The 41,701-nt window shown below is 65.2% G+C and carries 20 protein-coding genes and 2 pseudogenes (1 of these 22 cut by a window edge); 4 read left to right on the plus strand and 18 right to left on the minus strand.

Annotated elements, in window-relative coordinates:
• The 12 genes in view from JJD66_RS17385 to JJD66_RS17440 are tightly spaced (at most 38 nt apart) and all read right to left on the minus strand, a layout consistent with a single transcriptional unit that may run on beyond the window.
• Positions 1 to 718, minus strand: the 5' portion of a protein-coding gene (locus tag JJD66_RS17385; RefSeq protein WP_234452260.1) for a thioesterase II family protein. 26 nt of this gene lie to the left of the window's left edge; the window shows 718 of its 744 coding nt (coding positions 1-718); it begins with the start codon at positions 716 to 718; its stop codon lies off the left edge, out of view.
• Positions 715 to 2,313 (minus strand): (2,3-dihydroxybenzoyl)adenylate synthase, encoded by a 1,599-nt coding sequence (locus JJD66_RS17390; protein ID WP_200648640.1) that lies wholly within the window; start codon positions 2,311 to 2,313, stop codon positions 715 to 717. The genes JJD66_RS17385 and JJD66_RS17390 overlap by 4 nt, the downstream gene beginning before the upstream one ends.
• Positions 2,306 to 3,025, minus strand: coding sequence for a VOC family protein (locus tag JJD66_RS17395; RefSeq protein WP_200648641.1), 720 nt, complete (start codon positions 3,023 to 3,025; stop codon positions 2,306 to 2,308). The genes JJD66_RS17390 and JJD66_RS17395 overlap by 8 nt, the downstream gene beginning before the upstream one ends.
• Positions 3,022 to 4,161 (minus strand): Gfo/Idh/MocA family oxidoreductase, encoded by a 1,140-nt coding sequence (locus JJD66_RS17400; protein WP_200648642.1) that lies wholly within the window; start codon positions 4,159 to 4,161, stop codon positions 3,022 to 3,024. Before JJD66_RS17400 ends, JJD66_RS17395 begins: the two co-directional genes overlap by 4 nt.
• Complete coding sequence (locus JJD66_RS17405) at positions 4,158 to 5,336, minus strand: cytochrome P450 (protein WP_198715110.1); 1,179 nt, start codon at positions 5,334 to 5,336, stop codon at positions 4,158 to 4,160. Before JJD66_RS17405 ends, JJD66_RS17400 begins: the two co-directional genes overlap by 4 nt.
• Positions 5,333 to 7,009 (minus strand): class I SAM-dependent methyltransferase, encoded by a 1,677-nt coding sequence (locus JJD66_RS17410; protein ID WP_200648643.1) that lies wholly within the window; start codon positions 7,007 to 7,009, stop codon positions 5,333 to 5,335. The genes JJD66_RS17405 and JJD66_RS17410 overlap by 4 nt, the downstream gene beginning before the upstream one ends.
• Positions 7,010 to 7,011: 2 nt before the next feature.
• Positions 7,012 to 8,040, minus strand: coding sequence for a class I SAM-dependent methyltransferase (locus JJD66_RS17415; RefSeq protein ID WP_200648644.1), 1,029 nt, complete (start codon positions 8,038 to 8,040; stop codon positions 7,012 to 7,014).
• Positions 8,037 to 9,140: a saccharopine dehydrogenase NADP-binding domain-containing protein gene (locus tag JJD66_RS17420; RefSeq protein ID WP_105226505.1), complete on the minus strand. Its 1,104-nt coding sequence runs from the start codon at positions 9,138 to 9,140 to the stop codon at positions 8,037 to 8,039. Before JJD66_RS17420 ends, JJD66_RS17415 begins: the two co-directional genes overlap by 4 nt.
• Positions 9,134 to 10,879 carry an ABC transporter ATP-binding protein gene (locus JJD66_RS17425; RefSeq protein ID WP_200648645.1) on the minus strand — a complete coding sequence of 582 codons (1,746 nt, stop codon included), beginning with the start codon at positions 10,877 to 10,879 and terminating at the stop codon, positions 9,134 to 9,136. The genes JJD66_RS17420 and JJD66_RS17425 overlap by 7 nt, the downstream gene beginning before the upstream one ends.
• A complete protein-coding gene (locus JJD66_RS17430) occupies positions 10,876 to 12,615 on the minus strand; it encodes an ABC transporter ATP-binding protein (RefSeq protein WP_200648646.1) in 1,740 nt (579 codons plus the stop codon). The genes JJD66_RS17425 and JJD66_RS17430 overlap by 4 nt, the downstream gene beginning before the upstream one ends.
• Positions 12,612 to 18,065 carry a non-ribosomal peptide synthetase gene (locus JJD66_RS17435; RefSeq protein WP_200648647.1) on the minus strand — a complete coding sequence of 1,818 codons (5,454 nt, stop codon included), beginning with the start codon at positions 18,063 to 18,065 and terminating at the stop codon, positions 12,612 to 12,614. Before JJD66_RS17435 ends, JJD66_RS17430 begins: the two co-directional genes overlap by 4 nt.
• A 38-nt stretch (positions 18,066 to 18,103) precedes the next feature.
• A complete protein-coding gene (locus tag JJD66_RS17440; RefSeq protein ID WP_200648648.1) occupies positions 18,104 to 24,514 on the minus strand; it encodes a non-ribosomal peptide synthetase in 6,411 nt (2,136 codons plus the stop codon).
• Positions 24,515 to 24,814: 300 nt separating this feature from the next.
• On the opposite strand from JJD66_RS17440, the gene JJD66_RS17445 reads away from it, so the two are divergent.
• From JJD66_RS17445 to JJD66_RS17455, 3 genes are read left to right on the plus strand one after another with little or no spacing between them, the layout of a single operon-like run.
• Positions 24,815 to 25,699 carry an ABC transporter ATP-binding protein gene (locus tag JJD66_RS17445; RefSeq protein WP_200648649.1) on the plus strand — a complete coding sequence of 295 codons (885 nt, stop codon included), beginning with the start codon at positions 24,815 to 24,817 and terminating at the stop codon, positions 25,697 to 25,699.
• Positions 25,696 to 28,758: a hypothetical protein gene (locus JJD66_RS17450; RefSeq protein WP_200648650.1), complete on the plus strand. Its 3,063-nt coding sequence runs from the start codon at positions 25,696 to 25,698 to the stop codon at positions 28,756 to 28,758. The genes JJD66_RS17445 and JJD66_RS17450 overlap by 4 nt, the downstream gene beginning before the upstream one ends.
• 33 nt (positions 28,759 to 28,791) lie before the next feature.
• On the plus strand, positions 28,792 to 30,939 hold the full coding sequence (locus JJD66_RS17455; RefSeq protein ID WP_200648651.1) for a TonB-dependent receptor: 2,148 nt from the start codon (positions 28,792 to 28,794) through the stop codon (positions 30,937 to 30,939).
• A 120-nt stretch (positions 30,940 to 31,059) separates the two neighbouring features.
• On the opposite strand, the gene JJD66_RS17460 is transcribed toward JJD66_RS17455, so the two are convergent.
• Positions 31,060 to 33,063 (minus strand): TonB-dependent receptor, encoded by a 2,004-nt coding sequence (locus JJD66_RS17460; protein ID WP_234452261.1) that lies wholly within the window; start codon positions 33,061 to 33,063, stop codon positions 31,060 to 31,062.
• A 275-nt stretch (positions 33,064 to 33,338) separates the two neighbouring features.
• Between JJD66_RS17460 and JJD66_RS17465 the strand changes: the two genes are divergently transcribed.
• A complete protein-coding gene (locus tag JJD66_RS17465; RefSeq protein ID WP_234452262.1) occupies positions 33,339 to 34,322 on the plus strand; it encodes a helix-turn-helix domain-containing protein in 984 nt (327 codons plus the stop codon).
• A gap of 9 nt (positions 34,323 to 34,331) precedes the next feature.
• Here the strand turns inward: JJD66_RS17465 and JJD66_RS17470 are convergent, their stop codons facing one another.
• The 5 genes and pseudogenes from JJD66_RS17470 to JJD66_RS17485 all read right to left on the minus strand — a co-directional run bounded on the left by JJD66_RS17470 (position 34,332) and on the right by JJD66_RS17485 (position 41,323).
• The gene (locus tag JJD66_RS17470) at positions 34,332 to 35,594 is read right to left on the minus strand and encodes a carbohydrate porin (protein ID WP_200648652.1); all 1,263 of its coding nucleotides are present in this window, start codon (positions 35,592 to 35,594) and stop codon (positions 34,332 to 34,334) included.
• A 57-nt stretch (positions 35,595 to 35,651) separates the two neighbouring features.
• Complete coding sequence (locus JJD66_RS17475) at positions 35,652 to 38,060, minus strand: glucose/quinate/shikimate family membrane-bound PQQ-dependent dehydrogenase (RefSeq protein ID WP_200648653.1); 2,409 nt, start codon at positions 38,058 to 38,060, stop codon at positions 35,652 to 35,654.
• Between the two features lie 290 nt (positions 38,061 to 38,350).
• A pseudogene (locus JJD66_RS28505) lies at positions 38,351 to 38,887 on the minus strand (methyl-accepting chemotaxis protein); the annotation flags it as partial.
• A gap of 327 nt (positions 38,888 to 39,214) precedes the next feature.
• Positions 39,215 to 40,294: pseudogene (locus JJD66_RS28510) on the minus strand (HAMP domain-containing protein); the annotation flags it as partial.
• Between the two features lie 138 nt (positions 40,295 to 40,432).
• Positions 40,433 to 41,323 carry a bestrophin family protein gene (locus tag JJD66_RS17485; RefSeq protein WP_200648655.1) on the minus strand — a complete coding sequence of 297 codons (891 nt, stop codon included), beginning with the start codon at positions 41,321 to 41,323 and terminating at the stop codon, positions 40,433 to 40,435.
• Between the last annotated feature and the right edge of the window lie 378 nt (positions 41,324 to 41,701).

Raw genomic sequence — 41,701 nt, forward strand, 5'->3', positions numbered from 1 at the left:
TGCGTTGCAACAGGTGGTCGATCACCGGTCGCGGCTGATGCTTGAGGTAAAAATGGTCGCCGTCGAACAGGCGGATATCCGGGAGATGGCCGCTCAGGTCGGCCCAGGCGCGGGCCTGTTCCAGGCTGACTTCGGCGTCATCGCGGGCCAGCAGCACATCCAGCGGCGCCGCCAGGGGCGGCAGGTGTACAGGGCGCCAGGTTTCGATGGCCTGGTAATCGCTGCGCAGCGTGGGCAAGAACACCGCACGCAACTGCGGGTTGGCCCACAGGTCGGCGGCCTGCGCGTCCTGGCGCAGGATGTCGGCGATTAATGCACTGTCGTCCTGGCGGTGCAGATCGCTGGGCGGTTGCCGGTGGGGCGGCGCATGGCCTGAGACAAACACATGGGCCGGGCCGGCAGCGGCCGCTTCCAGGTGCACGCCCACGGCATAGGCCAGCGCCGCGCCCATGCTATGACCAAACAGCAACAGGGGCCGCGCAGGCAAGGCCAGCAACGCCTGGCTGATGTGCTCGGCGAGGGTCGCTAGGCACGGCACATGCGCCTCGTTGAAGCGCTCTTCACGGCCGGGATATTGCACCGCCAGCAGGTCGATATCCCCCGGCAAGTGCGCCAGCCACGGCCGGTAAAAGCTCGCACTGCCACCGGCGTGGGGCAGGCACACCCAGCGTGCGCGGGGCTGCGGGCCCTCCCGCAAAACGCGCAGCCACCGGCTCATGATGCCAACACCTGTTCCGCCAGGGCCTTGCGGTTGACCTTGCCCAGGCGTGTCAGCGGAAACTCGCGCAGCACCTGCAAGCGGTCCGGCAACTTGTAGGCGGCCAACCCACGTTCTCGCAGCCAGGCGTTGATCGAAGCCAGGTCAATTTGTTCGTCGTGGGCCAGTACGCAGGCGCAACTACGTTCACCCAGCAACTCATCGGCCAGGGCCACCAGCGCCACATCGCGGATCAGCGGGTGGCCCAGCAGCAGGTTCTCGATCTCTTCCACGGGGATCTTCTCGCCGCCGCGGTTGATCACATCCTTGCTGCGTCCTTCTACAACTAAATGCCCTTCGGGCAGGCGCCGTACCAGGTCGCCGCTGCGATAAAAGCCATCGGCAGTAAACGCTCGCTGGTTGTGCTCGGCGGCGTTGTAGTAGCCCCGAATGGTGTAGGGCCCGCGCACCAGCAGTTCTCCCACGGCGCCGGGCGCGACCGCTACATCATCGGCATCGACGATACGGATCTCATCGGCAGCGGCCAGTGGCAGGCCCTGGGTTTCGAAGACCAGCGTCTGCGGGTCATCCAACCGGGTAAAACACAGCAAGCCCTCTGCCATGCCGTACACCTGTTGCAGGCCACAGCCCAGGGCGGGGCCGATGCGTGCGGCGATCTCCGCCTTGAGACGCGCGCCGCCGACTTGCAGCCATTGCAAGCTGCTGAGGTCGTTGTCGGACCATTGCGCCACTTCCAGCCACAGCAACACCAGGGGTGGGATCAACGCAGTGTGGGTGACACGTTCGCGTTCAATCAGCTCGAAGGCGGTGTCCGGGCTCGGCTCCGGCGCCAGCACCAAGGTGCCCCCGACACTGAATACGCCGAGTGCGCCCGGGGAAGCCAAGGGGAAGTTATGCGCCACCGGTAGCGCCGCCAGGTAACGGGTGTGGTCGTCGAAGCCACAAGCGCGGGCCGCCAGCCGGGCGTTGCAGGCGTAGTCGTCGTGGGTACGCGGGATCAGCTTGGGCAGGCCGGTGGTGCCGCCCGACAACAGCAGTACTGCGACGTCCCGGGCGTCTGGCGCGTCAAACTCGCGGGGTGTGGCGACGCAATCGGCCAGGGCCACGAACTCCTCGGCCGCGCCCACCACCCACACCTGTTGCAGGCTCGGCACCTGTTCAACCAGGGTGCGCGCCAGTGGCCGGTAATCGAAGCCCAGGTGCTGATCGACAATCACATAGGCCACCGCCTGGCTCAGATGGGCCAGGTGGGCCAATTCGTGCTCGCGATGGGCTGGTAGCGCAAACACCGGGATCACCCCCAGGCGCAGCAGGGCGAAGGTCAGGCTGAAAAACTCAGCGATATTGGGCAGTTGCACCAGCACCCGCTGGCCGGCGACCAGCCCGCGCTCAGCGAGGCCAGCGGCCAGGCGGTCGGCGTGTTGGTCCAGTTCGGCGTAGCGCCAGCGTCGGTTGCCGTCGACCAGGGCTTCACGTTGTGGTGTGCGTTGGGCTTGCTCGCGCAGCAGTTGGCCCAGGGGCACGCCTTGCCAGTAGCCTTGCTCGCGGTAGCGGCGGATAAAATCTTCGGGCCAGTCAGTGCATCCATCAAGCATGGCGATCTCCTTGGGCAGTCGGGCAGCCGAGCAATTGGGCGCCGTGCAGGGTCAGTGGTTGCGCCAGGCCGGCGACCTGCACCGCCTGGACGCCGGTGTGGGTGGCCGGTTGCAGGTGCAACATAGGGTCGTCGCCCGCGAGCAGGTTTAGGGCGGTGTGGTCGGCGGGGCTCACGCCAAGGTGAATGGCCGCCAGGCCAGTGGCGCCGTTGGGATGGATCAGCCGCGCCGGATGCTGCGTGGGCGTGTAGGGCGTCACCAGAAAAGGCAGGCGCTCGTGGCGCGGGTAGACAAAACGAAAGCGCGTCTGGCTACCGTCTGCACAGGTGCGTTGCCAGTTCACCACGCGGCCCATGGCCACGCCGCTGGCCGCCAGGCCCTTCAGGCGCGGCGCCAGGGCGGCGTCATCGCACAGCAACGCCAGGTCACAGAAGCCTTCGCCATGGGCGGCCCAGCGCAACATGCGCCGGCCGGCGCCACGCCCGGCCAGGCAGTCGATGGGCCACTTGAACAGCCAGGCGTGGCGCGGCGTGGTGAGCAACTCGATGATCGGCCCGTGGCTGAACCAAATGTGCGCGTGCTGGGCGCGGGCCTCGGCGGTGGCGTAGGTGACTTCGAACCCGGCGGCGCGAAAACTCGCCACGGCCTGATGCAGGTCGCGTACCCACAGCAATACGTGGCTGCAGGAGGAACGGAATTGGGCAGTATTCAAAAGGGCAGGGCTCCCAAGAGTTGAGCGCTGGGGTCAGCGCCAGGGGGTTGTACGGCCTCGGCGCGGCGGTGCAACTCGGCCAGCGGCAATGCCTGGGGAACAGGCGGCTCAATCAACTGGGGCATACCGATCAGACTGTTCATTTCGCGCCAGGCCATCGACACCTCAGTGGCCCACACGCCGCTGCGCAGGCGGCGCGCGGGCGTTTCGATGTCGGCGCACAACGCGTCCAGGGCGAGGCAGACCGCATCCGGCCACACCTGGTTGAACACCTGGTGATAGCTGGCAGGTATCTGCGGGTCGAGCATCACCATGGTCGGCCCGGCCAGTCGTTCGCTGCCGGTGCCCGCCATGATCAGGCGGTCGGTGCTGTCCCGTGGCGCATGCAGGCGCGGGTTCCACAGCACCGGGCCGTGGGTATCGCAGAGGCTGAGTACGCCGGCTTCACAGCCCACTTCCAGGCGATGCATCAAAAACGAATGGTTGTCCGGGTCATGGGGATGCACTTGGTTCTGCACGCGCAGACTGATGGGCACGCCATTGAAACTGGCGCTCAACTGCGTGAAGGGGTGTGCGCCGACGCTGGCGGCGGGTGCTGCAAATGCCCAAGGCCGCAGGCCACCGGCCAGGCGCCCGAGAATGTCGAGCAAGGGGTAGGCCACCTGGCTGTTACAGGCCGCGTCGATATAGGCCAGTCCGTGTTGCTCGCGTAGGTAGTCGGCTACCGCGAGAAAGCGCCGGATCGCGAGGATATTGGGGTACAGCGTATTCACCGCGTAGGCCGCCTGGCCCTGGCGCGCCGCCTGCATGCACGCGGCGATTTCGCGGTGATGCACCGGGTGTTCCTGCAACACATGGATGCCACGGCGCAGCAACTGCTGGGCCAGTTCGCTGCCGGCGCCACCGGTCGCGCCGGAGCGCACCACCACACAGGCGATATCGACGGTGTCCGGCACCTGTTCCACGGCCTCGTACAGTGGCACGCCGTAGTGGTCGGCGCAGGCTTGGGAGTAGGCATTGCCGCGCGACAGGATCCCCACCAGCTCATAACGCTCATGGGCCCGGGCCAGGGCTTGCAGGTAAATGCGACCAAACGCGGTGCCCGCAACGATCACGCGTTGACGTGGGCGGCTCATGACCAGGTCACCGGCAGGCAGTGGGCACCGCGAAAAAAGGTCGCGGTTTTCCACTGTACTGCCCCGCAGCGTTTCAAGCTGGGCAGGCGTTGCACCAGCGCCTGCAACGCCTCCTGCAACTCCACCCGCGCCAGCGCCGCGCCGATGCAATGATGCAGGCCGTGGCCGAAACCGAAATGGCCTTGGGTATCGCGTTGCAGGTCCAGGACCTGTGGGTTGGCAAAGCGCGCCGGGTCATGGTTGGCCGCGCCGATTGAAGCGAATACCGCCTCGCCTTGACGCACCAGGGTTTCACCCACCTGAATGTCTTGCAGGGCGTAATGCACAAACATTGCCGCCGAGGCCAGCGGGATATAGCGCAAAAGCTCTTCCACCGCCTGGGGGATCTGCTCGGGGTGGGCCTTGAGCTGTTGCCATTGCTGCGGGTTGTCCAGCAGCACGAGGATGAAGTTGGGAATTTGCGAGGCGCTGCCTTCGTAGCCGGCGACCAGGATGGCGATGCACAACAGCAGCAGCTGTTCCTCGCTCAGACACTCGCCTTGTTCGTCGGCCTGGGCCAGGGCGGTCATGAAATCGTCCTGGGGGTGGCGGCGACGCTCGGCGACCAGGCCCTTGATATACACCGCGAGTTCGCCCAAGTGCTGTTGCGTCAGGGCCGCGTCTTCGGGGCGGGTCGACAGCAGCGAGTCGTTCCACTGTTTGAAACGTTCGCGATCGTGCAGCGGTACGCCCAGCAATTGGCAAATCAACGCCAGGGGCAGCGGCAAGGCAAAGTCATTGACCAGGTCGGCCGGCGGGCCTGCGGCGAGCATGCGGTCGATCAACTGGTGGGCATAGGCCCGCGCATGGGGGCGCAAGGCTTCGACGCGGCGCCGGGTAAACGCCTGGGCAGCCCGGGAGCGAATGCGGGTCAGCTGCGGCGGGTCCATCATCACAATGCCACCGGCGATGCGTGGGAACGCCCGCGGTGCATCGTCATGGCGAAACGCCTCGCTACGGCTGAAACGCCGGTCGCCCAGCACCTGGCGCACATCGTCATAGCGGGTGGCGAGCCAGGCGGGCGCGCCAATGGGCATCTGGATACGCAGCAGGCCGGGCGCTTGCTGGGCATGGCGATAAGGCTCAGCTAGAGCCAGGTCGGTGAAGGCGTTGAAGGGGTAGGCCAGCGGGGTCATGGCAAGTCCTTGGCGGTAGGCAGGTCGGGCAGACGGTCGAGCAGTTCAAGCTGCAGGTCGGGATGTTCCAGGTGGGCCGCCAGCGCGGCACGGCTCAGGCGTTGCTCGGGCACTTGGGCGACGAAGACGCGATGGCCCAGGCGCGCCAACGGGTGATGGGCGGCGGGCAGGCTGCGGTTGCCCTGAAAGCCGGCACGGGCCAGGGCGCCTTGCCACTGGTTGAGGTCCAGGAAGGTGCAGCTGCTGAGTGCACGTTCATCGCTGGCCTGGTTAAGCATGAAGGCCTGGGACGCCATCACCCAGAATTCCTCCTGGGTCGGCTCGCTGAACACCAGCCAGCCGCCCGGCCTGAGCAAGGTCAGTAGAATGGCCAGGGAGCGCTCGGTGTCGCGGGCGGCATTGAGTACACCGCCGGCGACAATCAAGTCCCAGTTTTGAGTGTGATAACCCTGGGCCAGGGCAGGGCGGTCGATATCGAACACGCCGTGGCGCACCCATGGCCAGGCGTGCAGGCGCTCGGCGGCCTGTTCGCTGAAGTAGCGCGACACGTCGGTGCACAGGTAGTCCACCGCTACATTGGCCAGGGCCGGCAACACCGCCTGGGTGGTGGAGCCGGTGCCGGCGCCGACCTCCAGCACCCGCAACGGCGCATCGGTGGGTTGGCGCGCTGCCCAGGCACCCACCCAATGCGCCACACTGCGATGCTGGTATTGCGCCGCCAGGCTTTCGCGGTACAGCGCCGCTGCGCGATCGGTGCGGCCTTGGGGAAACAGCAGGTGCACGGCGGCGCACTCGCCGCGCATCAGCGCTGGCAACTGGCGGGCATTGTCCCGTGCATAGTCAAGGGTGGTGCTGCCGCCAGTGTTTTGTGCCCAGTCCAGGCTCAACTGTGCCCAAAGGTCTTCCAACGTGGCGGTGCTCCAGGCGCTGGCGTCGAGGCTGGGATACAGGTGATCGCCCTTGCGCTGCAGCAGTTGCTGGGTGTGCAACACGTCCAGCCAGCGTGCGATCAAGGGCCGGTGACCAGGAGCGATGCCGGCATTGGCCAGGCTTTGGGCCACATCATTGAGCGGCGCCGGCAGCAAGCCGCATTGCTCCAGGCCGTTAAGCATCGACAGCAAGGCCGCGTGGCTCAAGCGTTGGTTCAACTGCACGGCCTGGTTCAATTGCGTGACGCTGAACTGCTGATTGACAGCTGCCTCGGTTGCGTCGAGATGATCGTCCACCGCAGTCGCTTCACAACGCTGGGGCACGGCGAACAGGGTCTGGCCGTGCAGCGCAACTGCACTCACCTGAGGGTGCCCCAGGGCCCGCTCACACCAGCGCTGTTGTTCACGCTTGAGGTCGGCCAGGTCGCGTCCCTCTTCGGTGAAACCCTGCACGTGGCAATCCAGTTGGGCTGCGGCGCGTTCGGCCAGTTGCCAGTCGCCGGGGCGCTCGCTGACGAACACCAACTGCTCCAGATGGCTCAGATCACTCAAGGCCAGGGCGGGAAAGTCCAGCAGGCGCTCCAACTGCTCGGCGCTCATCACTACCACCGCCGGGCGCTGGCGTTCAAGCACCGCCAGCAAACGTGCCGGTGCCTGTTGATGCGCGCCCAGGTCGGTCAAGGTCGGCAGACGCCACGGATGCGCTCCGGCGGGCAGGTCGATGAGCAAGGTATCGACATTCATCCTCAAACTCCTATGGCATGAAACAAGCGTTGCCCCGCGGCGGCGAGCGGGTCGCACGCGCGGGGCCATACCTCAAGCAACTCAAAACCTGTGGCCTGCAAGGCCAGGTCCCATCCATCGGCGGCCATGAAGGCTTCATCGTGGGGGCGCAACGGCGCATCGGCGGCGGGCGACAGCAACAGGTGCATGAAGGTCAGCATCGCCGGGTTGTCGGCGATGGATTCGCTGAACAGCAAGGCGCCGCCGTCTCGAAGGCTGCTGCGGATCTGTCCAAGGCTGTAGGGCAGGTCGCGGGCGTTGTGCAGCGCGTTGCCAGCGATCACCAGGTCCTGGGTGCCGGGCAATATGCCCTGGCTGCTGAAGCTGCGATTGAGGTCGAGCAGGCCGAACTGCATGCCCGTCTCAAGGCGAAACTGGCGGTGCGCGGCGCCGGTAAACAGCGAGCTGATGTCGGTGAAGCGATAGTCCTTTTCGCACGCTTGCAACGCCGCCAGCACTGCGTCGGTGGTGCCGCCGGCACCGCCGCCCAGTTCCAGCACCCTTAGCTGCCCGTCAGCGGCGCTGATTTGCCGCGCGCGATCAGCCAGGGCTTGATTGATAGTTGCGGTGAAGTGGTTGTGCTGGTAGGCGCTCAATACCTTTACCGGGTCGCCGCCGAGCATCAGCAAGTGGGTGAGGGTGAACTGATCACGCAGCAGGTCGGGCAGGCACTCGATGACTTGGGTGTGCAGGCGCGCCATGCTGGCGGGAAAGCCCAGCGCGCCATACAGGCGTGGCAATTCACCGAGCTGCGGGTCAGGTGGCGGCGTGCGCCAGGCCACCCGTTCACCGGCTTCGCGCAGCAGGCCCGCACCGCCCAACGCCACCAGCCAACGCCGTACCACCCAGGCATGGCGCGCCGCTGTGCCCAGCGCCTGGTTGACCTGTTCGGCGTTGCGCCATACCTGTAGCGGCAATGCTTGGGTGTGCAGCAACACCTGGGCCATCACGCCCAGGCTCAGCTGTTCCAGCTCGTTCAACGCCGTGTTCATAGGCAACCTTCGTCGGCGGTATGCAGTTGATCGAGCGGGCTGTGCAGCAGGTTCAGGGCCTGAATCGCCGAGGTGCGCAGCAGGCGTTCAAGGCTGGCGGCGGGCGGCAGGACCTGGGCGGCGGCATGGCAGCCGGCGCGGATTTCACCTTCCACCACGCTGATGACCGTGGCCGCTGCCATGGCGGCGGTCAGCGCTGCATTGCCCGCACCGCTGAGCACCAGGCTGCGGGTCAGGGCCTGGTTGTGGTGCATTCCATCGAGTTGCAGCAGCAGGGTGACGAAGGGCGCCTGGCCGCTGAGGTCGAGCCGGCTGGCTTCGCACAACCGCTGCACGGCGTCGGCCCGTGGCAAACCATGGGCCTGGTCGAGGGCTTTGAGAACGTGGCCGTCGGCGATCACGTTGAACCATTGGCCGGCGTCCAGGTTGAGGTCCATGGCCAGGCGTTCGCCCTCAAGGTTGAGGTACGGCAGCAGGTGAACCCGGCCGGGAAAGCAGGGCACCGACACGTCGCGTTGCCGGCGCAAGGCGCGATGACGCCGGCCGTGCTCCCAGGCTGCCAGCGGTTCGCTGCTGCCATCCACTGCGCCTTGCAAAAAGTCATCGGCGGCCACACGAGTGAAGTGGTCGCGCAAACCGAAATAGCTGGTGAGGCGCTGCACTTGGCTAAACCCTTGCTCGGCCAGCCAGCGCGGCAGCAGGCCGGTAAGCCCCGGTTGCAAACCGGCGCCCAGCACCGCGCAACGGCCACGCCAGTGGGCCGGGTCAAGTTGCTCAGGGGCGGCGGCATCGACGTAATGAGCATCGGCCCGCAGCGCTGCGTGGGCGGCACGGTCTTGTAGCTGCCAGGATGGGCCCGCGCAGTTGAGCAGCACGTCGCAGCCACGGGCGAATGCAGCCATGGCTTTTGCGTCGTTGAAGTCCACCGAGGCCCACTGCAGGCGCGCTTGTGGCCATTGCTGCAGGAGCAGGTGCATGCAGTGTGCGCCCTTGACGGCATCGCGCCCGCCCAGGCGCAGATCGCTCATCCCCAGGGTCAACAACGCCTGGGCACTGGCCAGGCCCACGTCGCCACTGGCGCCCAACACCCCGATCAGCATGGCTTGGCCTCGGCGTTCAAGCGCCAGCCACCGGCACGCTGACGGTCATGCCAGAACCCGGCGTAGCGACCGCCTCGGGCCAATAATTGGGCATGGGTGCCAGACTCCACCAGGCATCCTTCATCCAGCACCAGGATCTGGTCGGCGGCCATGATGGTTGGCAGGCGATGGGCGATCACCAGCACCGTGGCACTTTGCATCAGGCTGCCAATGGCCGCTTGCACGAAGGCTTCGTTGTGCGGGTCGAGGGCCGCTGTGGCTTCATCCAGCAGCACGATGGGCGCCCGCTTGAGCAAAGCGCGGGCCAGGGACACGCGTTGGCGTTCGCCGCCGGATAACGCCGTACCGCCTTCCCCCACAGAGGTGTTCCAACCCTGGGGCAAGCGCGCGACGATTTCATCGACGCCGGCCAGCCGTGCCGCTTCGGCGACTTGTTCGGCGCTGGCGTCGGGGCTGCCGACGCGGATGTTGGCCTCAAGGCTGTCGTCGAACAGGTAGACGTCCTGCATCACCAGGGATAGCTGGGCCATCAGCGCTGCGTTGGACAGTTCACGAACGTCCACGCCACCCACCTTGACGCTGCCCTCGCTGGCATCGAAAAAACGCATCAGCAAACGCGTGACGGTGGTCTTGCCGGAGCCCGAGGCGCCGACGATTGCGGTCATCGTGTGGGCCGGGGCGTTGAACGACAGGCGGTGCAATACCTTGGGCCCGCTGGGGTAAGCGAAACTGACCTGGTCGAAGGCCAGGCTGCCAGGCGCCGTCAAGGGCTGGCTGACGGCGGGCTCTGGCAACGGCGGCTCGCGCAGGATACTCACCAGTTGTTCCAGGTCGTTGCCCGCCATGCGCAACAAGCCGCTGCGCGCCGCCGCTTCGGCCAATGGCCCGACAAACCGCGCCGCCAGCGCGAGCAGGGCGACCAACTGGATGGCGTCGATTTCGCCGTGGCTGGCCAGGGCGATGCCCACGCCCACCAGCAGCGCAAACGCCAGTTGCACCGTCAAGCCACCGGCCAGCAGTTTCGGGAAGGTCTGGGACAGCATCGAGCCGCCGGCGTGTTTCTGCGCCAGGTTGGCAGCCTGCAAAGGTGCGTACCCCTCCTGGGTGCGACCGAAAGCGCGCAGCACTTGCTGGTAGCGAGCAAACTCCACCACGCGGTTACCCGCCAGCGTCGCGGCGGCCTCTACCTGCGCATCGTTGCTGCCGATGGCGGCCGCAGACCAGTGGTGGGCAAAGTAGATCAGCGGCGCGCACAGTACCGCGGTCACGCCCAGGCGCCAGTCAAACACGAACAGGGTCAACGCCACCGTAGCCGGCACCACCACACCTGACACCACTGGCCCCAGGTAGTGAGCAAACAAGCCGGTGACCATCAGCGTGCCGCTGGTGGCGCTGCGCGACAGGCGCCCGACCTTTTCCGAGTTGAACCAGCCCAGGGGCAGGGTCACCAGGTGCTGGCCAAGACGCTCGTGCAAGGTGGTCAACACCACCAGGGCCAGCGCAAAGCCTTTCATGGCCTGCTGGTAATGGGCAATGCAGGTCAGCACCGCCATCGCCGCCAGGCCGGCGAGCCATAGGCAGGCACTGCGCAGGTCACCGGCAAACAGCGCGTGCAGGATCGGCACCAGAAACGCGACGGCTACCCCTTGCAGCACGGCACTGGTCACCAGCCAGGCCAGGTAGCGGTACAAGCGTGCGGCATGGGCCGGGCCCAATAAAGTCACGAGGCTGCGGATCACAAGGACATCTCCAGGTCGGGGGCGGTGGTTTCGGCGCTGGCGCGCCACAGCCGGGCGTAGGCACCGTTGGCCTGCAGCAGCTGTTCATGGCGCCCGCTTTCAATGACGCGACCCTGGTCGAGCACCACGATCTGGTCGACGCCGCAGATACTGGCCAGGCGGTGTGCGATCACCAGCACCGTGCGGCCCCGAGCGAGGGCGGACAAGGCATCCTGGATCAAGGCTTCGGACTCGGGGTCGGCGTGGGAGGTGGCTTCATCGAGGATCAGCACCGGCGTGTCGGCCAATAACGTGCGGGCGATGGACAGGCGCTGGGCCTCGCCGCCGGAAAAAATCGCGTCCTCGCCGATCACCGACTGGTAACCCCGGGGCAGGGCCTGGATGCGCGAATGAATCTGCGCCGACCGCGCTGCCGCCTCGACCTCGGCATCGCTGGCCTCGGGGCGGCCCAGGCGCAGGTTGTCGGCGACGGTACCGTGCACCAGTTGCGCGTCCTGCAACACGAACCCTACGTGCTGATAGAGCTGGCGCGGGTCGATCTCGCGCACATCCACACCGCCCACGCAGACTCGCCCGGCGTTCACGTCGTGAAAACGCGGCACCAGCTTGGCCAGGGTTGACTTGCCCGCACCGGAAGCCCCCACCAGCGCCGTCACGCTGCCGGCCGGGCAGTGCAGGTCGACGCCCTTGAGGATCAGGTGCGCGGGGTCATAGCCGAACTGCACTTGTTCAAAGCGTATGTCTCTGCCCTGTGGGGAGCTGCACACCTTGGGCGAGGGCAGTTCGTCGACCTCCAGCAGCGCTTCGATACGGTCGGCTGCGGCCAGGGCGGTTCGTTGCGCGGTGAGGCTTTGGTTGATCACCAGCAACGACTGCGGAATCACCACCGCCACCAGGGTTTCGGCGAACAGTTGCAACGGGGTGATCCAGCCCTGGGCCAGCATCACGCTGCCCACCCCCAGGCTGATCAGCAGAATCACTGGCACGCTCAGGGCCATCGACGAAAACGCCTCCAGGCGCAGCAGCGGCTTGACCCAACCGGCGTACTGGGTGCTGAACTGATTGACCGCCTGTTGATAGCTGCGATGGGCCTGACCCACCTGGCCGAACGCCTTGACCACGGCAATGCCGTGGACAAACTCGACAATCGCTGCGCTGACCCGCGTCATGCTCTTGTCGAGCAACTGCATCTTGGCGCCGAAGCCGCGCATCATCAGGCTGTAGGCCACCGCATAGATCGGCAGAGTCAGCACCGCCAGCAGCGCCAGGCGCCAGTTCAACGTGGCCAGCCATACCAGCCCCGCCAGCGGCGTGACAATGGCGGCGGTGAGTTCTACCGCGTGGTGGGCGACCAGGTGGTGCAGGTCTTCAAGGTCGTCCTGCACTACCTTGCGCACCGCGCCCGAGGTAGTGTCGGTGTACCACCCCAACGGCACGCGGCCGAGCTTGCGCACCATGGCTTCGCGCAAGCTCGATTGCAGGCGATGGTCGGCCAGGTGGGTCAGCCACAGCGCCACGCCGCTGGCCATCCAACCCAGGCTCAGGGCAATGACTACCAGGGCCGCCCACCGCCACAGCGTGGGGCTGTCGGTGTTGCCCGCGAGGAGCAAGCGGCCCAGTTCGGTGAGGCCGATAAAGGGCACCAGGTTGACCAGCGCGCCCATCGCGGCGAACACCACGCCGAGGCGAATCATGCGGTTGACCGGGCGTTTGAGGGTATCCAGGGCGGTGGTCATGAGTTTTTCCCTAGGGCCTCAAGCAGGTGGGTCGTGACGGTGTTCACGTGGGGTGGTTCGATCACGCTGAAATGGTTGCCGGGCACGTCGATCAGGGTGAATTGACCCAGGCACGCGTCTTCCCAGAACGGTGCTGCCAGGTGCCCCACGCCGCCGGTGATACCGAACGATTGCTGCTCCAGGCAGCGCAGGTAGGTCATGTTGCCGAGGAACGGCGGCGGGTCGAACCGCGCCGCCCGCATGCTGTGGCGGCACACGCGAAACAGCGTCGGTACCAGCTCGGGGCCGATGGGCACGCCGGCCTGGCCAGACGCCAGGCGTGCGTACTCGGCCAGGCGCTCCTCCTGGCTGCGTGCCGACTGTTGCTGCACCGCCAGCGCCAGCGCCTCCAGGCCGGGATCGCCGCTCAGGGCGGCCATGGCGCCAGCGGGTACGCGGCGGTTGTCGCGGGCCATCAACAGGTCGATGGCGCGGTACACGTCGTAGTCTTCGATATGCGCGCCGAACACGGTTTTCACCGGGTCCAGGTTGAGGTTGGGCACGAAGATCGCCTCATAGGCCAGCTCTTCGTCGGTGTCGATGAACATCGGGATGCTGTCGATCAGGCTCAGGTTTACCACCTCCATGCCGCGTTCCAGCAGGCGCCGGGCAACTTCGGTGGCGAGCAGGCCGCCCAGGCAGTAGCCGATCAACTGGAAGCGTTGATGGCCGTCGGCGATCAAACGATCGGCATAGTCCTGGGCCACACTTTCGATCAGGCGCTTGGGTTCCAGCGCCAGGTATTGCGCGGTGTCGGCCACCGCAAAGCCAATCACCGGGCCGGCCTGTTGAGCCGCCAGTGCACGGCCCAGGTGCTGGAAATAGTCCAACGTGCCCAGGGCGGCATGGAACATCACCCGCACCGGGCCGCTCTCGCCACCGCCGAACGGCACCACCAGGGCGTTACTGTGGGGCGCGCGCTGCGCTTGGTCAGGCGCCGCAGCGGCAGGTGTGCTTTGGCCGTGGTTGAGCAGGCGCGCCAGGGCGCGAACATTTGGCTCGTTGAGCATTTGTCGCAGTAGCGTGTCGTAGCTCAGGCTGTGGGCCTGGGGCAGTTGTTCACGCAACTGGCCGGCGACGCGGGCGAGGATCAGCGAATCGGCGCCTTTCTCGTAGAAGCTGTCGTCCGCGCCGATTTGCGCCAGGCCCAGGGCCTCGGCCCACACCCGGCACAGCTCGGCGGTGAGCGGGTCGCTGGGCGCGTCCTGGCTGCTTTCGGTCTGGGCATCCACCGCGGGGCGCCAGTGGGCCAGGGTCTGGCGGTCGACCTTGCCGTTGGCGGTCAGGGGCAGGCGGTCGAGCACTTGCAGGTGTGCCGGCAGCATGTAGTCCGGCAGGCGCTGCGCCAGGGCGCGGCGCAGGTGCTCAACGCTCAAGCGCTGGAAACCGGCCTTCAAGCGTGCGGCGAACACCTGCATGCCGAGAGCCGCCAGCGGGTGGTCGGTGTGGGGCAGGGCTGGCAGGCTTTCGCCACCCAGTGCCTGCACCCGTGCCTGCCAGGTCTCGGCGCTGCGCAAGCCGCTGCGGCCCTGGTCATGGTCACCGCCCACCGGGGTCATCATGAAGCCCTGGGTCAGCAAGATGGCGGGCCACTCACCGGTCGGTTCGCTGAACACCAGCCAGCCACCGGGGCTGAGCAATTCGCTGATCTGGTCGAGGGCGTTGTCGATGTCCTTGACGCTGTTGAGCATGCCCGCGCACAGCACGATGTCCACGCTGTTGCTGGCCAAGCCCTGTGGGCGAATGGCCTGGTCAATGTCCAGCACGCCGTAACGTACCCAGGGGTGGTCGGCAAAGCGTTGCTTGGCCGCCGGCAGGAAGAATGCGGTCATGTCGGTGAACAGGTAATCCACTTCCAAGCCATCAAGCAGGCTGATCACCGGGGCGCTGGTGGCCCCGGTGCCCGCGCCGATCTCCAGGATGCGCAGCGGGCCGTCGCCCTCATGGTGGGTGGCGAGGCGGTTGATCAACGCGGCGATGCTGTGGTTGTTGTAGCGCGAGACGGCATCCCCGCCGTACAGCTGCAACGCCAGGTCTTGCTGGCCCTGGGGGAACAACAGGTCGAACGGGTTGACCTCGCCACGCAGCAGTTGTGGCAGTTGCCGCACATGGTCGAGCTGGTAGTCGAGCAGCGCCTGGCTGCATAACCCACATGCGACCGCCTGTTCCACCCGGCCCCAGGCCAGCGCCGGGGTCGGCCCGCTGTGCAGCAGGCGATAGCGGGACTGTTCGCGTTGCAACAGGCCCGCGTTACACAAGGCCGCTAACCAGCGGCGTACCAGCCAATGATGGCGGGGTTGCGCTTGCAGGGCCTGCAGGATGGCGGCCGTATCCGGCTCGGCCAACGCACCACCAAATAGCTTGGCCTTGCGCATCACCTCCAGCATGGAACTCAATGCCGCGGCGTTGAGGTCGGCCTGATAGTCGCGTACCTGCTGTGCATCGAAGCTGCCGACCTGGCTGTCGGCGTAACGCTGCACCGCGCTCAGCAACGGCGCGCCCGGCAGCGGTTCGGGTTCGACACGCGCGGCGGTGACGAAGGCCAGCAGCTCGCCGTTGAGCAGGCTGACGGCACTGTCTACGCCTGGCGTGGCGAGCAACGCGGCGTCGATTTCGCCCAGCTCCACACGATGGCCACGGATCTTGACCTGGCCGTCTTCACGGCCGAGAAACTCCAGCTCACCCCCCGGCAAGTAGCGGCCACGGTCACCGGTGCGATACAGGCGCTGGCCGTCGAGCGGGTGGGCTAAAAACCGGGCGTTGCTCAATGCTGGATCGCCCAGGTAACCCTGGGCCAGGCCGACGCCGGTGATGTACAGGTCACCCGGCACCCAGGTGGGCGCATCACGCCATTGGCTGTCCAGCACGCGAAAACCCTGGTTGGCCAGCGGCAGGCCGTAGGGAATGCTGCGCCACGCCGGATCAATCGCGCCGATGGGGTGCAGGTTCGACCAGATCGAGGCTTCGGTGGCGCCACCCAAGGCCACCAGGGCCAGGCTTGGCAACAACGCTTGCAGTTGGGGCGGCAGGTTCAATGGGATCCAGTCCCCCGACAGCAGCGCCAGGCGCAGGCTGTCCAAAGGCCGTGGCTCGGCCTGCAGGTAGTGGGCCAGCATCTGCAGCTGCGCCGGTACCGAATTCCACAGCGTCACCTGATGGCGCTGCACCAGCTCGGCCCAGTGCGACGGGTCGGCGCCGCGTGCCGGGTCGGGTAGCACCAGGGTGCCGCCGACCGCAAGCGGGCCGAACAGGTCATACACCGACAAGTCGAAACTCAGTTGCGCCAGGCCCAGCACGCGGTCAGTTGTGCTGACTTCAAAGCGCCGGTTGATGTCCTGCACGGTATTGAGGGCGGCGCGATGGCTGATCATCACGCCTTTGGGCTCCCCGGTGGAGCCTGAGGTGTAGATCACATAGGCAAGGTCGTCGGGGCTGCCGTCGGGTGCCGGGAAGTCCTGTATCGCTGGGGCCAATTGGTCGACGGCATGCCAAGCCAGACCGTCGGGTAAAGGCACTTGGGGCAGCGCCTGGGAACAGCCGAGCACATGCCGAACCTGGGCGCTGTGCAGCACGCGGTCGCGGCGTGCGGCCGGGGCGTTGCTGTCCAGGGGCAGGTAGGCAGCGCCAGCCAGTAGCACACCGTAGGCCGCTATCACTTGGTCGCGGCCCTTGGGCATGAGGATTGCGACCGGTTCCTGGGCACGGCAACCGGCGGCATACAAGGCAGCGGCCACCGCCAGGGCGCGCTCCATCAAGGCGGCGTAGGTCAGGCTGCCGTGGGCATCGACCACCGCCAGCGCCTGCGGCCGTTCCCACGCCATGGCCAGCAGGCCATCATGCAAGCGGCCGGTGGGCAGCGGGGCGGCGCTGGCATTGGCGGCGAGACGCTCACGCTGTTGCCAGGCCGGCAGCGGCACGTGCATGGGGTGGTCCCAGGCAGCCGGGTCAAGGGCTAACAATCGCAGTTGGGCAGCGAAGGCTTGTTGCATGTCCTCGATGAGGCCGTCTGGGAACACGCCTTGGCGCACGTCCCAGTGAATGTGCAGGCCCTGGGCGTCGTCCATCACTTGGCAGTCGAGGGTGACCTGGGGTGTCTGGGTGATGCCGTGGCCGACCCGGCGCTGACTGCTGGCCGGCGGTTCGATCCCCAGGCCAATGGCACTGGTGAACACCACCGGCATGGCGGCAGCTTCCCGGCCGCGACGCCGGCCGATTTCACGCATCACTTGAATGCCGGAAAACAGCCGATGCTCCAGGTCGGCGAACAATTGATTGCCCAGTTGGCGTGCCTGGCTGGTGAAGTCCTGGCCTTGGGGATCGTTGACCTGCAACAGGCTGACCGAGGTGAAGTCCCCCACCAACTGGCCCACCTGCGGATGCAGGGGCAAGCGGTTGAGCAGGGTCAGGTTGAGGCTGAAGGCGGGTTGCTGGCTCCAGCGCTGCAAGGTGCCGGCATAGGTGCTGAGCACCACGATGGAAGGGGTGAGACCGAGGGCGCTGGCGGCTCTTTTCAGGGCGGCCCATTGCGACGCGTCGAGTTGCGCCGAGTGGCGTTGAAAGCGCGGTACACGGGTGTCTTCGCCGCTCAGGGGCGCCGGCAGTTGCGGTGCGGCGGGCAGTTCGTCGATGCGCGCCAGCCAGTAGTCGCGGTCGCGTTGGTGGCGGCTGCCTTCGAGCAGGCCGCGTTCGGCCAGCAGGTAGTCGCGAAAGCTGATGTCCAGGGTGGGCAAGCGGGCTTCTGGATCGTGCAACAACTGCTCCAGCTCATTGAACAGCAATTGCGCGCTGGCCCAGTCGGCGATCAGCGAGTCCATGGAAAAGTGCAGGGTGTCACCACTGTCGCTGCGACTCAGGCGCAACTCGAACAGTGGCCAGGCCTCGGTCGGGTAGAGCTTCTGCTCCATGGACTGGCGAATCTGTTGTACGCCGTGTTGGTGCTGCTGGCGGGTGGCGCCGCGCAGGTCCGTGACGGCCAGCGGGTAATGCGCGACCTCGGCCAGCACGCGCTGGGAGCCTTCGCTGGCGATCACCGCGCGCAGCATGTCATGCCGGGCGATCAGGTGGTTCCACGCCTGTTCCACCTGCTGCGGGTCGAGGCTCGGCCAGCTCAGTTCCAGGTAACCGTGGCAGGCGACATTGCCGTAGCCGAACGAAGACTGGCGCCCGAGCAGGTAGGCGTTCTGTACGTCGGTAAGCGGGAAAGGCGCGTGGCGCTGAGCCGGGTCGGCCACGACCTCGGGCCGCTCCTGGGTTAGCAGCAGGTGCAGGATCTGTTGCTTGTGCTCACGCAGTTGCGCCAGGCGCTCGGCATTGAGCAGGCCCTGTGGCGCACGGAATTTGAGTTGGCCATCCTGGGGCCAGAGCTCGACGCCCAGGGATTTGAGTTCGCTTAACAGTTTGGCGGCGGGCATGGGGACAGCTCCTGGAGGAGGGGGAGTTTGCGCAGGCATCAGATGAGGCCTTCTTCAACGGTGTCGGAGGTGGGCTGGCGCTCAAGGGCGTGCGCCACTTCCAGCAGGCTGGCGGCACCAAACAGCTGGCCCATGGGCAGTTCCAGGCCAAGGCGGCTGCGCAGCATTTCGAGAAAACGCGTGGCCAGCAGGCTGTCACCGCCCAAGCGGAAAAAGTTGTCGTGGCGTGACACGCTGGGCACGTTGAGCAACTGCTGCCACAGCTCGGCGACCCGCTGTTCAGCGGCGCTCAACGGGGCTTCGTCCGGCGCGGGGCGTGACTGTGCCGCAGCCGCCAAGGGGGCGAGCAAGGCGCGACGGTCCACCTTGCCGTTGCTGCTCAGGGGCAGGCGTTCCAGTACCAGGATCTGTTCCGGGCGCATATACGCGGGCAGGCAGTGTTCCAAGTGCTGGGCGAGTACTTCGGCGTGGGTGCTGGCAGCGACTGCGGCCAGCAAGCGCGTGTCCGCGACCAGCGCCACGGCCTGGTTTACACAGGGATGACGGGCCAGGGCGGCTTCGATTTCTCCCAGTTCGATACGGTGGCCACGGACCTTGACCTGGGTATCGGCGCGGCCAAGGAACTCCAGCAAACCGTCGGGCCGGTAGCGGCCCAGGTCACCGGTGCGGTACCAACCGTCGATAAAGCGCTCGGCATTCAACTGCGGTGCATGGCGATAGCCCCGTGCGACGCCGGCGCCGCCGATCCACAACTCGCCAGTGACCCAGTCCGGGCAGTCGCGGCCAAGGGCGTCCACTACCCGGTACGCCTGGTTCGCCAGTGGCACGCCGTAGGGGATTGAACGCCAGCCCGGCAACGGCTGCTGGACTTCAAAGTGGTTGGACCAGATCGCGGCTTCGGTGGCGCCGCCGAGGGCGATAAACCGGCACTGCGGTGCCTGTTGGCGCAGGCGTTGCGGCAGGTCGAGGCCAATCCAGTCGCCCGACAGCAGGGCCACTTTCAACCCCAGGGTTTGGCGCTCAAGCGCGTTGGCTTCCAGCAACATATCGAGCAGCGCCGGCACGCTGTTCCACAGGCTTACACGATGGTGTTGCAAGGCCTTGAGCCAGGCGCGGGCGTCGCGGCGCTGGTCTTCTTCGATCAACACCAGGGCGCCACCCACCGAGAGCAGGCCGAACAGGTCATACACCGACAGGTCGAAGTCCAGTGCTGACAGCGCCAGGCCACGGTCCGATGCGTCGATGCCGCAGCAACGGTTGATCTCGGCCACTGTATTCATCGCGGCGCGGTGGGTGATTTCCACGCCCTTAGGCTGGCCGGTGGAGCCGGAGGTGTAGATCACGTAGGCCAGTTCGTTGGCGCACATGGCCAGGGGGGCTAACAACGGTTCGGCGCATTGTGCTTTTGAAGGCGTGAGGTGCTTGACCCCAGGTAGTTGTGGGTCGTGCTCGGCGAGGATCAGGCCAACGCCGGCCTGTTGCAGGATGCGCTGGCAGCGCTGTAAGGGTTGGTCGACCCCCACCGGCAGGTAGGCCGCGCCCGCTGCCAGCACGCCCAGCACACTGGCGATCTGTTGCGGGCCTTTGGCCAGGGAGACTGCCACCAGGTCACCGGCCGCCACGCCTGCATCCATCAGGCTGCTGGCGATGCGCAGGGCGCGGTCGGCCAGTTCGCTGTAGCTCAGGCTCCCATGCTCGCCCCACAACAGCGCAGGGCGTTGCGGCGATTGGTGCGCCTGTTGGAAGAAGCCCTGGTGCAGGCTCGGGTCCTGCGCAACGCTGGCGGCAGGGGCATTCAACCGTGCGCGTACCTGCGCCTGGGCCAGGGGCAGCAGGTCGGGCGGGGCGCTGTCCCAGGGGTGTTCGGCCAACCAGTCAAGGCTGTGCAGGTAGGCGTCGAACATCGCTTCGACCAGCCCGTCGGGGAACAGCCCGACCACGCGGTCCCAGTTCAAGGCGATGCCGCCGTCAGCTTCGACCACCTGATGGTCGAGCCACACCTGCGGGGTTTGGGTAAGGCCGAAGACCTGCCTGGCGAAGGGCCCGTCCACCGGTGCGGCGGTGCCATCCGGTACGCCCAGGGCGCTGGTGAACACCACCGGCATGCTCACCTGGTGCTCGTCATTGCTGCGCGCCAATTGGCGCAACAGGCTCACCGACCCCACGCAGCGATGTTCCAGGGCTTCGCCAAGGGTGTGCTGGGTGCGCCTGGCGCGGTCGAGCCAGCGTTCGCCGGCCACGGGCACGTAGCCGAGCAGGGTGAGGGAGGTGAAGTCGCCCATCACCTGATCGATCTGCGGATGCACAGGCCGGCGGTCGAATAGCGTGAGGTTGAGGCTCAGGTCCGGCCGCGTACTCCAACGCCCGAGGGTTTCGGCAAACGCACAGAGCAGCACCGCCGAGGCGGTCAGGCTGTGCTGTTGGGCCTTGGCCAGGATTGCTTGCCAGGCCTGGGCCTTGACCTGACCTTGCAGGCGCTCGAAGCGCGGTCGGCCCAGGCTTGCGGGGTCGGCAGCCAGGGGCAGTTGCGGGTGCGGCGGCAAGGTGGGCAGGCGTTCTTGCCAGAACTGCTGCGCGGCGCGCAATTCGGTGGGTTCCACGCCGGCCTGAATCTGGTAGTCGCGAAAGGACAACTGCAGCGGTGGCAGGGCCAGCGTCGGTTCGCGATACAACGCGTCGAGTTCGGCATAGAACCGCAGGATGCTGAGGGCGTCGAGGATAAGGTTGTCCAGGCTGATGGCCAGGCGGGTATGCCGGCCTTGGGTCACCGCCTGCACATCGAACAGCGGCCACTGGGCGGGATCGAACACGCGGTGGGCACAGTGCTCACGCAGGTCTTCGACGCAAACGTAGCGTTGGCCGATCACGAAGGTGGGTACTTGGGGAAGGATGCGTGCCTGGCCTGTTTGATCGAACACCGCACGCAGCATTTCGTGGCGTTCGATCAGGCGCCCGAGGGCGTTTTGCAGGCGCGGCAGGTCGAGGTCTTCGACGTCGTATTCGCGGTAGAAATGGCAGCTCACCCCGCCCAATACCAGGCTCGGGTCACGACCCAGCCAGTAGGCTTGCTGCACTTCTGTCATAGGGAAGGGGGCGTGACGTTGGGCCAGGTCCGGGACAACGGTGCGTTGCGGTTCGGCCTGGGCCTGTTGATGCAGGTCGGCGCAGAACTGCGCCAGTACTGGCTTGGTGAATACCTGGGCGATTCGTGCGCCGCCCAGCCCTTGTTCGGTTAACAGGCGCACCAGGCGCGTGGCGCTCAGGGAGTCGCCGCCCAGGGCGAAGAAGTTGTGCTCCCGGTACACCTCGCCACAGCCGAGCAACTGCTGCCAGGCGCGGGCCACCTGTTGTTCAATGGCGCCGCAGGGCGGCGACAGCAAGGCCTGGTAAGTGCCGCGATGGTCCGCCAGCCAGCCGTGGAGTACCTTGCGGTCCACCTTGCCATTGGTGGTCAACGGCCATTGCGCGCAGCCGAGGATCAGGCTTGGAATCATGTAGGCCGGCAGGCGCTCGGCCAGGCCGGGGAACTCCAACGCGGTAGGTTGCATCGGGCCATTCGCCAGGCGCACCACCGCCGCCAGGTGCTGGCCCACGAGCAGCGCCACCGCCTGGTCGACGCCGGGGCAGGCCAGCAGCGCGTGTTCCACTTCACCGGCCTCGATACGGTAGCCGTGCAGCTTGAGCTGGAAGTCGCTACGCCCCAGGAACTCGACCGTACCGTCGGGGTGGTAGCGCGCACTGTCGCCGGTGCGGTACCAGCGCAGGCCGTTGTAAACCACAAAGCGTTCGGCACTGCGCACTGGGTCGCCACGATAACCCTGGGCCACTCCGGCCCCGCCAATCCACAGTTCGCCGGCCACCCAGTCCGGGCAGTCATGACCCTGCGGGTCGACGATGCGCAGGCTGACGTTATCCAAGGGTTTGCCGTACGGCAGGCAGTGCCAGTGCAACGCCTGGCCGGGCACGACTTCGAACAGCGTCGAGTGAATCGCCGCTTCCGTCGCACCGCCCAGGGCCATGAAGCGGCAACCGGGGGCTTGGGCCCACAGGCGTGGCGCCAATTCCGGCGCGACCTTGTCTCCGCCCAGCAAGACTGCACGCAGGGGCAACGGAGCATCGGCACAGCCGAGCAGCATGTCGAGCAGCGCCGGCACGCAATTGAGTACGGTGGCGCGGTGTTGAGTGGCCAGTTCGCGCCAGCGCAGGGCATCGCGTTGGGCCTGGGGCTCGATCAACACCACCGCCGCGCCGCAGGCCAGTGGGGCAAACAGGTCGAATACCGACAGGTCGAATTCCAGCGCCGAGAGCGACAGGATTCGGTCATCGTGGTTGAGCTGCAAGCGCCGTTGCAGGTCCTCCAGGGTGTTGGCGGCGGCCAGGTGGCTGATCTCTACGCCCTTGGGTTCACCGGTGGAACCGGAGGTGTAGAGGATATAGGCCAGGTCGCTGACCACACCGGCCCGTGGCGCCGCCAGTGCGCTGCCAGCCTGCGGTAGTTGGGTAAGCAGCAGGCGGGCACCGGCGTTGTCGCAGATCGTGCGGCAGCGCGCAGCGGGCTGGTCGATGCCGATAGGCAGGTAGGTGGCGCTGCACGCGAGGATGCCCAGTACGGCGATCACCTGCTCGGGGCCCTTGGGCAGTTGCAGGGCGACCACGTCACCGTGTTGCAGGCCCTGGCCCTCCAGGTACGCCGCAACCCGCAGGGCGCGCTCGGCCAACTCGCCATAGCTGAGGGCGTGGTCGCCGTACAACAGGGCTGGGAGGGCAGGCGTCAGCCGGGCCTGGGTGAAAAAGCCTTCGTGCAGGCGTTGGCTCGGCAGCGTCGTGACGTGGCCCTGGGCGGCGCTGCGCTCGGCCAACTGGCGGCTGGGGATCAGCGCCGGGGTCGCCTGATCCCAGGCTGCTGCGTCATGACACAAACGTTGCAACAGGCCTGTATAGGCGTCGAACATTCCATCCAGGACGCCTTCGGCGAACAGCCCTTCACGGGCATCGAGGTTAACCAGAATGCCGCCGTCCAGCTCGGTGACTTGGGCGTCGAGCCACACTTGCGGGCCTTGGGAAATGATCCAGGCCGGCTGGCCGAAACTCTCCTGCACCCCCTCAGCGAACAACTCCCCCAGGCCCAGGGCACTGGTGTACACCACGGGTGCCAGGACTTGCTCACCACGCAGGCGCGACAGCTCGCGCAACACCTCCAGCCCGGTAAATTCAATGTGGGTCGCATCGCTGTGGAAGCGTCGTTGCAGCCCTGTGGCACGGGCGGCGAAGGTGCCGGTCACACGGCCATCCCAGGCCAGCAGGATCGAGGAGGTAAAGTCACCGACCAGGCGCTCGACGTCCTCATGCAACGGCGTGCGGTTGAACAGCGGCAGGTTGAGTAACAGCTCGGGCGTCTCGCACCAGGCGCCGAGGGCTTCGCAAAACACCGCCGCCAGGGCCATGGCCGGGGTGAGGGCGTGCTCGCGGGCGTGGCGTTCAAATGCTTGGCGCTGGGACGGCGCCAGCCAATGATGACGGCGACGCACTTGGCGCTCATCGCCTTGGGGCTTGATGGGCAGGCGCGGGGCGCCGGGCAGGGTTTCCAGGCGCTGCAACCAATAGTCGCGGGCGTGTTGGTGACGTGCTCGGTGCTCGGGGCTGGCCTGTTCCTGACGCAGGTCGGCCAGGTAGCGCGGGAAGCTGTAGGCCAGCGGGGGCAGGGGCTGTTGGCGGTACAACTGCACCAGGTCGCCCAGCAGGGTGCGCAGGCTCAAGGCGTCGGCGGCGAGCATGTCCAGGTTCAGGTGCAGGCGGGTGCCGTGGGGTAAAAGCGAGAGCTGAATATCCAGCACCTGGCCGTGTTCTACCGCCAACTGGCGATGGGACAGCGCGGCGCGCAAGGCTTGCAGTTGCTGTTGCAGTTGTGTGGCATCGGCCTGGCGCAGGTCATGCACCTTCAGCCCCGGCCATGGGCTGCGGGGCAGGATCTGTTGGCGACCCTCTTCCAGAAACTGCGCACGCAACATGGGGTGGCGTGCCAGCAAGGCCTGTACGGCGGTTTCCAGGCGGAGCGGGTCTACGTCGTGGCCGTCGAATTCGTTATAGAAATGCGCCGCCACACCGCCTAGCTGTTGCCCAGGCGCACGGCCGATCCAGTACGCGTGCTGCATGGGCGCCAGTTCAAAGGGTAGGCCGTCGTGCGCATGGCTATGGGTGGGCGCGGGCGTCACCGGCTCGGTGTCCAGCAGCGTCAGCCAGGCGCACAGGCGTGGGTCGGCCACCAGTTCGGCGAACCGTGCGGCCAGGCCCTGGCGGCGCCATTGGCCGGCGAGGCGGATCAGGGTCACCGAATCGAGCCCCCATTCAATCAGGTTGGCCTCCAGGGGGATCTGCTCGGCAGGCTGGCCCAGGGCTTCGGACAGGGAACGGCGCAACAGTGTTGCGGTTGAGGTGCTGGGAGTGGCCATGGCTCAACGTCTTCTCATCGCTAGGGCCCGGGCCGGCGTTGGCCCAGGCGCTGAAGGCAGGTAACTGCGTGGAAGAAGATGCTAGTCATTCTCATTGTGTGGACTACCCGCATCGAATCGTTTTTGCCCCGAATCCGTTTGCCTGGCGCGGGGGACAGCGGCGCCGGGGCGGGCCATGGCGGCGATCAGTGCGCGGGATACGGTTGGAAAATGACTTGAATCGGGTAGCGCCGCGCCGCCGCCCTTGACTACCGTCGCTCGCCGCCCTTTTGCAGGGCTTGACCCTTGATGGAGGTGTGGATGTCAGTCGATTCAGGTTTACAAGTGCGCGGTCTGCGCAAGCGCTACAACAATGGCGTCCAAGCGTTGCGCGGCGTGGACCTGAATGTGGGCCCTGGCATGTACGGTTTACTCGGCCCCAATGGCGCGGGCAAAAGCAGCCTGATGCGCACCCTGGCAACCTTGCAGCAACCGGACGCCGGCAGCATCGAACTGGATGGGCTGGATGTGCTCGCCGAGCCCGGGCAGTTGCGCCGCCGCTTGGGTTACCTGCCGCAGCAGTTGGGTGCGTACCCGGGGGTGAGTGCGCGAGATTTGCTTGAGCGGTTCGCCTGGCTCAAGGGGCGCACCGACAGCCGCCAGCGCCGTGAGGAAGTCGAAGGCCTGCTGGCCAAGGTCAACCTTCAGGACGCTGCGCACCGCGCCCTCGCCACTTACTCGGGGGGCATGTTGCGCCGCTTCGGCATTGCCATGGCCCTGATCGGCTCGCCGCGCCTGTTGATTGTCGATGAGCCCACCGCCGGCCTCGACCCGGCCGAGCGCAACCGCTTTCACCGGGTGCTGGCGGATGTGGCGGCCGAGTCGATCGTGCTGTTGTCGACCCATATCGTCGAAGACGTCGAGAACCTGTGCAGCCGCCTGGCGGTGCTGGCCGGGGGGCGGATTATCATCGAAGGTCGTCCGGCAGATTTGCTGCGCGCCGAACAGGGCCGCTTGTGGGAGGCTTCATTCGCCCGTGGTGAGCCGCTGCCGCCTGCCTTGCATGTGGCCGCAAGCCCCGTTGGCAGCCGGGTAATCGTGCACGGCGAGCGCCCGGCTGATCCGCGCTTCACGCCCCACACGCCGCGCCTGGAAGATATCTATTACCTGGCGCTGGCCCAGGCCGGCGAGGCGGGCGAGGCATGAATACCTTTGCTCTGTTGATGCGTGAAGCCTGGGTGGAAGTGCGCGCCGGGCTGCGCAGCGGCATACCGTTGCTGGTGTTTTTGGGCCTCACCGGCTATTTGCTGATGTCCCTGACCAATGCCGACTACGTGCAGAAAATGGGCGCCAGCGACATTGCACGCAATGCCCCGAGCCTGATCTACCTGATGTCGTGCGGGTGCATGTTCTTTCTGTTCTTCGCCTGGGCCTGGGTTTTTGCACAACCGGCGCTGCGCGACCGCAAGGCGCAGTTGGAAGAGGTGCTGCTGGCCTTGCCGCTGTCGTTGCCGGCATTGTTGTGGGGGCGGTTCATTGGTGCAGCGCTGGTGGGCGGCTTGCTCGCCAGTTCGCTGATCGTCGGGTTTTTGGTCAGCCCGGTGCTGGGTTGGCTCGGTTGGGTACCGGCGGCGAGTATCGGTGCGCCGATGTGGTCGGCGCTGGGATTTGCCTGGGTCGCCTTGTTATTGCCGGTGAGTACCGGGATCGGTGCGCTGTATTACCTGCTGGCCTTGCGCAGCCGTGGCTTGGCCGCGCCATTCGGGTTGGCGACGGTGTTGATGCTGTTGTGGATGTTTGCCGTGGTGGTGCTCAAGGGCGGGCATATCAACCCACTGTTGGCGGCCAGCCTGGACCCATCGTTGTTTACCTTTGCCCAGGCCCAGGTGGAAACCTGGAGTGCCGCGCAGAAATCCCAATCGCTGTTGGCGCTGACCCCGGGTTTCTGGCTTAACCGCCTGCTGTGGTGCGCAGTGCCCCTGCTGCTACTGGCCGTGGTGTTGGCCCGCACCACCCGTCAGGGTTTGATGGGCAAGCGCAGCGGGGCAGTGTTGGCAGAACCGCCGATGCGGTTGGCGAACACCGTGACGTTGCCTGGCCCGCTGGTTGGCAGCCAGTGGCCACGGGCCTTGTGGCGTGAGGCGCGTTGGCAGGTGCGCCAAGTGTTTGCCCGGCGTATCGGCTGGGTGGCCCTGGGCTTGCTGCTGGTGATGGGTGTGCTCAGTGGTTTTGTCCACGGGGTGTGGCATGCGCGTGGGCCGATGGTGCCCCGGGCGGATCTGACCCTGCCCCTGCTGTCGAGCGCGTTGTTTCTGGTGATCGCGTTTATCGTCGCAGCCTTGGTTGGGTTGGTGTGCCGGCGCGATGATGTCGAAGGTTTTGGCGCCATGTTGCAGGCCACTGCAGCGCCGGCGTGGTTGCGCCTGCTGGGGCGAGTGGCCTGCGTGCTGCTGGCGACGCTGGCCCTGGCGTTGGTGCCGGGCCTGGCGAGCTTGCTGATCAGCGCGATTGCCGCGCCCGACAGCCTGGCGCCGGGCTTTGTGCTGGTCTATCAAGCGCTGGTGTTCGCGCCGCCGCTGATGGAGTTGGCGATGCTCACGGTGCTGGTGCATGCGCTGATTCGTCGCTCGGGGCTGGCGTATGCCACCTCGATGCTGCTGACGTTTTTCCTGGTGCTCAACCATGAATTGGGGCTGGTCAGTTACCCGCCCTATGCCATGGCGATCCCCGCGCATGTGAGTGTGTCGCTGCTGACCGGCTGGGCGCCTTGGGTGGCGTTTCTCGCCGTATTGGACGGCTGGAAACTGGCCGGTTGCCTGGTGCTGCTCGCGGTGGCGGCATTGGCGTTGCCCCGTGGGCCAGAGCGGCGCCGCTTGAGTGATGTGCGCGACGGTTTGCTCGGTTTGCCGGGGGCGTTGCTGGCCCTCGGCGCTGTGGGCATGCTTGGCAGCGGCGTGCTGTTGCAGCGGCATCTGGTGGAGTTGGGCGGTTACCAGTCTGTCGCTGCGCAACGTGCCGAACGCGCTGACTGGGAACAGCGCTGGCTGCCCGGCGCGAGCGCCTGGCAGGTGGCCGGTGGGCAGTTGCAACTGCGGGTTGATTCGGCGGCGCGACAGGTAGCGGGCCAATGGACGTTGCAGGGGGTGGTCGCCCCCCATCTGGACGCCGAGCTTCCGCCGGGCCTGCAGGTGACAGGCGCCAGCGTGCTGGGCCGGCCGGTGAGGTTCGAACAGGCCAGCGAGCATCTGCGCGTACTTCTGGACGGCTGCGCGGCGAGCGGTTGCCAGGTGGCATTGAACTGGACGGTGCGCGCCGACGGCTGGCCTGCCGAAGGTGAGGCGTTCTGGCTCGGGCCTCAGGGGGTGTGGCTGCAAGCGCGCCGCGTGGTGCCGCGCCTGGGCCTGGACAGCGAGCGCCTACTGCGTGCGCCGGCCCAGCGTAGTGAAGCCGGGTTGCCAATGTTGGTGCCACAACTGCCGACGGGCGCGGCGGTAGCCGTGGAGGCTGTTGCCCCAGCCGGCGATTGGCAATGGCAGGTCGAGGTCGATGGCCGCACCTTTAGCGGTCGCAGCCTTGGCTCACTGGACTTTGCCTATGTCACGCCGACTCAGGCAGACCCCAGCCGTGCGCACACCCGCGCTGAAATACAGCAAGACCTGAACTTAATGAGCGCCTGCGTAGCACGACGCCTGGGCAGCCTGCCCCGTGTCGAGCACCTGAGCCTGTGGCCTGCTGGCATGGGCGCCAGCCGTTTGAGCCACGGCCATCTGTTGCTCAGCCAGTCACCGAATTGGGACGTGGCGCCGGTCGGCGTCGGGCGCTGGACGCGTCGCGCCCACATTGCCGAGCTGCTTGCCCGCCAATGGCTGATCGAGGCCAGCGACCTGCGCCAGATCCCCGGTTACCTGGGGTTGAGCCAGGGTGTGGCGGGGGCGGTGGGCTTGCTGTGCGTGGAAGACGTCGACGGTGCTGGCGCCCGCGCCGCGCTGGTCAAGCTGATGGCCGACGACCTGACGCGCGCCCTGGGTAATGACGGTGAGCCTGTCGGCACCCTGGCCGATGCTCGCGAACAGGGCTGGGCGGCCCACTATGCCGCGCTGGTCAGCCTTGATTGGGTGGCTGCGCAATCCCCCGAACACCTCATGGCGATGACCGCCGACGTCCGTCACGGCCAGGGATGGCCCACTGAGCTTCAGCGCCTGCTGGGCGCGCCCTCCGAACACGCGATTGCCGCCGCGCTCAAGCGCTGGGGGCCTGTGCAATGAATGTGAACCATCCCTGCCTTGTGGAGCTTTGCCATGTCACCTGAACTGTCTATCCAGCCACTACGCCGCCCCATCGGTTGGCGGGCCAACGTGCTGACCCAAGCCATGGCACTGGCCTTGTCCAGCCAGATGTGTGCGGCTTATGCCGTTGAGGCTCAACCGGCCGCCAATGCCGAGACTATCGAGCTGGGGCCGGTGACGGTGAGCGCGCGATTGAACCAGGAAAGTGCCAAGGACATTCCGTTCGGCCTTTCGGTGCTCGATGGGCAAACTCTCGAAACCCGGCGTTTACGCACCCTGGAAGATGCCTTGCGCACAACGCCTGGGGTGGATGTGAACTCCTGGGGCGGCGCCAACGATGCCAACGTGCGTATCCGCGGGGTTGGCTCGCTGAACCAGATGAGCATGGATGATGGCTCGGTGGTGCTGAACGTGGACGGCGTGCCGATGTCGGTGCGCAACGCAGCGATGGCTACCCTCGACGTGCAGCAAGTGGAAGTGCTCAAGGGGCCCCAAGGCACCTTGTTCGGGCGTAACAGCGAAGCGGGCGCGATCAACGTCACCACGCGCAAACCCACCCGCGAGCTGGAGGGCTACGTGCGTGGCGAAGTGGGCAACCAAGGCCAGTTCATGACCGAAGGTGCGGTGGGTGGGCCGTTGACGGAGTCGTTGGCCGGGCGCATTGCCGTGCGTCGCAGCGGCTTTGATAACTGGGTCGATGACCAACAAGACGGCGACCCCCTGACCAAACCCCGCGACCTGGCCCTGCGCGGTAGCCTGTTGTGGGACAACGACGCTGGCACCACTGGCCTGCTGACCGCTGAGCGCCAGCGCGCCGATCACTATGCCGGCCTGGAGATCCTGCGACCGTTCGGCAACCGCCCCAGCCTCGACTACGCCCCTGGCACGTTCAATGGCAACAAGAAGACCAACGAGCGTTATTCCTTCGAGCTCAACCATGACCTGGCCCAGGCCCGGATCACCTCGATCAGCGCCTATACCAGCACCGACTTCAATGCGGTCAAGGGCTATGATCGCAACATCACCCGCGCGTTGTACGGCCAGCCTTTTGAGTACCTGATCGAAGACTCGGCCCATGAGCAAGTCTGGAGCCAGGACCTGCGCCTGGGATCACTGGCAGACGCCGATGTGTTCTGGGTAACCGGGGTGAACCTGTCCCGTTCCGAGCGCAGTTTTGACTCCAACAATTTCACCAATGGCGCCCGGCAACTGCGTGATTTCACCACCAACAGCTATGCCGCGTACGGCGAAGTGACCTTCCCGATTGCCGAGGACTGGAAGCTCACCACCGGCCTGCGCCACACTTGGGACCGCAAGACCTACGGCGCTGATTACAGCAGTGGCGCCAACCTGATCAACGACAGCCGACGCTTGCAGGACGACTACAACACCGGGCGCGTGGCCCTGAGCTACGCATGGACACCCCAGACCAACCTGTACGCGGTGTTGTCGCGGGGCTACAAGTCGGCCGGGTTCAACGACTACGCGACGTCAATAAAGGACAGCCAACCCTACAAGGCAGCCAAGGTGAACTCCGCGGAAGTCGGTTTCAAGCATGAAAGCGAAGGCGGTGCGTTGAGCCTGGAAGGGGCGTTGTTCATCACCCGCGTGCAGGATGACCACTTGCTGGGTTATGACTTCACGTCCCTGGCGGTCAGCGCGGTGAATGCCGATACCCGCAGCAAAGGTGCCGAGTTGTCGAGTACCTGGCATGCCACCGATGAACTGACCCTGGGCAGCGCCATCAGCTACACCAACGCGGTGGTGACCTCCGATGCGCCAGGGGTGTCCGGCGGTGATGTGGCCAAGGGCAGTCGCGTGCCGGACGTGCCGCTGTGGAGCGGCAACTTCAGCATCGCCTGGAAGAAACCCTTGGGTGAACTGCTCGGCTTGCCGGCGCCGCGCCTGAACACGTTGCTCAACTACCGCGTGCAGAAAAACCGCCCGGCTGATCCGCAGAATCACTATGACCTCAAGGGCTACGCCAAGCTGGATTTGCACTTGGGGCTGCAGAGCGGTGGATCGGAAGTTTATCTGTGGGGCGATAACTTGCTGGATGCGCGATATGACTTGTATGGCGCTTATTCCACCGACGCGGTGCTGACCGGGATGCCGGGCAGGGGGCGTTCGGCGGGGGTGGGGTACAGCTACGAGTTCTGAGGCATACATTGCCCTCTTGTAGGAGCGAGCTTGCTCGCGAAAAACCTCAACGATAACGCGGGCACCCTGGATGAACGCGGTGCCTGTGAGTTTTTCGCGAGCAAGCTCGCTCCTACAGGATCAGAATTGGTAGGTATAGCCCACGCCCAACGTACGCCGCCGCGATGGCCCGCCGTAGGCTACCGGCTCACTGTAGAAACCGTAGGTGTCGTACGTCTGGTTCAACAGGTTGTCGGCGAACGCATAAACTTCCCCGAACTTGCTCTCCAGCCCAGCCCGCAGGTCGAGCTTCTCGTAGTTATCCAGGTTGAAATGATTCTGCGGATCGGCCGCGCGTTCACCCACCAGGTGGTAATTGAGGCTGGTGTTGAGAGTGGTATCACCCAGGCTGGCGATGCTGCCCAGTGGGTGCTTCCAACTGGCGTTGAGGTTGGCGCTCCAGCGTGGCACATCCGGGGTGCGGTTGCCGGCTGCGACGTCACCGGCCTGGATGCCTTGCACGCCACGGGTGATTTTGGCATCGAGGTAGGTGGCGCTGGCGGCCACGGTCAGGCCCTGGTCGAAGCGCCAACTGCCTTCCAGCTCGGCGCCGCGGGTGCGGGTGTCGGCGTTGAAGGCGTTGGTGGCGAAGGTCGCCGCGTCATAGCCGAGCAAATGGTCATCGTGCACGCGGGTATAGAACAGCGCGCCATTGAGGCTGCCACGACCCTCTTCGGTCGTGCTTTTGAAGCCCAGTTCAGCGGCTTTGCTGGCGGCGGCCTTGTAGGGGGCGCTGTCGCTGACCTGGGAGGCATAGTCGTTGAACCCGCCGGATTTATAGCCCCGTGCCAGTTGCACATAGACGTTGGTCTGTGGGGTGATCGCATAGCTCAGGGCGGCGCGGCCGGTGCCGTAGTGGTCGGTCAGTCTGCGCGAGTCGTCCACGACGCTGGTGCCGGCGAAGTATTGGCCGTTGTAAGTCTTACGGTCCCAGGAGTGGCGGTAGCCGGTGGTGAGTTTCAGGCGTTCGCTGAGGGGGAAGGTCACTTCGCCGTAGCCTGCGTAAGTGGTGGTGGTGAAGTCGCGGAACCTGGCGCTGGACGTGCCGTAGGTGTTGCGCGGGGTATCGTAACTGCGTTCGTTGCGGCTGGCGGCGACGCCGGCGACCCAGAACACTTCAGCGTCGGGCAATGAGCCCAGGTGCACGTCCTGGCTCCAGTTGCGTTCGAAGGATTTGTCCACCACCCAGAACTCGCTGGGCGTGTCGTAGAGGGCGCCCATCAGTTTGCTGTCGTAGGCGATCAAACCCGTGAAGTCGGCGGTGCCAGTAGCCGTGGTGGACGTCAGGCGGCTGTTGGCGAAGTCGTGATCGACTTTGAGGGTGTAGCGCTCGGTGGTCTTGTCGTTGTCGTCGAACAGGCCGGGTGTCAGGTCCAGGCTCGGGTGGCTGCCGTAGGGGCGCAACACCAGGGAGTTGGTGGCGCGTTCGGTTTGCTGGCGTTCGGCGCTGAGCAACAGGTGGGTGTCATCGTTTAGGTCCCACAGCAGACTGCCGCGATAGGCTTCATTGCGTGGCTTGGTGATGGGGTGGTGGGTCTGGTCGTTGTCGATCCAACTGTCGTAGCCGGCACGCCGCACTGCCAGGCGGCCGCTGAAGCGATCACTGAGCGGGCCGCCGATGGCGCCTTCGGTGAGGAACTGGCCTTTCTGGCCGACTTCGCCACGCACATAACCTTCCAGTTCGCGGGTGGGTTGGCGCGTGGTGATATTCACCGCGCCGGCCTGGCCGATGGCGCCGGACAGTGTGCCCTGGGGACCCTTGAGCACTTCGATGCGATCGATATCCAGTGTGCCGAAGCCCAGGCTGCGCGACGACACCGGCACGCCGTCGATATTGAACGCCACCGAGCTGTCATCCATGGACATTTGATACAGCGAACCGACGCCGCGGATCAGCACGTTGAAATCATTCGGCCCGCCGGAAGAATTCACGCTGACGCCGGCGGTGGTGCGCAGGGCGCTTTCGAGGGTGTCGAGGCGTTGTGTGCGCAGCTGTTCGCCGCTGATTACGCTGACGCTGATAGGCACGTCCTTGGGGTCTTCCTGGGCCATGCGTGCGGTCACTGTCGAGGCTGGCAGTTGCAATAGCTCGCCAGAGGCAAAGGCAGAAGGGGACAGTGTCAAAGCAATCGCTATTGTTATACTATTACATTTGTAGCAAGATTGACGGGTAGCCGTCGTGTTGCCTCGTGCAGACATGATGGGACCTTGACTGAACAGGTTGATCGAGGCGCGTTGCGCAGGGGCAGCGGCGGTTTAATAAAGCGTGCGGCGCTCCAAATGCTAATAATTATCAATTGCAGAATTCTACCCTGATGTGATCTGATTCGAGCCGTATCCGGTCAGCCAGGAGATTTACGATGTCAGCCGTTCAAGGAGGCGCAGGGGAGCCGATGCCAGTCTCGCGAATCATTACGGGCGGGTATGGGAGTGATCTGGGGCCAGGGGCGCATTGCCGCGTCACCCGCATGACGCTGCAGGAGGGCTTGGATATCGTGCGTTGGCAAAGCACGTTCGAGCAGCCGGTTGAACTGCCGCTGCAGGACGACAGCGAATGCATTCACTTCAGTTTTACCAACTCGCTCAAGGGCAAGGCTGCGTGCAGCTTTCACGATGGGCGCCGGCAACGTCGCTATGCGATTGATGAAGGCGCGGGCAATATCAGCTTTGGTCGCTGCCGCCATGGCCTTTATCACCAGCACGGCGAAATCGACAACATCACCGTGATGATCCGCCCCGAGCTGCTCGCTCAGTGGGAATTGAAACTCGACCCGCTGCTGAACAAAGCCTTGGCCTGCGAGCATTGCTTCCTCGACGGCCATCGCAGCGGCGAAATGAGCGCCACCGCGCACATGCTCGGCCTGGCCATGGACCACGGCACCCAGCTGGCGCCGGCCCAACCACGCAGCAGCCTGTGGTTGTACGGGCAAAGTGTCACGCTGGTGAGCTTGTTCCTGGAAGCGCGCCAGGACGCTGAATGCACCTGCCGGGTCAGTCACACCGACCGTCAGCGGTTGGTGCGTGCTCGCGATCGTTTACTGGAAGACCTGGGCAAAGCGCCGAGCCTGTCGGAGTTGGCCCGTGAATCCGGTTTGAGCCAGCCCAAGCTCACGCGCGGATTCCGCCAACTGTTCTCCAACAGCGTCTACGGCATGTTCCAGCAGACCCGCATGATCCAGGCGCGCAGCCGCTTGATGAGTGGTGATGAATCAGTGATGCGCATCGCCTCGGACCTGGGGTATGCCAACGCCAGTCACTTTGCCACGGCGTTCCGTAAACAGTTCGGGATCAACCCGTCGATGCTCAAGAACGGTGGCCGCGGCAAATCCTTGGGGGCTGGCTGAGGCAGGCGGTCAGAATATCGCTTTGACCTGCAAGCCCAGCACCAGCGCATTGTCGATGCTCTCACCGGAAAACGCCCCCGGCTCGATGATGTATTGCACATCCGGGCGCAAGGTCAGCCAAGGCGTGGCCTGGTAGCCATAACTGAGTTCGATCAATTGTTCGGCGCTGTCGATTGAGGGGTAGGACGCCCCGGCATTGAACGCAGCCAACTCTTGCACATCACGGCTGCGCGGGTTCGGCACCGCGCGCCCATAGCCCAGGGCGACGGTATCGCGCGGGCGACCTTCGAACGGCTTGTACAGCACCACGCCTGCGCCATACCACTTGGTGAACGGCGAGGCCGCTTGGCTGGCGGCAGAGTACTGGCCGAAGGCGTGCAGGCTACGGCCTTGGGATGACTGTGAGGCCCACACAGCCTGGTCGATCAAGAGGTAGTGACCGCCACGCCCGCTGACGTCCTTGTTGCTGCCAATGCGTTTTACATCGGAACTGTCGTAGTAATAACCGAGCTTGTATTCACCGGGCAGTGCGCCCGCATGCTTGTAGATAAGCTCGATGGGCACCACGGTGCCGGTGGTGTGCTTGGGCCCCAGGTGCCAGGCACGGCTTGAGTTGCCATTGCTGGACGGGTCGACATTGAACGCCGCCACGCGCAGTTGCCAGTTGGGCGAAAAGTCGTATTTCACCCGGGCACCGAGGTGCGCATTCGGGTAGTTGGCCCAGCCACTGCCGCCGGACATGTTCAGCGGATGCCCGCAGAAGCCGGCGTTCATGAAGTTGCACAGGATGCCGCTGTCCAGGCCGCCGAGATCATTGCCCATGGCCATATAGCCCAGCTTGAGGTTCAGCGCCGGGGTGAACAGCGTGCGCTCGTAGCTCAGCTCGGTGAGGCGCGTGTAGAGGCCGCCGTAGTTTTCCTGGATCGGCAGGCGGTTGCCCACCAGGTCTTCGGAGGCGCTGTTGCCGCGTCGGTCGTTGAGGGTCAGCTGGATGCGGTCGCCGTTGTTGAAGCCGTAGAGCTTGCCCAGGTCGAACTGCACGCCGAGCTTGATATTTTGCGAATAGCGCGCCGAACGGTGCTGGCCGCCGTGGGCGTTGTAGGCGGTCTCGCCGCTGTAGTCACCGGTAAAGCGCACACCTTGCGCGTCGAGTTCGCGGCGCAGGCCGCCCCAGTCGCCGGTCAGGGTGGTGTCGTCGGCTTGAACGGGCAGGGCGGCCGCAAAGGCCAGGCCCAGCGCCAGGCGCCAGGCGGTATGAGGAGTAGGGGTCATGGGGGATCTTTCCAAACACAAAGCGCGGTGCCGGAGCACCGCGCGAACAGAGGGCGGTTACGGCAGGGCGTAGGCGATCACGTAGTCGCCACGGTCGGTGGACTGGCGTGCGCCGCCGGCGGTGACGACGATGTATTGCTTGCCGGTTTTCGGCGACACGTAGGTCATCGGCCCACCCTGGCTGCCGACGGGCAGGCGGGCTTTCCAGATTTCATCGCCATTGCCGCTGTTGAAGGCGCGCAGGTAGAAGTCCTGGGTGCCGGCGATAAAGATCAGGCCGCCTTGGGTGGACAGCGTACCGCCCAGGGTCGGCAGGCCTACCTTGATCGGCAGGTGCATGCGGATACCCAGGGGGCCGGTGTCTTCAACCGTGCCCACCGGTACTTGCCAGGCGACCTTTTGCGTCTTCATGTCGATGGCGGTCAAGGTGCCGAATGGCGGCGCCTGGCACGGAATGCCGGCCACCGACAGGAAGCGGTTTTTGTTCACCGCATACGGCGTGCCCTTGAGCGGCACGGCGCCCATGCCGGTGTTCAGCGCTTCACCACCGGAAGAGGCCTGGGCCTTGTTCTGCGACGGTATCATCTGGATCCACAGGCCCAGGCGCATGTCGTTGACGAAGATAAAACCGTGCACCGGGTCGGTGGAAATGCTGCCCCAGTTCATGCCGCCCAGGGAACCGGGGAAGCTCAGGGATTTATCGGTGCCCGGCGCGGTGTACAGGCCGTCGTAGCGCATGCCCTTGAAGTCGATGCGGCACAGCAACTGGTCATACGGCGTCGCGCCCCACATGTCCGATTCGGTGAGGGTTTGCGCGCCGATCTGCGGCATGCCCACGGATTTCGGCTGGGTCAGGGAATACGGCTCGTTGGGAATGTTCGCGGCTTTTACCGGCACTTCCTGCACGTCCGTCAGCGGCTTGCCGGTGGCGCGGTCGAGCACATAGATCTGCCCGGCCTTGGTGCCGATGACTACGGCCGGTACGGCCTTGTCGCTGCCTGGCGGGGTGAAGTCGATCAGGCTTGGCTGCATCGGCAGGTCGAAGTCCCAGAGGTCGTTGTGAACCGTCTGGTAGACCCACTTCTCGGCACCGGTGGAGGCGTCGAGTGCCAGCACCGAAGCGCCGTATTTGTGGTTGAGCTGGGTGCGCTCCACGCCGTAGATATCGGTGGACGAGCTGCCCATCGGCAGGAAGACCGTGTTCATCAGCGGGTCGTAAGACATCGGCGCCCAGCTGTTCGGGGTGCTGCGCACGTAGGTGGCATCGCCCGTCGGGGCCTGCTTGTCTTCAGGGTTGCCTGGGTCGAAGGCCCAGCGCATCTGGCCAGTGATCACGTCAAAGCCACGGATCACGCCACCGGGCATATCGGTCTGCACGTTGTCTGCCACGCGACCTCCGACTACGACGGTGGTACCGGCCATCAACGGCGCCGAGGACAGTTGGTAGTAGCTGTCCGGTACATTGCCCAGGCCGGCCTTGAGGTCCACCTGGCCATGGGTGCCGAAGTCTTCGCAGAACTTGCCGGTGTCGGCGTCTACGGCGATCAGGCGTGCATCAATGGTGTTGGTCAGCAGGCGACGCTGGCACTGCGCACCGGCAGGCACGCTGGCGGCCAGGACCGGCGAGCTGTCGGGCTGGGTCGGCTGGGCAATCGGCGCGCTGGCGTCGAAATACGCCATGCCCCGGCAACGCTGCCACACTGCCGATTTGGCGTTGACTTCGTTTTTCCACAGTTCTTTGCCGGTGTCGGCATCCAGCGCGATCAGGTTGTTGTGCGGGGTGCAGATAAACACTTTGTTGCCGATCTGCAGGGGCGTCAGTTGGTCTTCGGCACCGTTACCGTCGCTGATGGCCACGTCGCCGGTGTGGTAGGTCCAGGCGACCTTGAGCTTGTCGATGTTGTCGCGGTTGATCTGGTCCAGCGCGGCGAAACGGCTGCCACCTTCGGTATTACCGTAGTGGGCCCAATCTTTCTGCGCATCGGCCGCAGCCACCGGGGTGACGCCCGGGCCTGCACCGGTGGGCGCAACGCTGGGGTGCGCGACAAACATATTGCCCGCTGCCACCGCCACGCCCAGCGCCAATACGGCGGCGACGCCATAGGCACCCCGCGCCGGTTTGCCGGCCAGCAACGGATACACCAGTGCGACCACCACGCCAATCACCGCAAACATGAACAGTCGCGAGAACAGCGGCCAGTATTCCAGGCCCACGTCGGCCACCGCCCACACGGCGGTAGCCACTAGAAACGCGGCGAACAACCAGGCGCCGGCAGGCTTGCAGCGGGCAATCAACAGCCCGGAGATGGCCATGACCACGCCGCCCAGCAGGAAGTACCAGGAACCTCCCAGGCTGACCAGTTTGGCGCCGCCGACGGCAAGCGCAAGGCCGAGCAGGGCGATGACGACGCCCAGGCCCAGGAGTAAGAATCTAGAGACGCCAGCGGCGCGCGATGCTCGTTTCATGTCGAATGGACTCGAGTGAGAGAGGGCAAAGACGCGATTTTAGCAAGATAAGTAACCAGTTAGTACATTTGAGTCCTGCAATAGACTGTTGCAGGTACAGCGATGATGGGCAGGGCCGCCTCTGAGGCGGCATAGATGGACCCGGCGACGCGTACCCTGTGGCGAGGGAGCTTGCTCCCGCTGGGGCGCGAAGCGGCCCCGCTCTTAATTTAAAAGACTGGGACTGCTACGCAGTCCAGCGGGAGCAAGCTCCCTCGCCACGGTACAGCGCTGCCTTTATTGGGCGGGCATCAGAACTTGAAGCGCCCCACCAGCCCATTGAGCTGGCCGGAAATATCAGTCAGCCGCCCTGAACCGGTCTGCGCCGAATGCGCAAAGCCTTCCACCAACTGCGCGTCTGCGTGGATCTGCGCGATATGCCGGTTGATCTCTTCGGCCACCTGGTGCTGCTCTTCGGCGGCGGTGGCGATCTGAGTGTTCTGGTCGCGAATCGAATCCACCGAGCCGCGGATCTTGTCAAAGCTGTCGCGGGCCTGCTGGATGCGCGCCACGCTGGTGTTGGACACCAGCAAGCTGCCTTGCATCTGCTGGGTGACTTCCTGGGTGCGGCGGGCGAGGTTGCCCAGCAGGCTGTCGATTTCGCCGGTGGAGTCGGCGGTGCGACGCGCCAGTGCACGCACTTCATCGGCGACCACCGCAAAGCCGCGGCCCTGGTCGCCAGCGCGGGCGGCTTCGATCGCGGCGTTGAGCGCCAGCAGGTTGGTCTGTTCGGCAATCGAACGAATGGTGTCGAGGATGGTGTTGATGTTCTGGCTGTCTTGCTCGAGCAACTGCATGGTCTGTGTGGATTTTTGCAGGTCTTCGCTGAGCTTGAGCACGCTGCCGGTGGCTTCGCCGATGTGCTGCTGGCCGGTGTGCACATCGCGATAGCCCTCATCGGCACTCGTGGCGGCGGCGCTGCATGAACGCGCGACTTCGTTGGCGGTGGCGACCATCTCGTTGAACGCGGTGCTCACCAGTTCCACGGCTTCGCGCTGGCGGCCGGCGGCCTGGTTCATATTGTTGGCCACGGCGCTGGTGTCGGCGGCGGCGGTTTGCAGGTCTGAGGAGGCGTTGCCGATGCGCTGCACCAGTTGCGCGATCATGCTCAGGAACTGGTTGAACCAGCCGGCCAGGCTGGCGGTTTCGTCCTTGCCTTGCACCTTGAGCTGGCGCGTGAGGTCGCCTTCACCTTCGGCGATTTCCTGCAGGCCGTCGGCCACGCCGCGAATCGGGCGCACGATCACACGGGCGAAACTGGCACCGACGATTGCGAACACCACGGCCAGTACGGCGGCGATCGCAGCGATCAACCACGTCAGGCGGGTGGCGCCGGCCATCACTTCGTCACGCTTGATCAGGCCGATAAAGCGCCAGCCCAAGTCTTTGGAACTGACCACGTTAGCCATGTAGGCCACGCCATCGATGCTCACCTCGGTCACGCCATCGCCGTGCTTGGCCAGTTCGGCGTAGTTCGCGCCCAGGCCCGCCAGGGGCTTGAAGTTGTGCGTGGCATCGCTGGGGTCCACCAGCACGTTGCCGTCGGCTTCCACCAGCATCAGGTAGCCGCTGTCGCCCAGCTTGATGGTGCGCACCAGTTCGGTGAGTTGTTTGAGCGACACGTCCAGGCCAACCACCCCAAGGACATTGCCCGTGGCATCCGCGACGGTGCGCACGGTGCCGATCAGCACCACATCGTCCGGGGCCCAGTAGTAGGCGCCTGTGCGCACGGTCTTGCCTGGCGCTGCAATGGCGGCCTGGTACCAGGGGCGGGTGCGCGGGTCGTATTGCGTCAGCTTGGCGTCGTCCGGCCAACTGGCGTAGCCGCCATCGCTCAGTCCCAGGGACAGGTAGGCGGTACTGGGGTGGCTTTTGGCGAACTGATCAAAAATCGCCAGCAGTTCGGTGTTGGTCGGCGTCAGCGGAATTTGCGCTGCATCGGCGCCGGCGTAGTTCTTGAGGTTCTTGGCCGCGATCACGCGCGGGTCTTTGGCGACGAAGTCGACATTCTGGCTGATGCCGTCGAAAAACTGCTGCATGCCATTGTCGATCTGGCGGATCTCGCGGCCGCTGCTGTCGAGGAAGTTGGCCAGCGCACCCTCGCGCAGGTTCAGCACCACGATAATGGCGACCAGGATGACCGGCACGCACGCGATGGCCGCAAACGCCCATGTCAGCTTCTGCTTGATATTCATGACTTCACCCGCGGGTATTTATAGTTTTGGCAAGGGGAGAAAAATGGGTACTGCGTGTCGCAGGCGTTTTTGTGAGAGGCGAGGCCATGCGTACCCTCGGTATATCGGCCGAGGGAGTTGGCACTTGAGGAGGGGGAATCAGGCGATCGGGTCACCGACCAGGGCATCGCGGCGCATCGACTGCAGGTTCTTCTCGATGGTTTCGCAGATGTTTTCCATCTGGATCTGGTGTTCGCTGGAATTGAACGGACTTTGCAGGTCGGTGCCGATGCGTTCGATGGCCAGCAGCATGAAGCCCACGACTGTGGAGGCCAACGGCGTGAACCAACCGAGCGATTCCACCAGGCCCACCGGCACGATCAGGCAGAATAACGAAATGAATAGCCGCGGGAAGTACACATAAGGGTAGGGCAGTGGCGTGTTGGCAATCCGCTCCATGCCGCCCTGGGCGTTGGAGAGGTCCACCAGGGTCGACTCCAACCGCGCCAGGCGGATGCTGTCCAGGCGCCCGGCCTGGTATTCGCGCGCCAGCAACGAGGCCGAGCCGGTGAGGATGTCATTGGCGAAGTTATTGGTGGCGCCGTTGCGCGCAAATTCTTCGGCGGGGATAAAGGCTCGCACTTCCTCCGGGCACGGCTGGCCCTTGAGGTGCGCAGCCAGGCAATTGACGTAAGCCACGTGACGGCGCAACAGCGTCGACTTCACCGGGTTCACCTCACCAGGGGCGTCATCGAGCAGGGTCAACACTTGCCGGGCAAAACTGCGCGAGTTGTTGACCATCGCACCCCACAGCGTGCGTGCTTCCCACCAGCGGTTGTAGGCGCTGCTGTTGCGAAAACTGATCAGCACCACCAGTGCCGAGCCGAGCAAGGTCAGGGGCATCAGCGGCAAATTGATCTTGGCAGTGAGAAACAGCATGAAATCCACCGTCACTGCCACATCCCACAACAACAGCCAGAACAACGCCCAGCCCACATAGCCCATGGTCTTGATGATCAGGCGGTATTTCTTCAGAAGGGCAGCTTTCAAACGAGAACCTCGCGGCGGGCGGTTGGCAACAATCCCCTGTTACGACGCCGCCGAGGAAGGAAGGTTCGCAGTGTGCTGAATCGATTAGTTCTCTAACCGCCAGGCGGAGAGAATGTAACCAAAGGTTGCGCGCAAGTGTGTGCTACGGGGCATTTGACTGTGGAACAACTTTGGTACTGATGACGTCTTGTCCGGCAATCGCTGTACATTGCGTTCGAGGCAAAAAGCCATTAATGGCAGGGATTTTGAAGGGCGGTTGCAGAAGCTGAGTGCAACACGGTTATTGATTTGAAGCTGGAGCATGATGCCGCATAGCCATGGCTTCCTGCATCACCTCGCCCATGACTTCGATCGGGCACTTGAAATCGAAGCGTTTAC

It is taken from the genome of Pseudomonas sp. MF6751, assembly GCF_016613265.1.
Taxonomy (GTDB): Bacteria; Pseudomonadota; Gammaproteobacteria; order Pseudomonadales; family Pseudomonadaceae; genus Aquipseudomonas; species Aquipseudomonas fluorescens_BV.

Excerpts from the sequence above, each read along its gene's own strand:
- JJD66_RS17390 (WP_200648640.1), bottom strand. The coding sequence starts at position 2,313 with ATGCTTGATGGATGCACTGACTGGCCCGAAGATTTTATCCGCCGCTAC.
- JJD66_RS17400 (WP_200648642.1), bottom strand. The coding sequence starts at position 4,161 with ATGAGCCGCCCACGTCAACGCGTGATCGTTGCGGGCACCGCGTTTGGT.
- JJD66_RS17405 (WP_198715110.1), bottom strand. The coding sequence starts at position 5,336 with ATGACCCCGCTGGCCTACCCCTTCAACGCCTTCACCGACCTGGCTCTA.
- JJD66_RS17410 (WP_200648643.1), bottom strand. The coding sequence starts at position 7,009 with ATGAATGTCGATACCTTGCTCATCGACCTGCCCGCCGGAGCGCATCCG.
- JJD66_RS17415 (WP_200648644.1), bottom strand. The coding sequence starts at position 8,040 with ATGAACACGGCGTTGAACGAGCTGGAACAGCTGAGCCTGGGCGTGATG.
- JJD66_RS17420 (WP_105226505.1), bottom strand. The coding sequence starts at position 9,140 with ATGCTGATCGGGGTGTTGGGCGCCAGTGGCGACGTGGGCCTGGCCAGT.
- JJD66_RS17430 (WP_200648646.1), bottom strand. The coding sequence starts at position 12,615 with ATGACCACCGCCCTGGATACCCTCAAACGCCCGGTCAACCGCATGATT.
- JJD66_RS17435 (WP_200648647.1), bottom strand. The coding sequence starts at position 18,065 with ATGCCCGCCGCCAAACTGTTAAGCGAACTCAAATCCCTGGGCGTCGAG.
- JJD66_RS17440 (WP_200648648.1), bottom strand. The coding sequence starts at position 24,514 with ATGGCCACTCCCAGCACCTCAACCGCAACACTGTTGCGCCGTTCCCTG.
- JJD66_RS17445 (WP_200648649.1), top strand. The coding sequence starts at position 24,815 with ATGTCAGTCGATTCAGGTTTACAAGTGCGCGGTCTGCGCAAGCGCTAC.
- JJD66_RS17450 (WP_200648650.1), top strand. The coding sequence starts at position 25,696 with ATGAATACCTTTGCTCTGTTGATGCGTGAAGCCTGGGTGGAAGTGCGC.
- JJD66_RS17455 (WP_200648651.1), top strand. The coding sequence starts at position 28,792 with ATGTCACCTGAACTGTCTATCCAGCCACTACGCCGCCCCATCGGTTGG.
- JJD66_RS17465 (WP_234452262.1), top strand. The coding sequence starts at position 33,339 with ATGTCAGCCGTTCAAGGAGGCGCAGGGGAGCCGATGCCAGTCTCGCGA.
- JJD66_RS17470 (WP_200648652.1), bottom strand. The coding sequence starts at position 35,594 with ATGACCCCTACTCCTCATACCGCCTGGCGCCTGGCGCTGGGCCTGGCC.
- JJD66_RS17475 (WP_200648653.1), bottom strand. The coding sequence starts at position 38,060 with ATGAAACGAGCATCGCGCGCCGCTGGCGTCTCTAGATTCTTACTCCTG.